This window comes from Phormidesmis priestleyi ULC007, assembly GCF_003003695.1.
GTDB lineage: Bacteria > Cyanobacteriota > Cyanobacteriia > Leptolyngbyales > Leptolyngbyaceae > Phormidesmis_A > Phormidesmis_A priestleyi_A.
The window spans coordinates 229,986-281,269 of sequence record NZ_PVWG01000003.1 but is presented as its reverse complement, the minus strand read 5'-3'; the positions used below and the strand labels follow the sequence as shown (position 1 = coordinate 281,269).

Sequence of the window (51,284 nt, the reverse complement as noted above, 5' to 3'; positions counted from 1 at the left end):
TGACGACGCAAGGACTCTAGGTTAAGTGGTTTCGTTGAGCCAAGAATCCCCGTCCCTTTAGGGCTGGGGAGTGTCAACCAACGTCACCTTACATCCTGCCAACTTTGCCCACTGCAAAATTGATCAATTTGCTTCTCCATATTCGGTGGTGTAGGCTTGGCTTAACTGAACGTGAATTCGATGAAGCTTTTCGGGCATTGCTGAATGGTGACATGAATTGCCCTCCTCAAGAAGTGGGGAGAAGGGAGCTAGAAATCTTGTCCCCTCTCCTTTTGGGAGAAGGGCTAGGGTGAGGGCAAATTCGGCGATTCATACTTCGCATTCAGCAACGTCGCTTTTCGCTACGGTTGCAAATCCGGGTTGCCCCCTAAATCCCCCAATTTGGGGGATTTAGGGGCAGAAGCCGCTGACAACGAAGCGAAAAAACTCGTAGAACTCCTAAGAAACATCTTCAATCGAAGCGATAGAAACTGGCTGCTGTGTGAGGTCAAATCCCAACGATGCAGCCTGTTTTCGCAACTGCTTGAGTTTGCCTTGTCGGAACTGCTGCTTGTAGTGCCCTGCTCCCGCATCTTGATAACTTCGGCGAGTTGTCCCCATCGGATGAAAGATGCGAGCGAGTTTATGAGCAGTTGCCGTAATCGCTTTGGGACTGCCAAGCCGTGCCTTTTAGCGACGAAAGAACGCCCCAATCGCAGAACTAGACTTGCCTGCTGCCATCGCAGCAATCCGAAATGCCTTTGCCACTCGACTTTTAGCACCAACTTTCTTGATGCGCCTGTTTTTTAGATTGAATATTGCCTAAGTGTTTTTTGACTGTATCGATCGTGATATATAACCGAGCCGCAATCTCTTTGCGAGGCAAATTGCAGCGCTTTAAAAACCAAACCTCTGCCTCACGGGGCGTTAGACCATATTTTTTGGCCTCCGTCACCGCCAAGCTTTGCAATCCCTGCTGCTGATCTTCAAGTCTAACCAGCAGAGAGGGCTGCTGCAAGTCATCGAGCTTGAGCCACTGCACCCGAATGCGAAACGTTTGCGATTGGTCATTGGTGACTTCTGACTCAATCACTAACGGGCGATCGCCATACAGTTCACGGCTCTCAATCAGCGCGTCACACGATCGCAACACTTCATCAGGCAAGGTGTTTTCAGAGTGGGTCAGATGCTGACAGATTCGCGTGCCAGGTGTGTTGGCATAAACTAAGTCGCTCTGCAAATTCAAAATCAAAATGCCATCAACGAACCCTTCGAGTATAGAAGTTAAGAAGTGATTGTTTTCTAAAGAATTCATGTTCATTTTCCGGGGGCTTGAATGAACGGTAACTATTGCTTCACTACGTCTGAGTTGGCGGTGTTATGCACTGCTGTCTCAATTAAGTTTTTAGTCGTTCAGGTCGAAGCACTGCCTGAAGCTCTACATAAAAGCTAAACGAGTTGTTCCCGCTTGCCCGTGAGAAAAAGTTAGGACTTCGATCGCCGCAACGTTATAAAACGTTAGTTCACAGCTCGAAACACTCATGAAACCAACCGCATAATCTCGCTACAGTATTCGTAAGTAGAAATTTAAGCGTTTTAGAAATAATCACCGGGAATTTACATAAACTCTGTTGAATCATTAAACAGACTGCAAGCCGATCGCTATTCTTTGGAGACTGTGTATACACAAATTGCTTTAAGTTCGGATGGCTGGGGGTTTGCTCCCTAAATCCCCCAAAATTGGGGGACTTTGAAACTGAAAGGCTTGGGTCAAAGTCCCCCAGAATGGGGGATTTAGGGGGCAGAAGCCGATCATAACGAAGCGAAAGGACTTATGTATATACGATCGCTATCCTTTAGAGACAGTCAGCCGAAGTCGGTGCAAATCAGGGAAGACGTTCAAAGGTGCATTGAGCCATGACCATTGAAGAAGCGCTGGTAGTGCTAGATAACCTGATGGGTCGAGAACAACTCACCCATCTCCAAGAAACCGTGTTTTGTCGAGCCTGGGACGGGCAAACCTATGAGCAAATTGCAGGCACGGTCGGCTATGACTCTGACTATGTAAAGCTAGTTGGCTCTCAGCTATGGCAAGCCCTTTCTGATCAAGTCGGTCAACGAGTCACCAAAAATAACTTTCGGGTGGTGCTCAGACAATGTGCACAAAAAGCTTGGGCACACGCAGAGGCGCTCTTAGACTTATCTGCGGGAGACTGTGCAGCCGAACCCGCGCCAGATTGGGGCGAATTAATTGACACCTCTGACTTTTGTGGGCGATCGCCAGAACTCACCGAGCTAGAGGGCTGGATTTCCGAAGACCGTTGCCGCTTAGTCACCATTCTTGGCATGGGCGGCATCGGCAAAACCGTACTCTCGATCAAACTGGCAGAACGCCTGCAAGGAACCTTTGAGTTTGTGATTTGGCGATCGCTGCGAGATGCGCCTCCGATCGACACCATTTTGTCTGATCTCATTCAATGTCTCTCTAATCAGCAAGAAACTGAGTTGCCCGAATCGGTAGACGGCAAGCTAGGGCGACTGCTGCACTATTTGCGCCAGCACCGTTGCTTATTAATTCTCGACAACGTTGAATCTATTTTAGGCAGTGGCGAACAAGCTGGATATTACCCGATCGGGTACGAAAGTTATGGTGACTTATTTCGGCGCGTGGGTGAGACGGTGCATCAAAGCTGTCTGGTGCTGACCAGCCGCGAAAAACCTAAAGAAGTGGCCGCGCTAGAAGGAACGGCGGTGCGATCGCTCAAATTGGCAGGGTTGGATGAATTAGAAGCCAGAGAACTGTTGAAACCCAAAGCGCTTGCGGCGACGACTCCGATCTTTGATCAATTGATCGAACTCTATGCCGGAAACCCACTGGCGTTGAAAATTGCGGCTGCCACGATTCAAGAATTGTTTGATCACGATGTGGCAGAATTTCTCAGCCAAGGCACCGCCGTATTTGGCGATATTTCTGACTTGCTAGATCAGCAGTTCGATCGCCTCTCTGATCTAGAAAAACAAATCATGTATTGGTTAGCAATTAACCGAGAAGGTGCCTCGCTAGCCGACTTTGCCGCAGATTTGGTGCCCACGGTGCAAAAGCGCCATCTCATGGAAGCGCTTGCATCTCTAGCCCGCAGACCTCTGATCGAAAAACACGGCGCAAGCTTCACCCTGCAACCTGTCGTCATGGAGTATGTCGCTGAAAAGTTGATTGACCAGGTGCATCAAGAAATCACCACGCAAGATTTGCATTTATTGACGAGTCATGCGCTGATGAAAGCCGATGTCGAAGATCAAGTGCGCGAGAGCCAGATTCGGATGATTGTGCAACCCTTGCTCGATCGCTTAATGGCACCGACGCATTGCAAATCGGAGATCGAAAAAAAGCTCAAGCAAGTGCTGTTCACCCTTCAAAAACAGGTTGATTGTGCAACCGGGTATGGTGCCGGAAATGTGATCAATTTGCTGCGGCAACTTAATGTAGATCTAACCGACTACGACTTTTCTAATCTGGCCGTGTGGCAAGCTCACCTGCAAGGGGCAACTTTGCATCAGGTCAACTTCAGTCATGCTGATCTAAGCAAATCGGTCTTTTCTGAGACGCTAGGAAATGTCTGGTCGGTGGCGTTTAGCCCTGATGGCAGTGTGCTGGCGGCAAGCGATACGGCAGGAGACATTCATCTGTGGCAACTGTGCGATCGTGACGGCACCTTGCTTCGCCATCGGTTAAAACTGCTCACTTGTCAGGGACATCAGCATTGGGTCTGCTCGATCGCATTCAGTCCCGATGGTCAAACCCTGGTGAGCAGCAGTACCGATAAAACCGTCAAACTGTGGGAAGTGAAAACGGGGGCATGTTTACAAACCTTTGAAGGGCACAGCGATTGGCTCGTCTCGGTGGCATTTAGTCCGATCGGTCAAATGGTAGCCAGTAGCAGCGTTGATCGCACCATCCGTTTATGGGATCTTCAGACTGGGAAATGTCTACGAATTTTAAATGGACATCAGCACTGGGTTTGCTCGATCGCGTTCAGCCCCGATGGTCAAACCTTGATTAGCGGCAGTGACGATCGCACCCTCAAACTGTGGAATATTCAAACCGGAGACTGTCTCAAAACATTAACCGGACACACGAGCGGAGTGCGCGGTGTGGACTTTAGCCCCGATGGTCAGACGGTGGTGAGTGGCAGTTATGACCACACTGTTAAGCTGTGGGATCTGGAGACAGAGCGCTGTTTGAACACCTTAACCGGACACACCAACGAGATTCGCTGCGTCAGTTTTAGCCCCGATGGTCAGAGGGTGGCCAGCAGCAGCTTCGATCGCACCCTCAAACTGTGGGATTGGCAAACCGGACAGTGCTTAAAAACCTTACAGGGACACACGGAACCCGTGCGCTCGGTAGCATTTAGCCCCAACGGTCAGATGTTAGCCAGCGGCAGCGCGGATCAATCGGTGCGGTTGTGGAACTGCCCCACGGGTGAATGCTTCAAAACCTTTCAGGGTTACACCAATTTTGTGTTATCGGTCGCCTTTAGCCCTGACAGCCAAACGATCGCCAGCACCAGCGCCGATCACACCCTCAAACTGTGGGATCGATCGGGGCAGTGTCTAAAAACCATGCACGGACATACTAACTGGGTGTGGTCAGTCGCATTTAGCCCCGATGGTCAAACCCTAGCGAGCGGCAGTTTTGACCAAACCATCCGCCTGTGGGATCGGCAAACGGGGCAGTGTCTAAAAACCATGCGCGGACATACTAACTGGGTGTGGTCAGTCGCATTTAGCCCTGACGGTCAACAGCTTGTGAGTTCTGGCTTTGATCAAACCATTCGGCTGTGGGACATCGCGACCGGGGACTGTCTGCGCGTCTTAAACACTCAAAGCCGCATCTGGTCAATTGCCTTCAGCCCTGATGGAGAATGGGTCGCGATCGGACTTGAAGATCACCACATTCAGCCTTGGAACCCTCTCACTGATCAACTGCTCACGCCCTTAAAAGGACACACGGGGCGCGTCTGCTCAGTCACCTTCAGCCGCGATCAGCAAACGCTACTCAGCAGCAGTGACGATCACACCGTTAAACGCTGGAGTTTACAGACTGGAGAATGTTTGCAAACGCTACACGATCGAGATTGCGTCAAGTCTGCCATCTTCAGCGCAGATGAAAACACGATCATCAGTGGTGGGTTAGATCACACGCTTAAATTCTGGAATACCAACACTGGAGCTTGTGAGCATGTCTTGCAAGGGCACCGCGATCGCATCTGGTCAGTGGCTTGCAGCAGCGATGGCACCACGATCGCCAGTGGCAGCGAAGACGAAACCATGCGCCTTTGGGATGCGAACACCGGGGTGTGTTTAAAAGTGGTGCGAAATCCGCGACCTTATGAGGGCATGAATATTACAGGCATGACTGGCTCAACCGACGCGCAAAAAGCCACCCTCAAAACATTGGGTGCAGTCGATTTGAGCGAACTATAGCAATCCTAAGTGAATGGTGGGATGGGCATCTTGCCCGTACAGGCTGGAAGCCTGTCCCACTCTCGCAACTGAAATAGGATTGCTATCTTAACCCCCGATTTGAGACATCGTGCGGCTATAGGTTCCGGCGGTGCCAGACTCGCGTTGTTTGTAGTTGATTTCTGGCTTCAAGCTTAAAAGATCGCTGACTTGTTCTCGTAGCTGTGAAGTCGGAACGCCCGATCGTAACCCTGTTTTCAAGTCAAGCTGCCCGTCTTCGTTGAGCAAACAAGGGCGCAGCCAACCATCGGCAGAAAGCCTCATGCGATTGCAGCGATCGCAAAAGCATTCTGACATTTGGCTAATAAATCCCAGCGTTCCTTTAGCGCCCGGAATTTGAAAGACATCGGCGGGACCGTTTCCCTGCACTTGTGAGGTTGTGAGTCCCCAACGATCGCGAATCTGTCGCCGCAAGTCTTCTGAACTCACCCAACCTTTGTGATTAAACAAATCATCGTTTCCGATCGGCATAAACTCGATAAAGCGGATATGCCATTCACGATCGAGACTCAACGCCGCCAGGTTTAACACTTCGTGATCGTTGACTCCAGGAATCACTACAACATTCAGCTTTAAAGGGTTAAAGCCCACCTGATAAGCTGTTTGAATGCCAGCCCAAACCTGTTGCCAGCGCGATCGCCCGCGATTGCCGACAATTTTGTCAAAGGTTTCTGGCTCTAAGGAATCTAAACTAATGTTGATGCGCCGCAGCCCCGCGCTATAGAGATCTTGCGCCAGCCCTTCTAGCAAAAAGGCATTGGTCGTCATAGACAGATCTTGTGTTTCGGGAAACTGAGCAATCTCTCGAACAATATCTACCACACCCGGACGAATCAAAGGTTCGCCCCCGGTTAAGCGAAATCGGGTAAACCCAACGGGAATGAAGACTTCGCGCAAAAGGGTTGAGAGTTCGGCTTGAGTCAGCAGATCTTGCTGCAACACATAGTCAATGTCTGCTCCTTCAGGCATGCAATATTGACATCGAAAGTTGCAGCGATCGATCAGACTAATTCGGAGATAATCAACTCGGTTCATGATCCTATTGTAGGGAACCCCAAGTATAAATGCTGGGGCTTTCAAGACCCGCCCGAAGAGTCGGGGAGCTTAGAAAGCCGGAACTTACCAGCTTAGGTATTAACCGACTTCGTTTTTTTAACGTCAGTTCGACGAGTTTTTTCGCTGCGTTGTCAACGGCTTCTGCCCCCTAAATCCCCCATTCTGGGGAACTTTGAACCGGAAATTTTGGCTTGAAATCCGCCAATTTTGGAGGATTTAGGTAGCTCTCCCGAATTCACAACCGGAGCGAACCGCTTCTGTTGAACTGAGGTTTTTTTTAGTCAAAGAGAACGGGAGATCGCTAAACAGAAAGCTCTTTGCAGTAGACGATGTTTGCGAACAACTGGCGGAACCCAACAGACTGATAGAGCCGTAGAGCGCCCGATGGGTTTTCAGAATCAACGCCTAGCAGAGCAGTGTCTACACCTTTCGCTTTGAGGCGATCGAGTCCTGTCAGCAACATTGCCCGACCCAAGCCAAGTTTACGAAATCCCCGACGAGTGCCTAAATCAGCAATCCAGCCTTCATTACGCCCCGTCCGAGCATTGTCTCGTGGGTAGATGAAGCTCAGGCAAAAAGCGGCGAACGTCCCGTCTGGCGCGATCGCTACCAGATCTATAGCAATCCTATTTCAGTTGTAAGAATGGGACAGGCCTCCAGCCTGTACGAGCGAGATGCCCATCCCCCAATTCATTTAGGATTGCTATAGATCAGCAGCATAGTCGGGATTTTTCATCCAGTACTGCCGCTGTTCGATCGTTAAAGGGTGAAAGTCCCAGTGATCGATAAAGGTCTGGTTAAACATCTCAACCCAGGCTTCTGTCTCGGTTTCGTGGAGTGATCGGACTGTATATCCATTTGGAAGTTGTGGTGTGATCAGTGGCTCGGTCATCGAACGAGCCATGCGGTAGAAGGAGCGGGTAATCGTGAAGCCAGACTTTTCCAGCAAGGCAATCCGACTTACCTGACTCTCTCGGACACCCGATCGCAACTTGACAGATCGGGGTGTGGTTAGTCCGATTTTCCGCGTCCATTCCTCCGCCCAGGCGAGAATTTGGTCTTCTATGCCCTGACCCCTGACATCGGGATGAACCTTAAATCCCAGGAAGCCGTCTTGCACGTCTGTTGCACTCGGCACCCACATCCAGCCATATCCGGTCAATCTGCCCTGCGCGTCTTCCCACAATCGGAGATCGCGCGCAGCTTCAAAGTCTGGATCTGCAAATTCGAGCCGTAGCTCTTCGACCGAGGTTTCTTGGTCTAAATGGTCTACGGCATCGCAAGCGTTTATCAGATCTACGATCGCTTGCAAATCTGCTTCACCTGCATACGATCGAGTTCTGAATGATTGTTTGATCAGGGCTGACATGATGCACCTCGGCAACAATTGAGAGGATGCAGAGAGCTACATCAGCCAAGCATTGAATTTCGTACAATTTGAAGTATGTTTGTAGTATTTCCTGTTAAACCTAAGAGCGGCTGAGATTCAGAGTATGAGTCGTGAGGTCTGACATTCTCTAAGCCTAAGCAGGGAGTTTGTTAAAAAAGTTGCTGCCTTGAGAGGACAATAGTCTTTTAAGAGAGAGCCTTTAACTTGAGTTTGCCTATTCTTAGAAGTTATGAGGTTATTGCAGCAAGTATCACATTTGCTGAAAAATTGCTCGGAAGAGAAAACGTTACGAGCAATACTTTGGACAATTGTTTGCAATGTCTTTGGAGAAGCGATCGCTCGTATAAGTTTTACCTGATGCCTTTGATTTTCCCAGCGAGTGGGACAAAAATCTAAAGCTGTTCCCGAATTTCTTCGTTCACTATTCCGTTTCCATTCAACTGATTTCCCCAGCGAGTGGGGACTACAAGAACGCGATCGTATCCAGGCAGATGCAGAGTTGTTTCCATTCAACTGATTTCCCCAGCGAGTGGGGACATCTATCCCGGCAAATGCCTGCGACTTCGCTATCTCTCGTTTCCATTCAACTGATTTCCCCAGCGAGTGGGGACGTTCCAAATAATTTTGGTTTCGTTGTTGTAAAGCCCCGGTTTCCATTCAACTGATTTCCCCAGCGAGTGGGGACATGAACGATCGCGTCTTAATCACAGACCATCCTCGCCAGGTTTCCATTCAACTGATTTCCCCAGCGAGTGGGGACTTAAAGCACAACGCTGGATTTGTCCAGCCCAGTTCGCGTGTTCCCTGGGTTTCCATTCAACTGATTTCCCCAGCGAGTGGGGACCGACACGATTAAAGTTGCCAAGGCAATGACCGACGGCATGCAAGCTGTTTCCATTCAACTGATTTCCCCAGCGAGTGGGGACTGCGAAGTCGAATGGGCTTACTGTTCAGTCGATTATCAAGTTTCCATTCAACTGATTTCCCCAGCGAGTGGGGACTCCAATCGCATCGACTTACGCCACATCGAAACCCATTCGTTTCCATTCAACTGATTTCCCCAGCGAGTGGGGACGTTTTAAGCTCAGTCGCCAGCCGTCGCGATAGCTTAGTCGTTTCCATTCAACTGATTTCCCCAGCGAGTGGGGACTTGAACTTGCCTGTCCGAGAGCAAGCTTTTTCGCCGGGTTTCCATTCAACTGATTTCCCCAGCGAGTGGGGACTTGCCGCTTTTGCGGGTTTTTCGCAATCACTTAGTCATTTAGTTTCCATTCAACTGATTTCCCCAGCGAGTGGGGACAAGAACTGCTTCAGGATAGTCGTCTGCAACTGAGACGAAAGTTTCCATTCAACTGATTTCCCCAGCGAGTGGGGACTTTTCATGGGATTAGACAAGGTTGCTGTGGTTTAAGAAGTTTCCATTCAACTGATTTCCCCAGCGAGTGGGGACTCAAGAATGTGACTGGGTTCAACTTCTGCAACTTATCGGTTTCCATTCAACTGATTTCCCCAGCGAGTGGGGACCTTACACCAACAACTTCGGGAAAGGTGGGTACGCAGGGATAGTTGCGTTCACGTTTCCATTCAACTGATTTCCCCAGCGAGTGGGGACTGAAGGGTTTGTTGAGTTTGTAAACGGGCTACTTGCCCTCACAAGTTTCCATTCAACTGATTTCCCCAGCGAGTGGGGACATGCAGTTCGACTATGCGACTAGGTATCGGTGGTACAAAGGTTTCCATTCAACTGATTTCCCCAGCGAGTGGGGACAAGTTTGAGCTAGTTCCGGCTGAAAAGACTCAAACTCGTTTCCATTCAACTGATTTCCCCAGCGAGTGGGGACTGACAAGGGTGACGCTGACACGGCTTACCTCATTGACGTTTCCATTCAACTGATTTCCCCAGCGAGTGGGGACTGTATAACGCTTTATCTGCTACAGAGTAGCTAGATAGGCTGACTTTGTTGTTTCCATTCAACTGATTTCCCCAGCGAGTGGGGACCCTCATTTCGGTGCCGCTATTGGTGGCATTGACGATCGCGGGTTTCCATTCAACTGATTTCCCCAGCGAGTGGGGACATGTCAAGCTCACTGCCAAGACAGAGGTTCTGAAGGCTGCTTAGTTTCCATTCAACTGATTTCCCCAGCGAGTGGGGACTTAGAAGCGCTTGCTTGCTGACCTGTATTGACTCGTAACTTATCGTTTCCATTCAACTGATTTCCCCAGCGAGTGGGGACTCGGATGATTTTCTTAATCAATTAATTGCATACAGCAAGTTTCCATTCAACTGATTTCCCCAGCGAGTGGGGACGCGTAAACCCGTCCCACGACCATTGTTCCGTCTCAAGTTTCCATTCAACTGATTTCCCCAGCGAGTGGGGACTATCAATCAGGGATACAACAAGCGCGTCGCATTTTTGTTTCCATTCAACTGATTTCCCCAGCGAGTGGGGACGATGGGCGATGTTGCGCCCGATGTATTCGATATTAAAAGGTTTCCATTCAACTGATTTCCCCAGCGAGTGGGGACAGGTCAATTTCAGAACGATATCATTGCCGTTCCTGTAACGAAGTTTCCATTCAACTGATTTCCCCAGCGAGTGGGGACAAACAATTTGATGTCGAGCCACAGCCCAGTATCAAGGTTTCCATTCAACTGATTTCCCCAGCGAGTGGGGACATTGTGTCCTGTGGAGGCGCACCACTCGAAATTGTGAAGTTTCCATTCAACTGATTTCCCCAGCGAGTGGGGACCTCACTACGCTCCGCTATGGATGACCTTCCTGTTATCTACGCTTGTTGTTAGGTTTCCATTCAACTGATTTCCCCAGCGAGTGGGGACTTGAGAAGGGGTTTTGTTCGCCTCAAAACGGTGTAATTGAGTTTCCATTCAACTGATTTCCCCAGCGAGTGGGGACTCCAGTTTTTTTGGCTCCGACCGTTCCCGATGTGACGGGTTTCCATTCAACTGATTTCCCCAGCGAGTGGGGACCTCTCAATGGATCTGATGACGCTAACTACCTACTGTTGGCGTTTCCATTCAACTGATTTCCCCAGCGAGTGGGGACTTGAGTATCCAAGCCTCTCCTCTGCCCGATTGAGTTGGCTCAATGTGGAGTTTCCATTCAACGGGTGCGACCTCCATCCGATACATTGGAAAAAACCGATTACCTTTTGCTCCATAAGGGTTTTGAGTGCCTGTAAAATTGATCAATGAATAATCAAAAGGACTACTGTGAAATCGTTCAAAAACCTTATCAGCAGGAGGCTTGAGTCACTTTAGTATCAGGTAGAGGTCGCACCCCCATTCAACTGATTTCCCCAGCGAGTGGGGACAAGAGTTGCCGCCTATCTTCCCAAGCACATTGACGATGTTTCCATTCAACTGATTTCCCCAGCGAGTGGGGACCCGATGACCAGTGCAGTGTACGACGGCATCCACAAACAGATGGTTTCCATTCAACTGATTTCCCCAGCGAGTGGGGACTGGAAGTTCATCGTGTAGCCGATTTGCGCTATCGTGTTTCCATTCAACTGATTTCCCCAGCGAGTGGGGACGCGGTTTATATGTCAGACGATCGTAGGCGATACCTCGATGGGTTTCCATTCAACTGATTTCCCCAGCGAGTGGGGACTTTTACCTCCGTCCGACCGGAACCAGCTACCGCCTCTATGCGTTTCCATTCAACTGATTTCCCCAGCGAGTGGGGACTTGTGGAGCTTAGGAAACGAGCAGGAGTTACTCAAAAGGCAGGTTTCCATTCAACTGATTTCCCCAGCGAGTGGGGACTTTCAACGAGCCAGTAGTTAGCGGGGGCAACGCTGCCAGAGTTTCCATTCAACTGATTTCCCCAGCGAGTGGGGACTTTGATGGCTTCAATGGCTAATCTTTGTGCTATCAATGTTTAGTTTCCATTCAACTGATTTCCCCAGCGAGTGGGGACTAATAATCGATTTGTTTTTAGGGATAAAATAAGGACAGAAAGTTTCCATTCAACTGATTTCCCCAGCGAGTGGGGACCAGTTCTCCCACGCAAGCTACTGAGAATATACTCACAAGTTTCCATTCAACTGATTTCCCCAGCGAGTGGGGACCAGATTACCGATTGGTACTCAATCGAGTTGTGGAGCAAAGCGTTTCCATTCAACTGATTTCCCCAGCGAGTGGGGACGAATATTACGAACTATGGTTTGGCGAGTATCCCTACGGTTTCCATTCAACTGATTTCCCCAGCGAGTGGGGACGGAATGATATCGTTCTCAAACTGTGACTTGCTGAAGTTTCCATTCAACTGATTTCCCCAGCGAGTGGGGACAATGAAGCGGCTATCGAAACAGATGACCCGTTCCTCTGGTTTCCATTCAACTGATTTCCCCAGCGAGTGGGGACTTCCGGCTGATGCCGTGACTGATGACGTGGTGGATACATGTTTCCATTCAACTGATTTCCCCAGCGAGTGGGGACCAGTCAAACAGGAAAGCGATCGAAGACGCTTTAAGTACCGTTTCCATTCAACTGATTTCCCCAGCGAGTGGGGACAAGTTTGGCATCAAATTACCTTGCCGGGTGGCGTTTCAAGTTTCCATTCAACTGATTTCCCCAGCGAGTGGGGACCTGAGATGACACATACTGGATAACAGCACCGTTAAGGTCGTTTCCATTCAACTGATTTCCCCAGCGAGTGGGGACATCGACAACCTGAAACGTGTAGCGAATATTAGGGCGGTTTCCATTCAACTGATTTCCCCAGCGAGTGGGGACCCGTTTCACTCAGCCCATCGCTGTTGGCATCGATCCCGGGTTTCCATTCAACTGATTTCCCCAGCGAGTGGGGACTGGTGATGCTTTTGCCTGTGAGCGTTCCCGCACTAGAAGTTTCCATTCAACTGATTTCCCCAGCGAGTGGGGACGAAGTGCGAAGATATCCTAACTGATATCCCTGTTGACCACTGTTTCCATTCAACTGATTTCCCCAGCGAGTGGGGACCCTCAGTCTGGGCCGTCTTTGCTGCAAGAAGCAGCAAGAATTGTTTCCATTCAACTGATTTCCCCAGCGAGTGGGGACATGCTGTTGGTGCGCCTCGTGGTTGTGCAACAACGGGCGGGTTTCCATTCAACTGATTTCCCCAGCGAGTGGGGACCTGAGCTGCGGTCGCTGCTCCAACATCACTCGCAACCGCACGTTTCCATTCAACTGATTTCCCCAGCGAGTGGGGACTTCCCACCCGGATCGCGATCGGCTTTTGGAGCCGCAAGTTTCCATTCAACTGATTTCCCCAGCGAGTGGGGACACGAGCGTGTTTGACGTTAGCCCGTCTAGCGATCGCCCTGAGTTTCCATTCAACTGATTTCCCCAGCGAGTGGGGACGTGAACCGTGCCCAGTTGCTTGAATCAGCAAAGGCTTAGTTTCCATTCAACTGATTTCCCCAGCGAGTGGGGACCTGGGTTGATCCTTCTGGATATTTGTGGGTAATTGCCAAGTTTCCATTCAACTGATTTCCCCAGCGAGTGGGGACTCAGTGAAGCGGCTGCGCTAAAAGCCAGATAAAGCCTTGAGGTGCTGGTTTCCATTCAACTGATTTCCCCAGCGAGTGGGGACAGGAATTGAGGGGCATCTACACCCATCACAAAACCGCGATCGAGGTTTCCATTCAACTGATTTCCCCAGCGAGTGGGGACAATAATCGATGGTCGAGAGGGCAGGAAATCACGCTGACGAGTTTCCATTCAACTGATTTCCCCAGCGAGTGGGGACCGAAGAGACAGAAATCCAACCAACTAGGCAATGACGGGGGTTTCCATTCAACTGATTTCCCCAGCGAGTGGGGACTAATAGATTCTTCAATAGCGTCTGCACCTAATGTTTGAGTTTCCATTCAACTGATTTCCCCAGCGAGTGGGGACTTATTGCTGGAATTGAAGACAAACTAGAAAAAGTATGTTTCCATTCAACTGATTTCCCCAGCGAGTGGGGACTTAATGGGATTAAGCTAGGACTGCTTCATCTACAGTGAAAGTAATAGTTTCCATTCAACTGATTTCCCCAGCGAGTGGGGACTTGTGGAATGTCCGTGCGAGCAATCTACCGGACAAGGGAGTTTCCATTCAACTGATTTCCCCAGCGAGTGGGGACAAGACTGACTTTTTAGTGTGGACTGACCCGCGATTCTAGTTTCCATTCAACTGATTTCCCCAGCGAGTGGGGACAAGCATGGACCAAAGCTTGCGAACAGGCACAGATTCACAGTTTCCATTCAACTGATTTCCCCAGCGAGTGGGGACACTCGATCGGGTGCCAGCATGAGCATCAATCTAAGCAGTTTCCATTCAACTGATTTCCCCAGCGAGTGGGAACCAACGCTTTCAGAAGCACCATAACCACGTCATCAGCTATCGCATCATTCAGGTTTCCATTCAACTGATTTCCCCAGCGAGTGGGGACCTCTGCATTCGACTCAAAGCTATCTCCTGATCAGTAAGTTTCCATTCAACTGATTTCCCCAGCGAGTGGGGACAACAGCGATGATGCACCCGCAGACGGCGTTGTAAGCGGTCAAGGTTTCCATTCAACTGATTTCCCCAGCGAGTGGGGACTGGAAATCTGCCCCGTGTGGATGTTGCAACCAAGTTTCCATTCAACTGATTTCCCCAGCGAGTGGGGACTGTTTGTCTCGGTAAGGCAGAGCGTCTAAGACTTGAAGGGTCTCATGTTTCCATTCAACTGATTTCCCCAGCGAGTGGGGACGGCAAAGTCGCCTCTTATAGAGGGATGCCGATCGTGGTTTCCATTCAACTGATTTCCCCAGCGAGTGGGGACTTGGTGAGATAACATTGAGTCAAGTTAATTATTTGGTTGCGTTTCCATTCAACTGATTTCCCCAGCGAGTGGGGACACACCTCCCACTCGACTAATTACGATCGCCACTGAGAAACGAGGTTTCCATTCAACTGATTTCCCCAGCGAGTGGGGACTTTCACTACAAGACCGCTCAAAAGCTTTTACAGCAAGGGTTTCCATTCAACTGATTTCCCCAGCGAGTGGGGACCATTGAAACCTCAATCCCTTACAACCAACTTAGTTCAGTGGCGAGTTTCCATTCAACTGATTTCCCCAGCGAGTGGGGACATGGCGATCGCCGCCTCGGATGGTGGAGAGGGCATTCAGGTTTCCATTCAACTGATTTCCCCAGCGAGTGGGGACTAACGTGAGCGCACAGCCCTGAAGGAGGGTTTCCCTCGTTTCCATTCAACTGATTTCCCCAGCGAGTGGGGACCTATGTTCAAATCGTAGGCAGAGTGAGCCGCCCTTCACCAGTTTCCATTCAACTGATTTCCCCAGCGAGTGGGGACACGATCGCAGTTCACGCTCAGTTGGTATCGCTGATTTAGGGGTTTCCATTCAACTGATTTCCCCAGCGAGTGGGGACTTGGAATTCTTAGAGATCAAGCTGGTCAAGATGAGTCAGGTTTCCATTCAACTGATTTCCCCAGCGAGTGGGGACTCTCTTACTTTAAAGCCAACTCCCGCAAAGAGTCCAGCTTTCAATTGCGAACCTCAGCCATAACTGGGACAAATCTAGCAAATCTTACCTCCTTAAAACCGCCAAAAGCCTTTCACTGTTTGAGATCGAAGCTCAAAACCAAAACATTAGACACTCACCCGATCGTCCTCAGCCTCGACCCCTAGACCACGATCGATCCCTGACGCTCCGTCAACGGCAACCCACCCCAAACCTCAACCTGCCTCACCGTATGCCCCGACATCGGATACATCCGCAAACTGTCTTCAGGCAACTTCACCACCTTCCCCAACCGCACCTTTAACTCCCGAAACTCAAGCGGAGACAGCACACACTCAAACACACTATATTGCACCCTCTGTCCATAAGCACACAACACATTTGCCACTTTAGTTCGGCGCTTTTGGCAAGAAATATCATACGCCACAAGATACAGCAACCTCTTACCCCCTACCGAATCTGATAAGACTCATACTCCGACGACACGCGAAATAATCCCGAAAGGGCTGTGCCAGAATGCCGACCCTACCGAATCTGATAAGACTCATACTCCGACGACACCTGAATCACAGCCTGCCGAAAGCGCTTCACCTGCCGATTCAAAAGCTCCCACCGAGGAGCCATCACTCCTGGCGCGACCTGCACCTGTTCCTCCATCCGCATAATCAATGCCGTCAACAGCTTTTTGCGCCCCGACTCATTCAAATAGCACCCGCCCGTAGCCGGAAACTCAAAATCGTCCACCGCATTCACCATCCGCCGATTCACCAGATACAACACCAGCGAGTCTACGATTGGCGCTCGAAACACCTCAATGAGATCCGATGCCAACGCTGGGTGTCGCTCACTGCCCTGATGCAAACACGCCTCATAGGGATCTAACCCCTGCAACTCAATCAAACTCAGTAAATGATTCCACAACACCTGATAGCCAAAACTCAGCATCGCATTCATTGGGTCGCCCGGTGGACGCTTCGATCGCCCGGCCCACTTAAAATCCGACTGCTCAACACATGCTCCAAACACCCCAAAATAGCTGGCTGCCCCTGCCCCTTCATAACCCATCAACTGCTCGATCGACGTGGCTTGAGTCACCTGCTGTGCTAATTGCGCTAGCTGTGTGATCGCGCCTAACAATTCTGCACTTGCTTGCCGCCTGTGCTGTCGTTGCAAAATCACGCGACTATTCTTTAACTTTGCACCCACAATCAGTCGTGCGATCGCGAGTCTCGTCGTTGCCGATAGCGCATATTGCTGTCGTGCCAGCGATCGATAGCCGCTGGTCACAGGCAACACTCGCCCATAGCAGCGACCCATCCGAGACAGATAAGCGATCGGAATGTTGCGAAATAGGCACGATCGAATTAACTGCGTGGTCAACTGCGACTGACCAAAGACCAGAATTTGTTCGAGCATGGGCAACTGTGCCTCTTGCAAAAGAGTCTTGCCCTGCTTCACCAATATGCAATCTTGCCGCAGCGATACGTGACAACCCTGTTGAGAGATGTAGAGCGATTCCATAAATTCCTCCTGTGTTATTCCGATCCACAAGAGAGAGGCGGCAGTTTCAGGAGCGGTTTTTGCGGAACTTTTAGCGTTTAGTACAAAATTCTTCTGTAAATTCTCTGTCCTACTAGTTTTTGTTGATTGTGCGATTAATTTTGTAATTCATGGGTTGCGATCGTAATTGCGGTTAGAGTTGGGCAATTCTTCCAATTGGGTTATAGGGTGCGATCGAGTAAGCCGCAAATCTGTTGGTTCAGGCGATCGAAAGGATTTTGGGCAGGTAAGGTGATGATTGCTTGCAGAATCGTTTTCAAAAGCTTCTGCAACTTGTCCAGATCTTGAATCTCAGAAACGCCCTCTAGACGGTGTACCAAGTCATTGCGATCGTCTACGTATTTTTTGAGTTCCCGTAACACAGGTAGCAATGTCGCTAGCTCAGGGTAATGTTCCAGAATCGCCATCATAATGGGAACATTCACAAAACCAGATAATTTTAACAATTCTCCGTTCGGCATCCGACAGTACCGCAAATGCTGCATTAGAGAACCATTCTCCACGGTTTGAAGATCATTCCATACTGCTTCTAGTTTGCGCTCCTTACCCGTTCTTAAATCCACTGAAGTTTTGGTTGCAATCAGTGCCCTCAGAGAAGTTTCCTGGAACGAGGACAGTAATACCAAAAATTCTGCATACTCCCGATTTTTTAGCTTTGTTTGAGCATTCAAATAACATTCTCTAGCCAGGGCAGCATAACTCCGTTGCCGCAAGGCATCAATTTCTTTAGACCACTGCTCATCAATTGCTAAATTAATTGACTGAATGGATTGAGAAGCACGATTAAAATCAAAAACCGATCGGCAATGCCCGTACTTCAATAATGATTCCGCAATAGGTCTAGTGAGATTACTCGTCTGAAGTGTAACCAATGCCCCGCTATAGTTGTAATCCTGGATTTGCTGTTTGACAACTTTGAGATCCAGTTCATCCTTGAGACTATTCACATCCGAGTAAAAGACATGGGTTTGTCCAGAGCGCATTTCTTTGGGATTACGAACCTGCCACACATGGCTGCGAGACGCATAGCCCAATGCCTGTAAAACGCTCCAGGCTGTTTTCATCGCTGGTGTACCGGAAGAGGCATTAAATTCCAGAAGATCTTCTGGGGTTTGATACGCCCTCGCTTGCTGCACAGCCTTGCGTGCCTCCTGGGTTGCTAGGAATGGATTAACCGGGTCGTCAGAGAAGGCTTCGGAGACAGGCAGCACCGCAATGGTGTCTTGAGTCAAGGTCGGGACTTCAGACACGAGCCATTGGCAGGTATCGATCGCATTTTGCTGGGTGCTGTCTGTGTGCAACAGAAATACCCTTTTAAGGGTATGCTGCGTAGCAACCAGATGGCGAACTAACGTGACGATCGACCCTTCGGTTTCTGTTTTAGCGAAGGGGTCTTGTTGCCCGACGAAGGAAAGGATGATACTTGCCATTGCAATGTTGGGGTCAGGGTTAAAGGTGGGCGATCGCGCTTTTCAATTTCTGATGCACCTGCGCCATTAAGCTGGCATCTTCTAAAGATTTAAATTCTTTAGACAAATCTGTTTTTGCGATGAAGTTCAAAAACTTTAAAAGTCTACCTTGCCACTCTTCTGAAGTCGAAACTCCCCAGAATTCCCATAACTTCTCTTTAGAGATTCCTTGAATCTGATGCATAATAAAATTTCTTTTTTCACAAACATTATTTTCTTTATCTGAGTCCCAAAATATTTTCAATTCTCCACACTCTTGTTTATACTCGCTCCTACATGATCGAAATAGTTTGCAAATAGTAGCTAGATCTAGCTCGACCCCATTATCTTTCTCAATTTTGCATTTCAATTTTGCTAAATCGTCATTTGGATCACCATTTTGCTTAAACTTAGCTTTAGAAAAATAACCTTTAGGATCTGACAATACTGAACACTTCAGGTAAGACATTCCTTTTTTAATCTCAATGTGGTTATTGCCACCAAACTCATAGTTAACCCAAGCTGAAAAAATTCCTTCAAAGGCACGAAAACTATGGAAAAAAGCCTCAACGATATTGTCCTGATTTTGACGTGTTAAAGCCAGATATGCTTCCTCATAAGCAATCCACCACCAGTTTTCTTCTTTTGTACGTTCTTGAATATCTTTAACTAATTCAGGATACTTTTCGAGCAGATTGTCATTTCTAAATTGATCGCTAAATTTCTCAAACTCGGCAGAATTCCATTGGATAGCGGAACTCAATAAAACTCGCGTGTCATCATCTTTTAAGTAGGACTTAAGCAATATTTGTATACCTGGGTAATCAGGGCGATCGAGCAACGCCTTTGCTTCCTGCAAGCGAATTGCGCTGAGGTATTTAGAACTCGCGATCATGCGGGTTATCTTAGGGACATACTCACTGCTGACCAGAAACTGAACGCGATCGCCAAACTTTGCCAAACTCGCAAATTGCACCGCCGAAGAAATCGCAGGAGTCCCCGCCTGATGGCTCACATAAACCGTTTCCGGCTCAATGTCTAAACTGCCAATTTTTCGCCGCACTAAACCCAAAACTGCATCCCAATCGTCTAAACCCGGCTCTAAAGAATCTGGCTCCAGCATCAGCGGTGTCAGCTTTGCCTCTGGAAAATGCTTCTGAAAATAGCCTTCCAAAATGGGACAAAGCTGACAAGTATCCTGCCAATAAGGACAGCGATTTGTCTCGCGTTCTGCTTCAGGAAAGATATTTTCCTGATTGCTCATCAAGATAATGATGAGGTCGATCGCAGTTCCCTGATCTTTCAGCTTCTGTGTAAAGCCTTTCAATAGCGGAAAGTCCAGATAAGGACGAACTTCATCAGGTAATCTGTCATAGGCAATGCCAAGCACCCTGGCAGGTAATCGATAGGGTTCACCCTCATCATCGATCGATCTAGCTGGCTCAAAAGGCAATCTGTGAAGCGACTTTTTAATATCCTGCCACCAATCATTCCAGTGTTCATTCGTAGTAAGCTGCACATCACTACTGCCCGTTGTTACTAGCCAAATATTCATGTTTGATTTCTCTACCAAAGCTGTTTGAAGTCAGTCTCTTGAGCCAAGAATTTTAGAAAATCTTGTGCCTTTTGTTTCTCTTGCTCATTCCTTGTGACGTTTGGAAAAATCGTCAGCAGTTCAGCATACTGATCAGTCGGTTTCCAGACATCTTTGCCTTCACTAGTCGTAACTCTGCGAAACCGGGGATACATTCGATGCCACATTCGACCCACCTGGCTCATTTGTCCAGTTAACTCAGATTGCTTGATCGAGAATCCTTTCTTATAGTCCTGGTGCAGCCAATCGATCGCAAGATGGTCTTCTTCATCTTCAGCCAATCGTCCCCAGACTTGCACATTATCTTTGCGCCAAGCTTCCCGAATTCCAGAAGTTGGATTGCTTCGATTAGCAATGTTCTGTAACTCAAAAAACTCTTTCCCCTTTACGTGAAAGGTGTCTAGAAATTTGGCGATCGGTGCAAGGTTATCACCAAATGGAATGTATAAGGGATAGGAACGCTTCGTAAACTGCCAGTGGCAACCAATCATCTGCCGCTGGTAGTCTGGAAAGAATTTGCGATGATCTGCGCGTCGCCAAGATTTCCCAAATCCTCCTAGCAGCATGGCAAACTTCATCAACCGGATCGTGAATAGTCTTAACTCGTCTCGCTGTTCTGGCGTGAGGTCAGACTTCATCAACAAAACATCTAGCACTGCATCCCCCGTCTCATACACAGGAGCCACGTTATTTCGATTCACAGGCGATCGCCATTCATCTAGCTCCAGATCCGGCGCACTAAAAGCAATGCCTAGTAAGCCGACCGTCGCCTCTTCTCCTTTGCCAATTCCACCCCACAACCGCTTCGTAATTGTGTCAACCGTCTTCTCGTCGGTGATGCCATTAAACAAGCGTCGCGTGTGCCCCCGCAGTGCTGCCTTGAAAATGTTCGATCGAAACTCGCCCTGCCCATTGATCAGTTTAGAAGCTTGCCCTTCACCCGATAGCGCAAAGCCTATCAGCTTGTTGCCACTGTGGGTTGAAATTTGCCCATAGCCCGCACTTACCCGCGAACCGAGTCCTCGTTCTAGTGCTGCCTGCCAGACTTTCCAGACCGTTTCCCATTGATCATTAATCAACGGTTCTGTGCTAGAAATCCCAAATACAAAGGTTGGTTGATGCAGTGAAATCAAAATATTAGGGCTGTGGCTACTTTGATCTTTGGTCTGAAAATCTTCTTGAGGATGCACTATATCAACTAGCGAATCATTCAGCCACTCAGCATTCTTAGGATAGCCGCCATGAAAGCGCAACACTCCCGGATGAAGTTCTCCATCTTTGCCTTTGCCACCGCAAAATTGCAACACCTCATCAGCAGGACAAAGCTGCTTGCAAGCTCTCAAAAATGCGCCCTTCATGCTAGAGCCAGGAAAGTAAGCCCAGCCTCGATCGCCAATCACCGGACGAATCACTCCGGCATCTTGACCGCTATTTGTCACCATCCGCCAAGTGAATCGACACTCGCGAGTTTTGACATGCGCCTCAAACTGCGGAACCGTTTTATGGTCACAGGCTTCTTGCCATTGCTTCGCCCAGTCGTAGGCTTGTTGATCCTCTTTCTGGTGCGGAATCAACCGCTGAATCTGCGATCGTCCCCCCACCTGCGCCTGAAACATCAATGGAACATAATCATGATCTGGCATGTTGCATTACCTTCCATTGCTTGGCTTTTTGTATCGCTGTGTCCACCAAACTAAGCTATTGCAAAGCTCGATTAAAATTGCCAAAGCAATCTTGCGCTGCTCAATATCAAAAGCCCACAGCTTTGCTGACATGGCTTTGATCGAGTTAGTGTCTTTAGTGTTAACTTTGTCATTCGGAATGGTGATTCCTGCTTGCTTCATGATCTGGCAAAGTTCATCCCACGTTGCCTTCCAGAACGCTGCCTTGTGTTGATCTTGCTCCTTCTGGTCGAGTCGCAAATGTTCTCCCCAAAACCGTTCTAGTCCATAAACAGTAGTAGCGCGCATCTTGTGGCTTTCACCCAAAACATCTTGATCGCGGAACTTCAGCACCAAATCGTGGGCAGTGCGATCGATTTCGTATAGCTTCCAAGTCATGCGGCTACTCCTTCGCCCTTGAGCGTAATCTGACAATTACCAAACCCGATCGACTCTAGCCCACCCAAGTAAATTTCACCGCTTTGATTTCCTTCACCAAAGGGCATCCAAGATTGCTGCGGTTCAGTGGCTCGAATAGCGATCGGGAAAACCATCACCGTTCCTTCGGGCAGTGCTTCGGTGTTGAAAAATCCACCCCCATCTACCCGTTTCTCGTTATCCTTCAGACGCACTCGACTTTGACGATAAAGCGCCATATCGTGGATCATCCCAATCTCATTGTCAGCCACGATCACCGCAGGCAGTTCCTCACCATCGGGAAACCAAATTTTCAGACTCTCTGTTTGCTTAAGTTCCAAAAATCCAAAGTTGAAGAAGAGCTTCTTTTTGCGCTCTACATCAAGTGTTTTTAGCGTTGATGAACCTGTGTATTCTTTAGGTATCTTAGCGTTCTTAAGTTCGTCACCCACGATGCGCTGATAGCGCTTCAGTAGCTTTGGACAACTGACCCATACGACAGGCTGACCCGGACAAAAGACGGGCAACCACAGCAATGACGCATACTCAAACTTAATCACTGATTCTGTTGTTGAATCTGACTCAACTGTGTCTGCGGATGCACCGTACCAGTGGTTCTCACTGCCTGCCTGATCGCGTCGCATCTCCGATCGAAACCGTCCTCGAATCGAGCTACCAGGAACAATCCCGGTTTGAGTAAACTGATCTCGAAAGACCAGATTGAGGTTGCCATTTTCTTCTCCTGCCGTTGCTCCAACATGAAGCGGTGCCAGGGTTTCGATAATACCGTAAGCTCGTTGATACATGACCATTTTCCCTATATAACACCATCAATTTCAACTGGGAGACATAGCCCACAGCCTAAATGCTTGAGTGGAAAACCTTCCTTCGGAAACCACGCTTCTGGAAAGTCCCACCAGGTTTTTTCTAAAGCCTGTTTGAAGACGTAGACTGTCCCCGCTGGCACTGCATAGCGACCACGCCCTAACCTGCCCCGTTCCGTCGATCGATGACCAGTGCGGTAACGATAAGGAATCGGCTTATCTGTTAACATCTTCATTCCTGTTTTGGGAAATTCAGAATGTTTTGGATAGCGGTAAGAAAGATGATTAGACCCCCAAGCTCCAGGTGTGATCAGGGCACAAGCTTTCTGAATTTTGGTGCTGAGTAGTTGGTGAATTGTGCTGTCTGGGGTAATCTCCTTAGAACAAATTTCAACCATGTGTCCTTCCCCGCCAAAGCGATACCAGCCATCTGGCAAGGGGTAAGTAGACAGATAGACTAAGCAACAATCCTCATCCATTTGCACAGCGTTTTCTAGAAATAGTCCATCCTTCTCCAAAACGTGCCGTTCATTTTGTTTCATGTGTGGATGTAAGAATGAAACAGGCTCCCAAGGCACATTGCTCATTTCCTTGTTCTTACGAATCTTTGAAGCGTTTCGTTGCCACGCATCAATGCGTTGCCATCGGTATTCCACTTCTAGATCCAATTTTTCTGAATCACGCTCCCATTTGCGTTGGGGATTGAGCTTCCATTCGTCGTCTTTGTCTTCTCCAATAATTCGATGGCGGGGTATCGGAACGTAGAAAGCTTCTGGATCATTTTGCTTTGCCCAAAAAGCGCCAGAAACAAATAGTTCATGCTTAAGCGTGTCGTGGGGAGCAATTTCATGGTGCTTGTTGGCACTAAAGGAAAAGTCCTGCCAGCGTTGAGGCATCGGGTGGAAATTTTGAGCCAGAGCGACCGACTAAATTCTCAGGTGACAAAAAAGCGCCTGCACTGCCATAGAGAAAGCCCAAGGGCGAAACAATGATTAGGTATTTGAACATAACTGCCATCCCACCTGTACTAAATCCTCGACCCACTGCACGATCGCACTAGCGCTGTTGCCTCCTGCGATCGCCGTCCATTGTCGATTTTTTTGAATTTCTTGCCCCAGCCCATCGAAGTAGAGGTCGAGCATTGCTAATGCCAAATCTGGCTCAATTTTGTTTTTATTCACCTCACGAGATCGAATCGCATGACGCGATTTTAGGTGTGCCCAGTCGTTGTAAAGATGGGCCCAGTTTTTGCCACCGTCGCGATCTCGATACTTCATCAAAATGTTCAGGTAATCCCAGGGACACGTCCATTGCACAAATTGCCCACTGTTGAACACGACTCGTATTGTGACGCGATCGCGCCCTTTGGTTTTTGCTAGTTTCTCCGCCTCACGACAGTGCTGAAGAATATCTCGCTGCGGAACTCGGTTTGCAGCCCAAACTAATCCAACGCTGACGGTAATATCTTGGCGATGAGTTTGCCATTGTTGCTTAAACTGATTCAGCCATTTTAGAGCTTCGCTGAACAGTTCTTTTGCACCGAGTTCAGAACTGTAGAGGATACCCAGAAAGTCATCTCCTCCAGCGTAGATTACTCGTCCAAGTTCTTTAGAAAATGTGTGTTTGAAGGTTCTCCCCCAATCCCGCATGGCTCCGCTAAATGCTTTTTGTCCTTCATCGTCAGGAATGCTTTTGAGCTTATCGCCAACTTTGTCACCATCTCCCATAAACCAGCCCGTCCATTGCTCTCGTTTTTGGCTGATTTCGGTGAAGCTTTCTCCTAGGGGAGTCATGCCAATTTGTTTAGCTATTACATGATAGGTAACAAGCCGCTTCACAAGTTCTGGAATGCTAAGACGCTCATTTACGGCAATGTATCGACCTTCAATTTCATCCTTTGAAGGAGTATCTTCTGCACGATTGCGATCGGGATTGTCTAACACCCAAGCTAACTGCCGATAGAAAGTGTCTAGTTGCTGTTTCTCGGTATGAGTGAGGCTGCGTCCTGGTTCAGAATTCTGCTGTCCGAGACGATGCCATGCGATCGCATCTGTTCCAGTTAAGCTAGAACTATCGCCCGTCCAGTTAATGCCTACCCAGTCACGTTTGAGTTTACGGCGCTCTAAATCGAGCATGGCGGCATCAGAGGTTTCACCTTGCCCCCAAAAAACCTCCCAGGTATAGCGATGCCATTTTTCCCACTCCTGCGCCCAGTGAAACTCTTCTGGTGCAAAGTCGAGATTTTCTTCTAACCAAATTTGACAAACTCTCAGAACCTCTTTCCAAGATTGTGATATTGCATTACTGACCTGGTTGCGATCGATCGTGCCTCGTACCAAAATGCGGTTTGGCATTCCTTCCTGCACGTTAATCGATGCAGGTGAAATCACCTCGCAATCCGGTGAATTTTTCGCAGCTTCAGCGATCTGCTGACTCAAGTAGGAAAGAATTAGCGATGCGCCAAACAAGTCTCGCAGTTTACGAGACTTCTCAATAAAACCTTGAACTGGGGCAAAACTGATGGCGGTGTAGATCGTCATGCAGGTCAATCTCGTTAGGTAAGGCGGCAGATTTCTTCTCACTGTAGCCAAGCTTGCCCATTTGCTCCTAGCAACTAACAATAATTCATCTGTTTTTATATAAAGCTGAAATATCTACCATGTAAGCTTTTTGAAGAGATCGGGTATTTCTAATGAATATTGCTAATTGCTTGACAAATCATGCCTGAATCAATTGATCTGCATCCTTATCGCGATCGTGCCGCCCTCGATCGGCTCCTATTGCTGATCGCCACCTTCGTCCAGCATCCGGGTATCGGCGATCGCGATCCGCTAGAAACTGACACTACAGTTGAAGCGGCTTTAGAGTTGGTGCAAGCTGCAATGCAAATGATCGCCCAGACCCAGGGCATCCAACTACCTCATTACTCGATTCCAACCCTTCGCAAAGATTTAGTGACCTTACGACGGTATGGCATTCTGAGCCAGAGACGTTATCGATCGGGCTACTACTTGGGAACAGGTGGCTTAACCCAAAGTGAACTGCGTCTTGCCCTCAATGCTTTAGCTTCACTGGCAAAATACCAAGGCGATCCACAAGCTCGTCAGGCGCAAGTGCAGTTAAAGCGTCGTTTGCGAGGATTAGATCTGGAACTCGATGGCAATTTGTTTTACCCAGTGCGAGAGCATCTCAATCGCGCGATCGTGGCAACAGATCCCGATGAAATGATCCGACGAGGCGCAAACCAAGATACCTTATTTCACCAACTGGAGGTTCTAGAACCTGCAATTTGTCAGGGGCAAGCGATCGAACTGGTGCAGTATCTCAATCCCTATGGTCGTCAGGACTACGCTACCCTTCAGATCTACCCCCTCCAACTGATTTATCATGATGTTGCTTGGTATTTGTTGGGCGAGAGATTGGAGGACGGACATCTTGTCATCTATCGCATGAATCGCCTCAAGAATTACTGCAAAATCTTGAGAAGTGAAGGGAGAGGAAGTGATCTCCAACGACAAAGTTTGACCCTCGCCCATCGCCTGCTTAAAAATGGGTGGGGATTATTTTTAGGAAACCCAACAGAGCAGAAAGCTGAGTTAACAGAGCAATTGACATTTGATCTGGTCAAAGTGAGATTTTATCCCCCTGTGAGTCGCTTTATTGTCGAAGGCAACTACCGTCATCCCCATCAAAAGATATTATTGGGTGCGATTAACCCTGAAACGGACGAACCTGAATATGTAGACTACCAGATTAAGCTGCCTAGCCGTTCTCTCCAAGAGTTTGGTTTCTGGCTTTGTCGCTATATGGAACATGTTCAGATTTTGGCACCTGCGAGTTTAGCGCAACAACACTATGCGGCTGCACAAACCCTAGTAAAACGCTACTCTGAGAGAAATAATTGACTAGAGGAGTATTACTATGTTGTACGACAAACGGACGTAGGGGCATCATTAAACTTGCAACTCAAGCGATCGAGATGTAGGACAACTTAGATCTTGCACCTCTCGCAACAACCGCCCAGAACTCAAGTTCCTGGCTCATCGCTCAAACCCATTGAAATGGGTTGAAATTTTGGCTCGGTTCTCTTCAGAGAACTTTGGCGATTAGCCCGAATTTTAACTCAGGGCGGGCGAGCGGGAAGTAGTTGAGACGGGTGCAAGATCCGAGTTAACGATCGAGATGCTAAATTGACGTGAGTTCGACAAACGTGGTTCGCTGCAATTATGAATTCGGGAAACCCCTTAAATCCCCAAAATTTTCGGTTCAAAGTCCCCCAATTTTGGGGGATTTAGGGGGCAGAAGCCATTGAGAACGAAGCGAAAAAACTCGTCGAACTCACGCTAAATTGAAACTAGTCTGCTTTCAACAACCACTTCACCAGCAGGTAAAACGATGGATGCCTACACGCCCGTTAGCTGTGACTTTCACGATGAGCTAGAAGCGATTGCTACGCTACGCCAGACTTGTCGGATAACCTACCGTACTGAGGCAAATGTCACTGATGAGATTGAAGGACGAATTGCCGACGTGTATGCCGCCAATTACGCCGACTACGTGAAACTGGAAGACGGCACCGTGATTCGACTAGATCACATCATTTTGATGAACGACCAACAGGTTTCCTTCTGCACAGATTAGTTGAGTGCCTGTCTGACTCAACTCAAACTGAAGGTCGCGATCGCCACCCTGACAAAGACAGTCTGAGAACAAAAGTCTGGTCAAGACTCAAACAAGCACAGGCAGCGATTCAACTTGCTGCTTTATCCGTCTAGCAGTATGGGTAAGGGTGCGCCTACTTATTTAATTGCCTCTAAACAGTTTTTTGCTTGTTGGGCAACTTGTTCTGTGTCATCGGTTGCTAGAGTTTCTAGCATCGATCGGGCTTCTGGAGTGTTTAATGCGCCCAATGCTTGCACCACTCGATATCGAATCTGCCAATCTGGGTTAGTGGCATAAGGAATGATCAGATCGACTGCGCGAACGTCTCCTAGTTCTCCGAGAGACCCAATTGCTGCCGTTTTCAGTAAGTCGTTATCTGATGCTAAGGCTTCTTCTAATAACTCAAACGCCCGCAGATTGCCCAACTCACCCAGTGTGGCAACAATGCTAAAGCTGACCAACCACTCAGGAGTGCGCCGATAGAGCGCTTCTAGATCGTCAAACGCTTCGGTGAGTTTTAAAGCGCCGATCGAGTCTGCTGCGGCTGCCTGCACGTCGGGTTCGGGGTCAAGCAACCCGGCTCTCAATATCTTTAGTGACGCTTCTAGGTCTTGCCGCCCTAGGGATGAGAGTTGACTCACCGCCGCATAGCGCACCCGCACATTGCTGTCTACCACGGGCGCTTTAATTAACTCAAACGCGATCGCCGGATCAAGTTGACGCAAGTGATTAATTGCCCGCAGTCGCTCACCAAAATCTGCGGATTCAAGAGCAGCTTTAACCGAATCAGGAGTAGTAGTCATCGTTAAATCAAAAATAAGAGTCTTAAGTGCTGGATCTATTGCCCTGCCGCCATCGCCCGCACGATATCGCCACGGGTGAGAATGCCTACCACCTGCCCCGCGCTGTCTAAGACGGGTAAGCGGCGAATGTTGCGATCGTGCATCACTCTAGCGGCATCCGGTAAGGACTTGTCGGCAGTGGTGGAGATCGGATCGCGAGACATGACTTCACCCACGGTTTGCCCCAAGGCTTTGTGCAGATCTTTCTGATAGCGAGTCGGATTTTCGAGATAAATCACACTGTCGAGAATCATGATATAAGCGGGAGGCGTGACTCCGGTTTCTTGCCACATCAGATCGGTTTCAGAAATTACGCCAATTAGTTTACCCGTCTCATCGACTACGGGCAACCCACTGATCTTACGCTCTGCGAGGGCTTGAATTACTTCTGTGATGGAGGTTTCGGGACGCACCGTGATGGGGTCACGTGTCATCACATCCGCAACGGTTTTGAGCATGGGTCACGATCGTTCTAAAGGTCTAAGACCATTATTTAGGAATTCGGGGATCAACTTCGATCGGGTTCATAGGTTGTAATAAAGTGACGGTCAATCCATAACGCCGTAGCCCTCAGCGTCAAGGAATTTCAACCCTAATCAGCCACCTGAAGCGTCAGGGTAAAGCGCTCAATGACTGACCGATCGCCTTCCCAGTCACGCCAATGTTTGAGGCTGAGGGTGGTTTTTCCTAGTTTCTCTGCTTTCAAGGTTAGAAGGCGCTGTCCGCCTGCCCCAGGTGCGTTGCTCTGCGGGCCGACAAACTGCGATCGTTGCAGGCTCACGCTATCGTTCTCTAAGCTCGGCTCAGACCAGCGATAGCCCGTCGTCGGATTTTCGGCTAGTTGGATCGTGATCGTATCGCCTCGCTTCAGGGCGATCGTTTTACCAGAATCGGCAAGGGAGAGTGTATGCTGCGACATGTTACTAAGATGATTGAAAGGACGGGAAAATGACCAAACTGGACGGGACGATCGAGGCAGAAGATATGTCTGTGGTGTCGCTAAATTGAATGCTGAAATCAATAGAACTGGAAACATAAAAAAGCCCTTTATAAATGCTTAAGGTCTAGATAAGCTTAAAGACTAAAATACTGTAGAGATGTTCCAGTCAACATTTCTACAGTATAGGTTTAGTCAAAATCGAAAACGCTACCAGACATAAAGCGTAGAAACCTTGTTGTCTGCTTCTTCATAATATTGAACTGGCTTACCTAACGCTTTTGCATGGGCTGCGATCACGTTGAAGGCTACGATCGCCGAATCAGAATTGTCAGCAAATTTACGCCAGCCAACCTGATCAACATACATATAAGCGTTGCGAGTAGCGCTATTCATCCACAGTCCAACGACTTTCTTATCAGATTGCCAAGCCGTGTTGCCTTGCGCGATCGCCCCTGCAACAGGTGGCTCAAACGTCGGTCGTTCTTCGCGCACTCCAGCTTGTTTCTTAGCTTGAGTAGGCGGTTCTTGAGTCGGGTAGTCTTCCATTTTTGTGACCTCAGCAGTAGGGGGAAAGGGTTGTGCGATCGTTTGGCAAGGCAGGCACACTTGATTGGGCGCACCCAATTGATCAGCAGAATCAGTCATGATCTAATCGTTCCTTAACGTCTAAAAAAAGCGTTGTACGAATTGCGAGTGCAGATGAGACCAATCTCATCCTTCATCTCTTCTCTACCAGGCATAAACTTCTTTAATCACGCCATTCTCTTGGTAGAGACTGACGGCATGATCTGCTGCCTTGGACGCTCCAAGCTGAATCAGCATGTCGAGGTTTGCTTGATCGCTGGCATCGGAGAGTCTTCTCCAGCCGATGCCTTCGCTGACATAGACGTAGGCATTGCGATCGGCGTTGTTCGTCCACAGTCCGAGAATCTTCACGTTTGACAGCCAGCCTGTTTCGACGATGCCATCCACAGCAAACATACTAGAGTCGATGCCACACTGACCGTAAGCGATGCGGAAAAAGCCGCTTTCGCCCCAGTTGGCACTCCAGCTATTTTTGGCGATCCAATAGCCTTCGGTGTCGTTGTAGCCGACGATCGACACACAATGCCCACCGACAACATCACCCGCAACATGCCGATAGATGCCGTTTGCATAGGAATAGAAATCGTTGTAGACCGTGAAGCAAGCTGCCAACGCGCCTCGGTTTGCCAGCCAATCTTTCATGTCGGCGGTCGATTTAATTTCGTGCCAACCGCTGATCTTGACAGCGCTGCTTTGCCAATTGGTAGCAAGATTACTGCAATTTTGATCGCCTGCGGTGTAAGGATAAGACGCTTCGAGTGCTAACCCAGTTTTGGCAGAATCCATCGCTGGGGCAACCCACCAACCGTTGCCACAGTTGCGACTTTGACTGCGAGCATAGCAGTAGAATAGCTGGGCTTCCGACAGGTCGATCGCGAGTGCAGGATTGTTGCGAATGCGGCGCATCGTTGCTTCGATCGTGGCCACCGTCCCAAACGATACACAGGAACCACAGCCCCCTTGATCTTTAACTGGCGTGACAAAGCCGCCTGTCCGCAGATCGAAGCTGGCGGGATAGGCAGTAATTTCGCCTTTGAACCGTGCCGATTTGAAGACTTCTTGATTAATTTTGGCAATCTGTTCTTGTTCTTCAAAGGTCGGTTCATTGGGTCCAGAAACGTAACCGAGGCGCAGTCTTTTTTGGTCATCAGACAACCGCGTCATGCTGGTTTCGCCTGCTTGCCACGAGGCACCAGATAATTCGATCGCAGCTTGTAATTTGATAGAGTCCATTTTAGTTTCCTAAGAGGTAAGCAGTGAACGGGAAAGGAATCCCCCATCAAAGACGGAACATTAGGCTTTTCTCGTCTTGATGCTGCTATCTTAAAAAGCTGACACTCAGGTAGGCAGTACCCAGACGGGTAACTTTTCTGTAAAAAATAATGGAATTAAAAAAGCGATCGCTGCTTCAGGAACGATCGCTTTTTTAATGTGAACCTTGAAGAAACTACAGTTCTTTGTCGGTGACTGCCCCAAAACTACTAGAGGACACTAGCTTGGCATATTTGGCAAGAACGCCTCTCGTGTATCGAGGTGCGGGAGGTTTCCAAGCGGCGCGACGACGGTCTAATTCGTCATCAGAGACATTGAGTTGCAAAAGACGGGCTGGAGCATCGATCGTGATCGAGTCGCCTTCTTGCACTAGCGCGATCGTGCCGCCGACATATGCCTCTGGCGCAACATGACCGACGACCATGCCATAAGTGCCGCCCGAAAAGCGCCCATCGGTGATTAACCCGACTGAATCGCCCAACCCTGCGCCAATGATTGCCGAAGTCGGAGCCAACATTTCTCTCATTCCGGGTCCGCCTTTGGGGCCTTCATAGCGGATCACTAGCACATCGCCAGCGCTAACTTTCTTCGCCAAAATTGCATCTAGACAGGCTTCTTCAGATTCAAAGACTCGTGCAGATCCGGTAATTTGCGCTTTTTTGATGCCCGTAATTTTGGCGACGGCTCCTTCAGTTGCCAGATTGCCCTTAAGAATCGCTAAGTGTCCTTGAGCATACATCGGGTTGTCCCACGGGCGAATCACATCCTGGTCGAGGCGTGGCTGATCGGGAATGTCTTTCAGCAATTCTGCAATGGTCTGTCCGGTGATGGTGAGCGCGTCTTCATGGATCAAACCATGCACTAACAGCATTTTCATCACTTGAGGAATGCCGCCTGCTTTGTGCAAATCGGTTGCCACATAGCGACCAGAAGGTTTGAGATCGCACAGAACCGGGACGCGGGCACGAATCGTTTCAAAGTCATCGATCGTCAACTCAACCCCCGCCGTGTGCGCGATCGCCAAAAAGTGCAGCACCGCGTTAGTCGAACCGCCCACCGCCATGATTACGGCGATCGCGTTCTCGATCGACTTGCGCGTGATGATATGACGCGGCAAAATCTGGTTGCGAATCGCCTCGACCAAGACTGCCGCCGATTTTTCAGCGCTGTCTGCTTTTTCAGCATCTTCAGCCGCCATCGTCGAGGAATACATCAAGCTCATGCCCATCGCCTCGATCGCGGAAGACATCGTATTCGCTGTGTACATCCCCCCACAAGAACCCGCACCCGGACAGGCTTTGCGCTCGACCGCTAATAATTGATCTTCGCTAATTTTTCCGGCGCTATATTCGCCCACCGCCTCAAATGAGCTAATCACGGTGAGATCTTTGCCGTCCAAATGTCCGGGCTTGATCGTGCCACCATAGACAAAAATCGCCGGAATATTGATCCGAGCCATTGCAATCAAGGCTCCGGGCAGATTTTTATCGCAGCCGCCGATCGCGATCACGCCATCCATGCTTTGACCCATGCAAGCAGTCTCGATCGAGTCAGCAATCACCTCGCGCGACACCAGGGAATATTTCATGCCCTCGGTGCCCATCGAAATGCCGTCACTGATCGTAATCGTGCCAAACATTTGCGGCATTGCGCCTGCTGCCCGAATCCCTGCTTCGGCGCGTTTTGCCAGTAGGTCGATGCCCATGTTGCAGGGCGTAATCGTGCTGTATCCGTTAGCGACTCCGACGATCGGTTTGGTGAAGTCACTGTCTCCAAACCCAACGGCGCGAAGCATGGCACGGTTGGGCGATCGCTGCACTCCCTGCGTTACAACTTGGCTTTTAAGATTGTCCGGCATTCTCTGTTCTCACTGACGAATCGGCTAGTTTATTGTTAATCCAGAGTGCTATTTTAGAACGTCACAGAAGGCAACGGAGAAAGTATTTCAGGAATGTCATTCATTGTGGACGATCGCGTTAACCAATTCACAAAATCCCTCTCCTTCTGATGCCGTCGTGACATAAGTGGGTTTGTGTAAAAGCCGATCGGCATAATTCAAGCTATTTGCAACCCCGATCGAGTTTGGAAATAAACGAGCATCAAACAAACTCTCATCATTTGGACTGTCGCCTACCGTGAGAATTTGTTCAGACGAGTAGTGGGGAAAATAATCGGTTAGAACTTTCAACAACCCGGCTGCTTTATTCTGCTGAAGGGGCTTAATGTGACACTGCACCGTGCTGTAGGTGAAACTCCAGCCCCAAGATTGGCAGAGTTGCGCGATCGTGTCTAACGCTTCTAAGCTCAATCCCTCAACATCAAACGTCCAATCGGTCAACCGAAAACGATTATCGCTCGATTCTCGAATTTGAGGAAACTCAGTCTTTAAACGCTCAAACGAGTCGGCTAACTTGTGCCGATGTTGGTTGAGATCAGCGATCGGAGTCAGCAAAATTTCTGATTCACCCAGGTAAAACAAACCGCCATTTTCTGCGATCGCGCCCACCACAGGCAAGTAATGCGCCAAACCATTCACCCAACCTGCTGATCGTCCCGTTATGATCACAATTTGAATGCCGCTTGTGGTCAGAGTTTCAAAGGCTTTTAGGAGATTAGGTGTAAATTTTTCAGCGATCGTCAGCGTCCCGTCCATGTCGGTTGCCACTAATCGGATATCGTGCAAAGTGTCGGCTTGAGCGATCGGTATAAAAGACATGAGTTGGGGTAAAAATGAAAGGATCAACTATCAAAAAGTATGTATGAATAATGCGATATGCAACTTCTCTCAAATGTTTGGGAATGCAACCCTCACCCTAGCCCTCTCCCCAAGGAGAGGGAACCGGAGATCGATTGAGAGGACCTCTCCTGCGGGCTACCGTGTATTCACAAATTGCTTTAAGTTCGGATTGCTGGGGGTTTGCCCCCTAAATCCCCCATTCTGGGGGACTTTGACCCCAGACTTTCAGTTTCAAAGGCCCCCAATTTTGGGAGATTTAGGGGCTGAAGCCGCTCACAACGAAGCGAAATGACTGATGTATACACGGTAGCTCCTGCGGGAGAGGGGTTTGGGGTGAGGGTTCTTAGTTGCACATCGGTATGAATATGAAAATTCGTTCTGCAAATCAATCTGATATTCCTGGCATTCTACGGCGATCGATTCAATTTTGGCGGAACGTGAACGAGTTGAGCCAGAAGCAGAACTGAGTTCAGAAATGGTAGCTCGTCTTCAGGAACAAATTCGTAATCAAGCATGAGTCACAGTTCGGACAACAAAAGCTACCTACTAAGATTTTAGATATTTGATAGGTAGCTTCAGTCGGTTTTTGATTTGAACTTAAACCGTTTCTGCTAGTTGTTTGTTCAGAGTTTCGAGATCAATTTCGTATTGTTGAAATAGTTCGCTCAGAATAGTCTTGTCTATCTCAGCCAGACGAACTAAACCCCACAAAAGATGCTCAGTTCCAATGGACTTCTTACCCTGAAGCCGAACAACTTGCAAGGCAAGCTCGATAACAAACTTACTCTGTGGGCTAAACCTTGAATTCCCACGAGATTCAAAAGAATGTTCATTAGTTTCAATATTCAGTGTCACACCATTGGCTCGAAGTAACCGCGTAGAGGTTGTGGTTGGATCAGCCAACAAGCCAGCAAGTAGATGTTCTGGCTCAACTTGCGATCGGGCTGCCTCATTGTCTGCAAACTTGATCGCATTGATCGCCTTCTCAGTAAACCGCTCAAAACCAAACTCGAAACCAAGGAAGTTTGTGAATCGTTCAACAAGTGTTTGCATAGAATTCTTTGCCTCGTGGGTGAAAACGTCTTCAAGTGCGACATTGAACAGACTGGCAATTTTGAAAGCCATATCCAGGCTGGGATCAAACTTGCCAGATTCAAAGCCATTGACCGCCTGACGGCTGACTCCTAATTCCCTAGCAAGGTCAGATTGTGACCACTGGTGCAATTGTCGAAGTTCTTTCAGTCGGTTTTTCACGGCTTTGTCTGTTCGTCGTCAAGTATTACTTTACATCTTCGCGAAACGAGGTGTCAAGTGATGCTTGACAAAGACTGTTTATGGTAACGTTTGGAGTAGTTGGAAATCCTGCCCCAAATGCGGTATGACTCCTTGCATCGGAAGATTTGTGTATATATGGGTGGTTCGCTGTTGATCGCGAATCAGGTAAAGTTCAAATCATGGATGAAATTTTTGCAATACTCCCAGCCGATTGGTTAGAGTGGGTGATTGTATTTAGCTATTTGTCGTTTATGCTTTTTATCGTATGGCGCGTGTTAAGCAGCAAATGAAACCATTTGTGGCATTAGATTTTGAGACGGCTGATCACGGGCGAGATAGTGCTTGCTCGATCGGGCTAATTCGCGTAGAAAATAATCAAATTGTCAAACGGGTTCATGCGCTGATTCGTCCGCCTCGCCAGGCTTTCAGGTTTACTCACATTCACGGCATTCACTGGCGCGATGTTGCCGAGCAGCCAAACTTTGGCGAGTTGTGGGAGACGCTGAGTGCCTTAATTCAAGGGGTTGACTTTATTGCGGCTCATAATGCTAGCTTCGATCGCGGGGTGCTTTACGCCTGCTGTGATGCCTATGGCATTTCTCACCCGGCTCAACCCTTTGTCTGCACAGTGCAGCTTGCTCGTAAAACCTGGCAGATTTACCCCACTAAACTGCCTGATGTTTGTGATCGGCTGGAGATTGATCTGTTGCACCATCATGCGCTCTCAGATGCAGAAGCTTGTGCGCGAATTGTGATCGCAGCGAATTCAGAATTTAGACTTGCGCCTGCTGATCTTAACGGCGCTAAACACAAACGCAATTCTTGAATCGCCTGTCTGATCTCGATCGAGTCCCAGCATTTTGACCAAACGCCTTCTGCTTGCTGACGTTGCTCCACTCGTTCAAACAGCAATCCAAAAGTTTGTGGCTGAGATAGTTCTTGCATTAACCACTGCGTTGAGACTTTCAAGGCGCCAGCGATTAACTCAACCGACTTCAACGCGGGCTGATAGCCGTTGAGAATCTGTAACCAAAGATTTCGCAACTGTTGACGAGCGCGGAGCCGAGTTACGATCGCCCCTACTGATTCGACCAAAAACGGCTGTTGCCCCATCGTAGTCCATTCACTCAGTTGATTAGCGAGTCCCATTTGAGTACGCCCGGTCTGTCTTGCCGATGTCACCACCCGGACGATCGGGCTATGACGGAACCGAGCATTCACCCGCAGCAGAGCTTGGTAGAGTGCCACATCTTCGGGCGATCGCACGAGTGGCAGCCCTCCCGCTTGAGCATAGATCTCGGCGGTGACTGCTAGACTTGCTCCATAATTTTGATAGTGACGCGGAGACGGATTATGCGGGTCAGGGTCGAGATAGCTTTCTAATTCTGCAATTAGCGATCGGTAGCCCACTTCACGCAGGTGACAGGCTCTCGCATGGGCACTCAGACGGGCAAGACCTGAAGGATCAAGCACAATTCTTCCGCCGACGGCATCGGCACCCTGAGCGATCTCGTGCAAGGTTGCGGCGATCCAAGTGGGGCTAACCTGAGAGTCGCCATCGGTGGAGGCAATCACGCCGCGTTTGTGCCCTAACTCGCTGAGACGGCGATAGGCTTCATTCATCAACATTTGTCGCACTCGACCGATATGCGCCTCGGCGATCGGCAGTGTCTTTTCGACAATGTGCAGATTTAAGTCGGGATGCGCGGCGGCAAACTGATGGGCGATCGTCACAGAACGATCGCTACAGTTATTCGCCAACAGAATGATCTCGTAGCGATCTAGATCTAGACGTTTAGCGTTTAAGTCGATTTGATTCGCTAATGCCGCTAGCGTTGTTTCTAGCGTTGCCGCTTCGTTGCGAACTGGGACAATCACACAAACCTCGCAATCAGCAGCGATCGCAGTCTGAACCAGGGGCTGAGAGAAATCGTCAGATGCCGAAACCGATGGACTAGTGATGTGCAAACGGTTACTTTGCATCACGATCTGTGCTCCATCTCCTAAAAAATGAGTGAGCTATGTTCATTAAAACTTGAGACATTCAAAACTCTTGTTAACAGGACTTACGCATTTGACCAAAACCTCGGAGGTTTAAGCCACTCTGTCGGTCACGATGCTTGATTCTTAGTTAAAACCTCCGAGGTTTGCGTAAGCCTTGTTAAGATAATTGTGCAGAGTTTGCGTTTGATTTAAATCTGTCTTGTGAAAGATAATCAGATTGACGAAGGACTGTTTAGCGATCGAACTCGCTCAAACAAATCAAGCCGATATTGTTCTTCGCGCCGCGCTGCTAAATGTCGAAGATGCGTGGGTGACAATTCAAGAAACGCATCATGCACTTCATCGCCGCTTAACGGATAGTCTTTTGCGTAGAGCGTCCAATGCACCAAAAGCAGATGTCCTCCTGGCTGCAAGCGATCGAGAAGACCCTGCTGCGCCGATCGCAAATCATCCCAACTCCAGTAATAACCGACTTCTGAAACGAGAATTAGGTCAAACGTTCGATCGGGAAACTGCTCAGGTACTCGCATAATTTGAAAGTCAACGTGAGGCAACTGCTGACAGCGCTGAATTGCCTGATTTTGTGCAAGTTGGGATACGTCGATCGACAACAAAGCATCACAGTGAGCGGCTAACAATTGGGTTAAGACTCCGATCGAGCCGCCAATTTCTAAAGCTGACTGATATCGTGGTTGGGGAAGTGCCGCGATCGTAGCCGCATATTTAGCTGCCTCATAGTCGCTGGTTTCAAACTTCCACGGGTCGGGATCAGCCCGATAAAGATCATCAAAATAGCTGGGCGGCAGCGAATTTGGCTGAAGTGGATTCATTTTATCTCCTCAAAATAGACTTCCCAGGGGCGCGTAAAGTTTGCCAACATTTCAGGGGTCAACCGAAAGCCTTCGGGGTCGTCATCAATCAAATCAGTGATCTGCGATCGATAAGCGGCGATCGCGCGTTGCTTGAGCGACACGACTGCTTTGATATCCAGTCGCCAACCTGTGATCTGAGCAGAATTGGGCAAACTGACGCTCTGCTCTGAGTCCCAATCCCAAATTGGATATTCAATTAGGCGAGGGGTAAATCGCAGATAAGTAATTGCGCTGTGAACGAGTTGCCAAGTCGCACGATGGTCTGGGTGCGGATCATGCCGCCAAGGCAGAAAGATCGTTTTGGGCGCGATCGCTTTTAGATAAGCCCCACATTCTGCCTGATGTTGCGCTAGGGTCGCCAAAGTCGAAACTGCACCATCTGGCAACCGCAAAAAAGTGACAGCGGACTGATCGACTCCCAGCGTGGTCAGAGCATCCAGCGTTTCTTGCTGACGCAACTGCTGCAAAACGGGAGCTGGATATTTGCGCGATCGTGGATGAGACTGAGTGCCATCACTGATCACCAGCACCGACACCGGGCAATTGTGTAAACGCAGCAACGCGATCGCGCCGCCACAGCCCAGCGTTTCATCATCGGGGTGAGGCGCGACTACCAAGACTGGCTCTTGCGAAGTCAACGATCGAAACGGCAGTCTCATTGAATTGTTAACCAGGGATGCACCAACCGCTTGTTTAAGCATAAGACCACAAACGTTCAGCAGCAGTCTGTTGAGTCAACACGTAGTGTCCGACGTTTGCAAAAGCGGCATCAAAGGCAGGTTGGCGCAAATATAGCGTTAAATCTCGAATGATCCGCTCGATCGGAGTGGGTGGCAGTAAGCCGCGCGTTCCTACCGATCGCTCACAGGCTTGAATCACCTCCATGCAAATTTGCTCGATCGCTGATCGCACCATATTGGCGTAAGCTACCAGTTGCTCGGCTTGCGGGTGGGGCACGATCGGAGAACCCGCAAAAATAGGCGCGTAGGCAGCGACAAACTCTGCGGCACCCTTGAGCCAGAGATTGCCACTTTCTAGGGCGATCGCGATTTTCCCCAGCCGTTCTGCTTGATACGGGTCTTGAGTGCGCCCCAAACCCTGTAAAAATTTGCGGGTTTCATCAAACAGCGCTTCGGCTCCTCCTAGCTGCACCGCCGCAAAGCGAATTACACCTACTGATAACCAGGGCTGTCGATAATAATCATCGGGCTGACCAATCAAAGCACTCGCCTCTAACTCAACACCGCTAAAATCGACTTTATAACTGGCGGTTGCGCGCATTCCTGACGGTTGCCACCAAGACGGATCGCTGACTGTCACCACTTGATCCATGGGCACGATGCACATTTGCCAGCGACCATCGGGCAACGTGCCGTTGACAAAAGGACGATCGACATAACCCGATCCAGAGGCAAAGGTTTTACAGCCTTCTAGCCGATAGTGCCCAGTTTCAAGCGGAATTATTTTTACGCCATCGTTGGCTTCAGCGTTCCAAACTCCAAAGATTTTGTGACGATCGCGGGCATCGCTGGCATAGGCTTCAACCTGAGCCTGAGTCCCAAAGGTTTGAATCAGTTGTAGGGCGTTGACGTGTCCTTCAAAAATTCGCCCGATGGCTAGATTTCCGTGCCCAAACTGCTTGAGAATTTGCAGTAGTTTGCGGGTCGCACTGGCCTCAATGCCTAAACCGTGTCCACCTAATCGCCGATCGAGCGGTGCTGATAACAAACCTGCTGCGGCAATTTGCTCAAACTCTCGACCCGGAAACGCACCTACTTGATCAATTTTGGCAGCATTTTCGGTTGCATAATCGGCAATTTCAGTCGATCGTATCAAGAGTTCAGAAATGGACAAAGGGTGAGGCTGAGTCTCTAATAAAAGTTGAGCGCTATTAACTACTTTCACTGCCAGTTTGTTTATTTAATTATTATGACGATATTGAAACGAAGTGACAATAAACACCTCTATCTAGAGGTTGAGCATTCTCAACAAGATTGAACACTCCTGATGATGGATGCAACAAACCTGCCGAAAGCTAGAGGATTTTTTTTGTGTCGATCATTAGAGTTATCCCGATTGAGCAAGTCCGACTTGCCTTTCAGGAACGTATTTTTGATAATTTATGACTTTAAGCGCTGCTTCTAATCGACGCAAAGAAATTCTACGAGTGGTTCTCTCAGTTTCAATCATCTTTGTGGGAATCACTCATTTTGTAGTGCCGATTCCGTTTGTTCGCATTGTGCCGCCACAGCTTCCTAATCCACTCGCGCTAGTGTATATTAGCGGCTTCTTTGAGATTCTTGGCGGTATTGGTTTACTCATTCCAGCAGTGAGTGTGGCAGCGGCTTGGGGATTGATCACGCTATTCGTGGCGGTGTTTCCTGCCAACATTAATATGGCGGTTAACCAGATCGCGATCGAGGGCGTTCCTGATCAGCCAATTTTATATTGGGTTAGACTTCCGTTTCAAGCTGTATTGATTGCTTGGGCATGGTGGTATACCAAACATCCAGAGCAACAACCTGGGTTTGAGCGCGTGATGATGTTGACGAAATCGTGGGCAAGTCGCTAATTCTTTTTAGCCTTGGGTTATGAGAGAAAGCAACGAACAAGAAGCCGAAGTTTTACGGAAATTAGCGGTTTGGGCTATAAAAACTTACGAACTTCCGCTTCCTAGAATAAAGAGACTCAGCAACGTGCCGCTATTCCACAGGCTATGCAGCAGCATCGAGGCGAGAAGATTTTGAGTGCGGGTGTAAACAAATCCCAAAACGATGCCCAACGTCATCAGCGGGATGACTTCTGAGAGACTCAGGTGAACTACTGCAAACAGAAAGCTACTCAGTAGAATGGCTTGCCAAGTCGAGCAATAGCGAGTCAGCGAGGGCAGCAAAAATCCTCTAAAAAAGATTTCTTCAAAGAACGGAGCCGCGATCGCCGCCGTGACAAAAAAGATCAAGATCGCGAGGCTGTCTTTGCCTTCAAGAGCGATCGGTAAAATTGGATTGCTGCCCCCACCGCCCTGCCAGATTTGCTGATTGACCAGCGACACCACAATCACGAGCGGAAAGGCCGCTAGATATCCGCCTAAGCCCCACCAAAACCATTTGCCTTTGAGCGTGATGTGAAACCATTTATCAGGCAATGGCAAGAATGATTTGATCGACAGATATAAAACACTCAATCCCCCGGCTGCCAACAATGCATAAGTGACCAGATAGTAAGTGGCTTTTGCCCGTTCGCCCAGGGTCGCGGGATTAACTTTGAGCGTTGCCAACGTCGATTGACTGACGATCGGTAACAAAATCTGTCCCACAAAGAAGAAGCCAACCACTAACACTTGCCAAATGATTTCACCATTCCAGGGCACCGACCACTTAACGCCATTGGTGCCTGATAAGAGAGCGTGTTCACCCTTCACCGCCCATTGCCCCAATAGGAAAATTAGGAGGACTACTCCAGAGAAAACTGCGATCGCTGGAATCGCGTTCGCAGTTGCCCAGCGAATAAATGCCTGCTTTGAGGTTTGCTGTTCTGTAGTTTGAAGCTGATCGAGTGCATCCGATCGCTGCTGCAACTGATAAAGCTGAGTCAACGCCCGATAGCGAAACCACCCGTCTAGATTTTTATTAATCTGCGGCTCTGCATTGGGTAACAGCAGCGGCGGCTGGCTCCACAAACCCGACAAAACCTGTGCAGTGATTGCTGTAGGATTAGAGCGCGCTTTGATCGCAGCCCAGGTTTTGAGCGCTTCAGGCACCTGTCCTTGCTGAGTTTGTAAAAGTCCAACTCGCAGTTCTAATTCTTTTAGCAGCGACTTCTGCTTGAGCAGTTGATTGGTAGCCATGACAGAATCGCCCACGACAGGCGTTTTCAACTGAAATTTCTCTAACTTCCCTTCGGCACTAGCAATATCTTTTTGCGCCGTTTTTTGCGCCTTTTGATAGCTTTCTAGCGCTGACTTGACCGGGTTATCAACCGGGAGAGGCTTACGGGCATCGGGCGAATCGCCCTTCCACTCAGAGGCTTGCAGCAGCAAATCGGTCTCATAGAGTTCTAAGCGGCTACTAAACTGGGGCTGACTCCAGCTATTGACCAAATCTCCGATCACGAAGACGATCGCCAAAATCGTCAGTGCGCCCAAAACCAACCGCTTCAACGTCATCATTTCCCCCAGTCTATTTGCATCGGTGCTTTCATGGTCAAACTTAGCAGAATTGGTGATGAGAACGCTGGACAGGGTAAAATCTTCCTGACTCAATTTACTGGATGGAGGATTCCCTTTGACTACTCGCGTTATCATCGTGCGTCACGGCGAGAGCAGCTACAACGTTGAGCAGAAAGTGCAAGGACACTGTGATCTGTCGCGGCTAACTGCCAAAGGAGAATCGATGGCGGTGCAGGTCGCCACTGCTCTAAAAGGAATTTCTCTTGATGCGGTTTATAGCAGTCCGTTAAGTCGGGCAAAGCGCACCGCAGATCTAATTCTGGCTAATTCTGATCACGCTCCTCAACTGCAAACCAGCGAAGACTTGAGAGAAATTAATCTGCCGCTCTGGGAAGGGTTGCTGTTTAACGAAGTCGAGGAGAAGTATCCCGATGAGTATCGCGATTGGAGAACGCAGCCTCATTTGCTGACGATGAGCCTCTCAGATGAAAACGGCGCTGTGGATTTTCTGCCCGTTCCGGCGATCTATGAGCAAGCTCGTCAATTTTGGCAAACCACGCTGCCCAACCATGCAGGACAGACGATTTTAATCGTGGCTCACAGTGGCATTAATCGGGCGTTGATTAACACTGCGATCGGACTTCAGCCCGAAGATTATCAGCGCTTTCACATCTCAAACTGCGGCATCAGCATTCTCAATTTCTCCGGTGAGTTTGGGCAACCCGTGCAGATCGAGTCGTTGAATATCACGTCTCATTTGGGCGAAACGTTGCCCCGCCGCAAGTCAAAAAGTCAGGGACTCCGGCTATTGTTGGTGCGGCATGGTGAAACCGAGTGGAATCGGCAAGGACGCTTTCAGGGACAGATTGACGTGCCTTTAAATGAGAATGGACGATCGCAAGCTGCTCAAGCGGGTGAATTCCTCAAATCGGTGCAGATTGATCAGGCAATCAGTAGCTCAATGCTGCGTCCCAAAGAAACCGCAGAAGTTATTCTTCAGCATCATCCTGACCTTGAGCTAAACCTGCGAGACGACCTGAGAGAAATTAGTCACGGCTTATGGGAAGGCAAGTTTGAAGCCGAAATCGAGCAATCGTATCCAGGATTATTGCACCAGTGGCAGCAGCACCCCGAAACCGTGCAGATGCCCGAAGGCGAAAATTTGCAAGACGTGTGGAATCGGGCGATCGCAGGTTGGCAAGCCATCATCAACGCGGCGGCAACTCGCCCAGCTAACGAACCCTACACGATTTTGGTCGTTGCCCACGATGCCGTTAACAAAGCGATTCTCTGTCACGTCGCTGGCTTGGGTGCCGAGTCTTTCTGGAACTTTAAGCAAGGCAACGGAGCCGTCAGCGTGATTGATTACCCGCAAGGAGTCGAGGCGGCTCCTTTAATGCAAGCGATGAACATCACGACGCACTTGGGAGGCGTTTTAGACAAAACCGCAGCCGGGGCACTTTAACGGATGCTGTTATGACGATCGAACTGCTCCAACAAGTCCGTCTCCTAGATGCTGTCGAAACCGTCGATCGGGTCGTTGATGTCCTAATCGAAGATGGCTTGATTCAGGCGATCGAGCCTCAAATCGATGAGGTTCCACCCGATGCCCAGATTTACACGTCTCAAGGCTTAGTCTTGGGATCAGGACTGGTTGACCTCTACAGCCATTCTGGAGAACCTGGATTTGAAGAACGGGAAACTTTAGAATCGCTTGGTCAAGCGGCGATCGCGGGTGGTTTCACACGGTTGAATATTCTCCCCGATACGGAGCCTACGATCGACAATCCTGCCACCGTCAACTGGTTTAAAACTCAAAACTCAAAACTCTCGTGTTGGGGTGCTTTAACGCTCGGTGTGAAAGGTCAACAAATGACCGAATTGTCAGAATTGGCAGAGTCAGGAGTCGTAGGCTTTGCCGATGGACAGCCGATCGCCAATCTCGCTCTAATGAGGCGATTATTAGAATATCTTCAGCCATTGCAAAAACCTGTAGCGCTGTGGGCATGTGACCGATCGCTCGTCGGCAATGGTGTGGTCAGAGAGGGCGTTGAGTCTATCCGGTTTGGCTTACCTGGCAATCCGGCAATGTCAGAAACGACTGCACTATCGGCTCTCTTGGAATGTGTGGAAGAAATCGGGACACCCGTTCACCTGATGCGAATCTCGACAGCGCGGAGTGTGGAATTGGTTCGAGCCGCGAAAGCACGAGGTTTACCGATTACTGCCAGCGTGACGTGGATGCACCTTTTATTAAGCACAAAATCGATCGAGCATTATGATCCCAATCTGCGACTAGAACCCCCTTTAGGCAATCAAGTCGATCAAGTAGCGCTGAGAAAAGCCGTTAAGGAAGGGGTAATTGACGCGATCGCCATCGATCACACGCCCTACACCTACGAAGAAAAAACTCTTGCCTTCTCAGAAGCCCCACCCGGCGCGATCGGGCTAGAACTCGCACTACCCTTGCTGTGGCAAACTCTGGTAGACACGCAACAGTGGTCAGCGTTGGAGCTATGGCGCAGTCTTAGCACCCGTCCTGCTGCGTGTTTGGGGCAAAAGATGGAGGCGATCGTCCCCGGTCAACCTGCCGAACTGACGTTATTCGATCCGCAGTTGTCGTGGAGTGTAAACGGTCAGAGTTTAAAGTCTCGATCGCGCAACACCCCTTGGCTGGGCAAGCCATTAGTCGGGCGAGTCATTCGCACTTGGTGCCCTTAGAAAAAGGTCAGACAATAAGCTGAAGCCTACTTTTTGTCGTAACTCGGTTCTGGGGTAATTTCTCCAACCCGATTGGGAGGCCAAAACCGCACAATGGCACGGCCAATAATCTTCTCGCGAGGCACAAAGCCCCAATAGTGGCTGTCATAGCTGTTGTTGCGGTTGTCACCCAAGACCAGATAAGAGCCAGGGGGAACGGTCTGCGGGCCCCATTGATATTGAGGATCTTCTTCGATGTAATTTTCTCTCAACGCCTGATCGTTGACATAAACGCGCCCACCTTTGACCTCTACTTTATCGCCCGGTAGCCCAATCACTCGCTTGATAAACGCATCGTGAAAGTTTTGCTTCTCTAAAGTGCTGGTCGGCGAAAAGACGACAATATCGCCCCGTTGAGGCGTATTAAACCGATAGCTCAGTTTGTCTACGATTAAGCGATCGTTGATTTGCAGCGTCGGCAGCATTGAGCCAGACGGGATGTAGCGGGCTTCTGCCACAAATTGACGAATGCCGATGGCTAAAATTGCACTGAGTCCAATAGTTTTGAGTCCCTCAAACCAGGGGTTCTCATCCTTTTGCTGGGGTTTGTTATTGGGTGCCGGGTTCTCTGCGCGATTCATAAGGGTTTTAAGTGCAAAGTCAAAACAGGGGCTAGATAAGGCAACAGGTGCCCATCTAGTCTATTCATTGACATTCCCACCTTTCAAGAGAGTGGGATTCTTGGATCTGCGAAAGACTGTAAAATTCACTATCCTTGCGGCAATCCTTAAACCTTTCGACCGTGCGATAGCACCAATTGACGGGTCTAACTTAGTGAATCCCAGAGAGTCTATCTCCCCAAGCGTAGTTTGATGTTTGGGCGTGCCCCGCCCTACATTTTCGGTCTAAATTTATCGGTTCTCTGGTGCTGGGATGTTATTTTTTAATCCCTGGCTGTTTTAAGAGGTTTCGCCGCTCTTTGCCCAATTCTTTACGCCTGAAAGTGTGTCTTAACCGTTTCACGATGGCGAGGGAGTTTAACCTTGGCGACTACATACTAGCATTCACTTTAAGACTCTGTGACTTGACCCAGCTAGAAAGCTCTGACTGATGACAGACTTCTAATTGTGACCTATGCGTTACATTACGTTATATAAGTTCACAGTAGAAAGACGTTTAGCTATGATTCCTGACTTAATGGAGGAAACCCGCAACTATTGGCATCAGTTAGATGAGCTAGAAGCGGCTTATCAACGAGGTGAGGTCTCGATCGCTGAGGTCAACGCCAGAGTTAAAGAATTGATGACGGATCTGGGTCGATCGCGGCGTGAGTCTCTGACCTATTTCTGGAGCGGAATTTGTCGCCTGTGGAATGATCAGCGAGACGCGATCGTCGGCGTTGCTGGGTTGGGCGTTTTAACTTATGGTTGGCTCCTTGTTCGCTGATCGTTTTTTGATGGGTAGGTGGTTGTTGGGCACGATCGGGCGGTGGTGAGAGGGCACGGCAATGCCATGCCCCTACGGGATTTTGTGGATCTGCTGCGTCAATTAAATTGGTATTATCGCACCGCCGCAGGCATTCCTAAAATGTCTTCAATGCGAGGCATTTCTTCAAGTGGAATCACCCGACCCTCATCTCCAAATCCCGCAATCTGGTCAAAGTTGAGATAGCGGTACAGATTGTCTGCAAATGGGTTGATCTTGTTCGCCATCATCTCCAGATATTCTGGCACCGTGGGAATGCGACCCAACAACGCACACGCTGCCGCCAATTCTGCCGAGCCTAGATAGACTTGAGCGCCTTTGCCCATGCGGTTGTTGAAGTTGCGAGTCGAGGTCGAAAACACGGTGGTGTTATCCCCGACTCGCGCTTGATTGCCCATGCAGAGCGAACATCCTGGCATTTCGGTGCGGGCACCTGATGCGCCAAAGATGCCGTAAATGCCTTCTTCTTTGAGTTGATGCTCGTCCATGCGAGTCGGCGGACAAATCCACAATCGACTGGTCACGGGAGGAACGCCTTCTAGAACTTTAGCGGCGGCGCGATAATGACCGATGTTAGTCATGCACGAGCCGATGAAGATTTCGTCGATGCGATCGCCCGCTACTTCTGACAGCAATTTGATGTTGTCGGGGTCGTTGGGAGCCGCTACGATCGGTTCTTTAATCTGATTCAGATCAATCTCGATAATCTCAGTATATTCAGCATCGACATCGGCTTCGAGCAGAATCGGATTTGCCAGCCATTGCTCCATTTTGGCGACACGACGCATGATCGTTCGGGCATCTTCATAGCCGCGTGCCACCATGTTGGTGAGCAGCGCAATGTTTGATCTCAAATACTCAGAAACCGTTTCAGGGCTGAGTTTGATCGTGCATCCCGCGCAAGACCGTTCGGCAGACGCATCGGTTAGCTCAAAAGCTTGCTCAACTTTGAGATCAGGCAGCCCTTCGATCTCTAAAATACGTCCCGCAAAGATATTTTGTTTGTTTTCTTTGCTGACGGTCAACAGCCCTTTTTGAATCGCCACATAAGGGATGGCATTCACCAAATCTCGCAGCGTGATTCCGGGCTGCATTTCGCCTTTAAAGCGGACGAGAACGGATTCTGGCATATCGAGCGGCATGACTCCGATCGCGGCCGCAAATGCCACCAATCCCGATCCCGCCGGAAAGGAAATCCCCAAAGGAAAGCGAGTATGAGAATCGCCCCCTGTGCCAACAGTGTCAGGCATCAACATCCGGTTCAGCCAAGAGTGAATGATGCCATCACCCGGACGCAAGGCAACGCCACCCCGCGACGAGATAAAGTCGGGCAAGTCATGGTGGGTTTTGATGTCAACAGGTTTGGGATAGGCGGCAGTGTGGCAAAAACTCTGCATCACTAAATCAGCACTGAAGCCCAGACAGGCAAGCTCTTTGAGTTCGTCGCGGGTCATCGGCCCGGTCGTGTCTTGTGATCCCACCGTGGTCATCGCAGGCTCGCACGACATTCCAGGACGCACACCCGGTAGACCGCAGGCTTTGCCGACCATCTTTTGCGCCAGCGTAAACCCTTTGCCAGTATCGACGGGCAGAGTAGAACGAATAAACAGATCACTGGGTTCAAGCCCCATTGCCGCGCGGGTTTTGTCGGTTAGACTCCGCCCAATGATTAGAGGAATGCGTCCTCCAGCCCGAACTTCGTCAGTGATCACTTCTGGCTGTAAGCTAAACGTCGCGATAACTTCTCCTGATTCATTCGTCACTTCACCTTTAAAGGGGTGAATCGTGATCACCATGCCCGTCTCCATTTGGGACACGTCGCACTGAATCGGGAGCGCACCAGAATCTTCGGCGGTGTTGAAAAAGATTGGCGCGATCGAACTTCCTAAAACATAGCCGCCCGTTCGTTTATTAGGCACAAAAGGAATGTCTTGCCCAATGTGCCAAAGCACCGAGTTAATCGCAGATTTGCGAGACGATCCTGTGCCGACCACATCGCCTACATAAGCGACGGGATAGCCTTTTTGCTTAATCTCCGCCAGGGTTTGCAAGCTACCCGGCATCCGCGATTCCAACATTGCCAGGGCGTGGAGTGGAATATCAGGGCGAGTCGTGGCGTGAGTTGCGGGAGACAGATCATCGGTGTTGGTTTCTCCGGGCACTTTGAAGACCACGACTGTGATCTGATCTGCCAACGGAGGACGATCGGTAAACCATTTCGCCTCAGCCCAAGCATTTATCACTTGTTTGGCGTTGTCATTCGTGTCTGCCAAGACTTGTACATCGTGAAAGGCATCAAAAATCAGCAGCGTTTTACTGAGGGCGGCGATCGCTTCGACGGCTAATTCTGCATCATCGGATTGCAGCAACTCGATCAGCGAGTGGACGTTATAGCCGCCCATCATCGTGCCGAGCAGCGTCACTGCATACTTTGGCGATATTAAGGGACTCGTGATCTCTTTTTTAGCGATCGCGGTCAAAAAACCCGCTTTGACATAAGCCGCTTGATCAACGCCGGGGGGAACGCGATCGCGCAGCAGTTCCAGTAAGGTGTCTTCTTCACCTGCGGGGGGAGTTTTGAGCAACTCACACAGTTCAGAGGTTTGTTGAGCACTGAGCGGCAGTGGAGGAATGCCCAAAGAGGCACGTTCGGCAGCGTGTTGGCGGTAGGATTCAAGCATGGTTTGATTATCTCTTACGATCGGCATTCAACGATTTTGCGGGGTTAGTAGCCCAGTTTCAACCTTTAGAGAAATTCTGTCAGGTTTGCGCTCTTATTTCAGTATGGAAAATTTCTTTACGGGTTGGGGTTGAGGCGCGATCGGACAAGTCGTCATTGCAATTTCAGGTGCCTGCTCATTGCACCGCACCCTCAAAATCAGCTCACCTCAGCGCGATCGCCTGCTCTAATACTCTGCGATCGACTGAACAAATTTCTATTAGCGTTAACAAACGGGTCAGGGCTGGTAGGGCATCTAGCAGCACGTTAGTATCAAATAAAACTCGCATTACAGATATTTTTGCGTCAACCGATCGTCTAGCATGACTTTCACTTCCTCATCTGTGGGTGTTGGCGCATCCGTTTTTGCAATGCCGATTAAACTTGCGGCTAAACCCTTGGGCTTAACTGTTAACTCGATCACCACCTCAAAACACTCATCAACTTCGTCAATTTGGGGCATGGAATTCGCAAGGTTCAACCTAATCGTGCTATTGACCATCGGCTAAATCAGCCACAAAAGTTTGGACTGTTTCGATCGCCCCACTCAACACAGGTAACATCGGAATCTCTTCCACCTCTGGCAACTCTTCTAAGGTCAGCCGCAGTTGACTCGAACCAGACAGCAGCTTCAAAAGTTTGGGTTTGGGGTCGTGGAGCAAGTAGATTAAGCGATCGCCGACCTGCCATTCGCCTTCAACTGGAGCGATCTGCAAAGAACCATTGCGTTCTATCAACAACGGGATCAAACTTTCGGCTTCGACAAGTGCCCGTAGATGGGCTTGCTGCAAATCGAGTCCTGCTTCTTTTAAGGTCGTTTCACCCAGTTTTACGGCTCCCTCGTTCAGATATTGGTTCCAAACTTTGAGCAAAATTTGTGAACTAAACGCTTGTTGAACTCGACTATTTAAGCCGCTGACTTGCGAATCGCGAGGAAAGATCGCTAAAACTCTGGGGGGGCTAAATTCTTCGATCGCGCGTTGCGCCACCACCAAATTTACCTCCCCATTGTTAGTCATTGCCAAAAATGTGCCCACTTTAGAAAGTCCCGCTTCTTCTAAGACATCGGTGTCGAGCGCGCTGCTAATAAACACTTTGAGATCAGGCTGAAGTGACGGATGAGAATCCGGATCAGTGTCAATCAGGGCAACGAGTTCGTCACGCTCTAAAAACAGTCGAGCGATCAACAAACTTAATGGGCTACATCCAACAATTATTACACCTGTGGTATCTTTAGACGTAATCTGTAGTAAATTTGCAGTCCATTGAGCTGTTAATGCTTGAATAACAACTGTGAGAATGATTGTGAGAAAGACAAGCGCTTTAATTGAGTCACCGCCGTTAATGCCTCGCTGAGTTAAGAGAATTGCAAATAGAGATGCAACAGAAGCGGCAATGATGCCTCTGGGTGCAATCCAACTTAGAAATAGCTTTTGTCGCCACGTTAAATCACTATTCCAAGTGCAAAGCCAAACGCTGAGAGGACGAACGACGATCATCAGCGCTAACACGGTAGATAATCCACCCCAGCCTAGAGCGAGAACGCCTGCGATCGACAAATCTGCCGACAATAAAATAAACAACACTGATGTCGCCAAGATAGTGAGTTGCCCTTTAAAGCGCTTGAGCAGCCGTTCTTCGGGCAGCGCAGAGGCTCTGAGAACAATTCCAGCAATCACGGTTGCCATCAGCCCCGCTTCACTACGAATCATCTGTGCCAACCCAAATAAGCCCCACAAGCCAGCCAACACCACCAAATTCTTTAAGTCTTCTGATAAGAACGTGGCGCGTTTGAGAATGACACCGAGTAACCAGCCGCCGCCTGCCCCGATCGTGGTGCCAACTCCCAATCGGATTCCTAAATCACTCGCCACCGTTAACGGATCGGGGTTGCCATTTAGCAGCACATTCAGAACCACCACTGCCAAAATTGCGCCTACCGGATCGATCAAGACCCCTTCGCCTTCGAGAATGGTGGCAACTTGACGATCGACATCAACCTGTCGCAGCAGAGAATTGATTACAACTGGCCCCGTAACCACAACGAG

At 49.2% G+C, this 51,284-nt stretch carries 40 protein-coding genes and 2 CRISPR repeat arrays (1 of these 42 only partly in view); of the genes, 8 read left to right on the top strand and 32 right to left on the bottom strand.

Going from position 1 to position 51,284, the window contains the following annotated elements; all coding sequences use genetic code 11:
* Positions 1-754 precede the first annotated feature (754 nt).
* Complete coding sequence (locus tag C7B65_RS05205; RefSeq protein WP_219898359.1) at positions 755-1,294, bottom strand: helix-turn-helix transcriptional regulator; 540 nt, start codon at positions 1,292-1,294, stop codon at positions 755-757.
* A 602-nt stretch (positions 1,295-1,896) separates the two neighbouring features.
* Between C7B65_RS05205 and C7B65_RS05200 the strand changes: the two genes are divergently transcribed.
* Positions 1,897-5,466: a helix-turn-helix domain-containing protein gene (locus C7B65_RS05200; protein ID WP_106253938.1), complete on the top strand. Its 3,570-nt coding sequence runs from the start codon at positions 1,897-1,899 to the stop codon at positions 5,464-5,466.
* A gap of 87 nt (positions 5,467-5,553) precedes the next feature.
* Here the strand turns inward: C7B65_RS05200 and moaA are convergent, their stop codons facing one another.
* From moaA to C7B65_RS05145, 13 genes are all read right to left on the bottom strand, one after another.
* Entirely contained in the window at positions 5,554-6,540 is a 987-nt protein-coding gene (gene moaA, locus C7B65_RS05195; RefSeq protein WP_073069972.1) for a GTP 3',8-cyclase MoaA, read from the bottom strand.
* Between the two features lie 322 nt (positions 6,541-6,862).
* Positions 6,863-7,165: a GNAT family N-acetyltransferase gene (locus C7B65_RS28315; protein WP_223257303.1), complete on the bottom strand. Its 303-nt coding sequence runs from the start codon at positions 7,163-7,165 to the stop codon at positions 6,863-6,865.
* A 99-nt stretch (positions 7,166-7,264) separates the two neighbouring features.
* Positions 7,265-7,930 carry a GNAT family N-acetyltransferase gene (locus tag C7B65_RS28310; RefSeq protein WP_219898357.1) on the bottom strand — a complete coding sequence of 222 codons (666 nt, stop codon included), beginning with the start codon at positions 7,928-7,930 and terminating at the stop codon, positions 7,265-7,267.
* 449 nt (positions 7,931-8,379) lie between these two features.
* Positions 8,380-11,017: direct repeats of the CRISPR family, unit length 36 nt; unit sequence GTTTCCATTCAACTGATTTCCCCAGCGAGTGGGGAC.
* A 231-nt stretch (positions 11,018-11,248) separates the two neighbouring features.
* A CRISPR array of direct repeats spans positions 11,249-15,453; the repeat unit is 36 nt; unit sequence GTTTCCATTCAACTGATTTCCCCAGCGAGTGGGGAC.
* Between the two features lie 181 nt (positions 15,454-15,634).
* The gene (gene cas2 / locus C7B65_RS05185; RefSeq protein WP_244913167.1) at positions 15,635-15,898 is read right to left on the bottom strand and encodes a CRISPR-associated endonuclease Cas2; all 264 of its coding nucleotides are present in this window, start codon (positions 15,896-15,898) and stop codon (positions 15,635-15,637) included.
* Between the two features lie 98 nt (positions 15,899-15,996).
* Complete coding sequence (cas1, locus tag C7B65_RS05180; RefSeq protein WP_073069970.1) at positions 15,997-16,992, bottom strand: CRISPR-associated endonuclease Cas1; 996 nt, start codon at positions 16,990-16,992, stop codon at positions 15,997-15,999.
* A 200-nt stretch (positions 16,993-17,192) separates the two neighbouring features.
* Positions 17,193-18,461: a hypothetical protein gene (locus tag C7B65_RS05175; protein WP_073069969.1), complete on the bottom strand. Its 1,269-nt coding sequence runs from the start codon at positions 18,459-18,461 to the stop codon at positions 17,193-17,195.
* A gap of 19 nt (positions 18,462-18,480) precedes the next feature.
* On the bottom strand, positions 18,481-20,034 hold the full coding sequence (locus C7B65_RS05170; RefSeq protein ID WP_073069968.1) for a hypothetical protein: 1,554 nt from the start codon (positions 20,032-20,034) through the stop codon (positions 18,481-18,483).
* Positions 20,035-20,045: 11 nt separating this feature from the next.
* Entirely contained in the window at positions 20,046-21,716 is a 1,671-nt protein-coding gene (locus C7B65_RS05165) for a hypothetical protein (protein WP_073069967.1), read from the bottom strand.
* A 6-nt stretch (positions 21,717-21,722) separates the two neighbouring features.
* Complete coding sequence (locus tag C7B65_RS05160; RefSeq protein ID WP_073069966.1) at positions 21,723-22,133, bottom strand: hypothetical protein; 411 nt, start codon at positions 22,131-22,133, stop codon at positions 21,723-21,725.
* The gene (gene cmr4 / locus C7B65_RS05155) at positions 22,130-22,957 is read right to left on the bottom strand and encodes a type III-B CRISPR module RAMP protein Cmr4 (protein ID WP_073069965.1); all 828 of its coding nucleotides are present in this window, start codon (positions 22,955-22,957) and stop codon (positions 22,130-22,132) included. Before cmr4 ends, C7B65_RS05160 begins: the two co-directional genes overlap by 4 nt.
* Before the next feature lie 11 nt (positions 22,958-22,968).
* A complete protein-coding gene (locus C7B65_RS05150; RefSeq protein WP_223257300.1) occupies positions 22,969-23,871 on the bottom strand; it encodes a type III-B CRISPR module-associated protein Cmr3 in 903 nt (300 codons plus the stop codon).
* A complete protein-coding gene (locus C7B65_RS28670) occupies positions 23,840-23,983 on the bottom strand; it encodes a hypothetical protein (RefSeq protein ID WP_223257299.1) in 144 nt (47 codons plus the stop codon). Before C7B65_RS28670 ends, C7B65_RS05150 begins: the two co-directional genes overlap by 32 nt.
* Positions 23,968-25,515, bottom strand: a complete 1,548-nt coding sequence (locus C7B65_RS05145; protein WP_073069964.1) for a Cas10/Cmr2 second palm domain-containing protein — start codon at positions 25,513-25,515, stop codon at positions 23,968-23,970. Before C7B65_RS05145 ends, C7B65_RS28670 begins: the two co-directional genes overlap by 16 nt.
* A gap of 180 nt (positions 25,516-25,695) precedes the next feature.
* Here C7B65_RS05145 and C7B65_RS05140 point away from each other — a divergent pair, with 180 nt between their 5' ends.
* Both C7B65_RS05140 and C7B65_RS05135 read left to right on the top strand, forming a co-directional pair.
* Positions 25,696-26,880, top strand: coding sequence for a helix-turn-helix transcriptional regulator (locus C7B65_RS05140; protein ID WP_073069963.1), 1,185 nt, complete (start codon positions 25,696-25,698; stop codon positions 26,878-26,880).
* 490 nt (positions 26,881-27,370) lie between these two features.
* Positions 27,371-27,616 carry a hypothetical protein gene (locus C7B65_RS05135; RefSeq protein ID WP_073069962.1) on the top strand — a complete coding sequence of 82 codons (246 nt, stop codon included), beginning with the start codon at positions 27,371-27,373 and terminating at the stop codon, positions 27,614-27,616.
* 158 nt (positions 27,617-27,774) lie between these two features.
* Here the strand turns inward: C7B65_RS05135 and nblB are convergent, their stop codons facing one another.
* The 8 genes from nblB to C7B65_RS05090 form a co-directional block, all read right to left on the bottom strand.
* On the bottom strand, positions 27,775-28,440 hold the full coding sequence (nblB, locus tag C7B65_RS05130; protein WP_073069961.1) for a phycobilisome degradation protein NblB: 666 nt from the start codon (positions 28,438-28,440) through the stop codon (positions 27,775-27,777).
* A 35-nt stretch (positions 28,441-28,475) separates the two neighbouring features.
* Positions 28,476-28,937, bottom strand: a complete 462-nt coding sequence (locus C7B65_RS05125; RefSeq protein WP_073069960.1) for a CBS domain-containing protein — start codon at positions 28,935-28,937, stop codon at positions 28,476-28,478.
* 134 nt (positions 28,938-29,071) lie between these two features.
* Entirely contained in the window at positions 29,072-29,398 is a 327-nt protein-coding gene (locus C7B65_RS05120; protein WP_073069959.1) for a protease inhibitor I42 family protein, read from the bottom strand.
* A gap of 228 nt (positions 29,399-29,626) precedes the next feature.
* Positions 29,627-30,064 carry a hypothetical protein gene (locus C7B65_RS05115; RefSeq protein ID WP_073069958.1) on the bottom strand — a complete coding sequence of 146 codons (438 nt, stop codon included), beginning with the start codon at positions 30,062-30,064 and terminating at the stop codon, positions 29,627-29,629.
* A gap of 84 nt (positions 30,065-30,148) precedes the next feature.
* A complete protein-coding gene (locus C7B65_RS05110) occupies positions 30,149-31,237 on the bottom strand; it encodes a C1 family peptidase (RefSeq protein ID WP_073069957.1) in 1,089 nt (362 codons plus the stop codon).
* Positions 31,238-31,451: 214 nt separating this feature from the next.
* Positions 31,452-33,134 carry a dihydroxy-acid dehydratase gene (gene ilvD, locus C7B65_RS05105; protein WP_073069956.1) on the bottom strand — a complete coding sequence of 561 codons (1,683 nt, stop codon included), beginning with the start codon at positions 33,132-33,134 and terminating at the stop codon, positions 31,452-31,454.
* A 96-nt stretch (positions 33,135-33,230) separates the two neighbouring features.
* Positions 33,231-33,992 carry an HAD-IIB family hydrolase gene (locus tag C7B65_RS05100; protein ID WP_073069955.1) on the bottom strand — a complete coding sequence of 254 codons (762 nt, stop codon included), beginning with the start codon at positions 33,990-33,992 and terminating at the stop codon, positions 33,231-33,233.
* Positions 33,993-34,610: 618 nt separating this feature from the next.
* Positions 34,611-35,267, bottom strand: coding sequence for a helix-turn-helix transcriptional regulator (locus tag C7B65_RS05090; protein WP_073069953.1), 657 nt, complete (start codon positions 35,265-35,267; stop codon positions 34,611-34,613).
* A gap of 286 nt (positions 35,268-35,553) precedes the next feature.
* Here C7B65_RS05090 and C7B65_RS05085 point away from each other — a divergent pair, with 286 nt between their 5' ends.
* Complete coding sequence (locus C7B65_RS05085) at positions 35,554-36,114, top strand: 3'-5' exonuclease (protein WP_223257298.1); 561 nt, start codon at positions 35,554-35,556, stop codon at positions 36,112-36,114.
* Here the strand turns inward: C7B65_RS05085 and C7B65_RS05080 are convergent.
* From C7B65_RS05080 to C7B65_RS05065, 4 genes are all read right to left on the bottom strand, one after another.
* On the bottom strand, positions 36,003-37,271 hold the full coding sequence (locus tag C7B65_RS05080; RefSeq protein WP_073069951.1) for a glycosyltransferase family 2 protein: 1,269 nt from the start codon (positions 37,269-37,271) through the stop codon (positions 36,003-36,005). The two genes, C7B65_RS05085 and C7B65_RS05080, sit on opposite strands and share 112 nt — an antisense overlap.
* Positions 37,272-37,504: 233 nt before the next feature.
* On the bottom strand, positions 37,505-38,122 hold the full coding sequence (locus C7B65_RS05075; RefSeq protein WP_073069950.1) for a class I SAM-dependent DNA methyltransferase: 618 nt from the start codon (positions 38,120-38,122) through the stop codon (positions 37,505-37,507).
* Positions 38,119-38,823, bottom strand: coding sequence for a PIG-L deacetylase family protein (locus C7B65_RS05070; RefSeq protein WP_223257297.1), 705 nt, complete (start codon positions 38,821-38,823; stop codon positions 38,119-38,121). Before C7B65_RS05070 ends, C7B65_RS05075 begins: the two co-directional genes overlap by 4 nt.
* 34 nt (positions 38,824-38,857) lie before the next feature.
* On the bottom strand, positions 38,858-40,069 hold the full coding sequence (locus C7B65_RS05065; RefSeq protein WP_073069948.1) for an acyl-CoA dehydrogenase family protein: 1,212 nt from the start codon (positions 40,067-40,069) through the stop codon (positions 38,858-38,860).
* A 217-nt stretch (positions 40,070-40,286) separates the two neighbouring features.
* Between C7B65_RS05065 and C7B65_RS05060 the strand changes: the two genes are divergently transcribed.
* Positions 40,287-40,736: a DoxX family protein gene (locus C7B65_RS05060; protein WP_073069947.1), complete on the top strand. Its 450-nt coding sequence runs from the start codon at positions 40,287-40,289 to the stop codon at positions 40,734-40,736.
* An 84-nt stretch (positions 40,737-40,820) separates the two neighbouring features.
* Here the strand turns inward: C7B65_RS05060 and C7B65_RS05055 are convergent, their stop codons facing one another.
* Positions 40,821-42,467, bottom strand: coding sequence for a CPBP family intramembrane glutamic endopeptidase (locus C7B65_RS05055; RefSeq protein ID WP_244913166.1), 1,647 nt, complete (start codon positions 42,465-42,467; stop codon positions 40,821-40,823).
* Here C7B65_RS05055 and C7B65_RS05050 point away from each other — a divergent pair.
* Both C7B65_RS05050 and C7B65_RS05045 read left to right on the top strand, forming a co-directional pair.
* On the top strand, positions 42,448-43,797 hold the full coding sequence (locus C7B65_RS05050; protein WP_073069946.1) for a histidine phosphatase family protein: 1,350 nt from the start codon (positions 42,448-42,450) through the stop codon (positions 43,795-43,797). The two genes, C7B65_RS05055 and C7B65_RS05050, sit on opposite strands and share 20 nt — an antisense overlap.
* Before the next feature lie 11 nt (positions 43,798-43,808).
* On the top strand, positions 43,809-45,053 hold the full coding sequence (locus tag C7B65_RS05045) for a dihydroorotase (RefSeq protein WP_073069945.1): 1,245 nt from the start codon (positions 43,809-43,811) through the stop codon (positions 45,051-45,053).
* A 26-nt stretch (positions 45,054-45,079) separates the two neighbouring features.
* On the opposite strand, the gene lepB is transcribed toward C7B65_RS05045, so the two are convergent.
* Entirely contained in the window at positions 45,080-45,673 is a 594-nt protein-coding gene (lepB, locus tag C7B65_RS05040) for a signal peptidase I (RefSeq protein ID WP_073069944.1), read from the bottom strand.
* 493 nt (positions 45,674-46,166) lie between these two features.
* Here lepB and C7B65_RS05035 point away from each other — a divergent pair, with 493 nt between their 5' ends.
* Positions 46,167-46,478, top strand: coding sequence for a hypothetical protein (locus tag C7B65_RS05035; RefSeq protein ID WP_244913165.1), 312 nt, complete (start codon positions 46,167-46,169; stop codon positions 46,476-46,478).
* 113 nt (positions 46,479-46,591) lie between these two features.
* On the opposite strand, the gene acnB is transcribed toward C7B65_RS05035, so the two are convergent.
* The 4 genes from acnB to C7B65_RS05025 all read right to left on the bottom strand — a co-directional run.
* Positions 46,592-49,198, bottom strand: a complete 2,607-nt coding sequence (gene acnB, locus C7B65_RS05030; protein WP_073069988.1) for a bifunctional aconitate hydratase 2/2-methylisocitrate dehydratase — start codon at positions 49,196-49,198, stop codon at positions 46,592-46,594.
* Between the two features lie 202 nt (positions 49,199-49,400).
* Entirely contained in the window at positions 49,401-49,526 is a 126-nt protein-coding gene (locus C7B65_RS29185) for a hypothetical protein (protein WP_262983522.1), read from the bottom strand.
* Positions 49,526-49,699 carry a hypothetical protein gene (locus C7B65_RS27650; RefSeq protein ID WP_181314336.1) on the bottom strand — a complete coding sequence of 58 codons (174 nt, stop codon included), beginning with the start codon at positions 49,697-49,699 and terminating at the stop codon, positions 49,526-49,528. The genes C7B65_RS29185 and C7B65_RS27650 overlap by 1 nt, the downstream gene beginning before the upstream one ends.
* A 28-nt stretch (positions 49,700-49,727) precedes the next feature.
* Positions 49,728-51,284, bottom strand: the 3' portion of a protein-coding gene (locus C7B65_RS05025) for a cation:proton antiporter (RefSeq protein ID WP_073069942.1). 378 nt of this gene lie beyond the right edge of the window; only the last 1,557 of its 1,935 coding nucleotides appear in the window; its start codon lies off the right edge, out of view; it ends in the stop codon at positions 49,728-49,730.

Excerpts from the sequence above, each read along its gene's own strand:
- C7B65_RS29185 (WP_262983522.1), bottom strand. The coding sequence starts at position 49,526 with ATGCGAGTTTTATTTGATACTAACGTGCTGCTAGATGCCCTACCAGCC.
- C7B65_RS05170 (WP_073069968.1), bottom strand. The coding sequence starts at position 20,034 with ATGAATATTTGGCTAGTAACAACGGGCAGTAGTGATGTGCAGCTTACT.
- C7B65_RS05035 (WP_244913165.1), top strand. The coding sequence starts at position 46,167 with ATGCGTTACATTACGTTATATAAGTTCACAGTAGAAAGACGTTTAGCT.
- acnB (WP_073069988.1), bottom strand. The coding sequence starts at position 49,198 with ATGCTTGAATCCTACCGCCAACACGCTGCCGAACGTGCCTCTTTGGGC.
- C7B65_RS05135 (WP_073069962.1), top strand. The coding sequence starts at position 27,371 with ATGGATGCCTACACGCCCGTTAGCTGTGACTTTCACGATGAGCTAGAA.
- C7B65_RS27650 (WP_181314336.1), bottom strand. The coding sequence starts at position 49,699 with ATGCCCCAAATTGACGAAGTTGATGAGTGTTTTGAGGTGGTGATCGAG.
- C7B65_RS05150 (WP_223257300.1), bottom strand. The coding sequence starts at position 23,871 with ATGCCTCAACGCTGGCAGGACTTTTCCTTTAGTGCCAACAAGCACCAT.
- C7B65_RS05175 (WP_073069969.1), bottom strand. The coding sequence starts at position 18,461 with ATGGCAAGTATCATCCTTTCCTTCGTCGGGCAACAAGACCCCTTCGCT.
- C7B65_RS05120 (WP_073069959.1), bottom strand. The coding sequence starts at position 29,398 with ATGTCGCAGCATACACTCTCCCTTGCCGATTCTGGTAAAACGATCGCC.
- moaA (WP_073069972.1), bottom strand. The coding sequence starts at position 6,540 with ATGAACCGAGTTGATTATCTCCGAATTAGTCTGATCGATCGCTGCAAC.
- ilvD (WP_073069956.1), bottom strand. The coding sequence starts at position 33,134 with ATGCCGGACAATCTTAAAAGCCAAGTTGTAACGCAGGGAGTGCAGCGA.
- C7B65_RS05205 (WP_219898359.1), bottom strand. The coding sequence starts at position 1,294 with ATGAATTCTTTAGAAAACAATCACTTCTTAACTTCTATACTCGAAGGG.
- C7B65_RS05075 (WP_073069950.1), bottom strand. The coding sequence starts at position 38,122 with ATGAATCCACTTCAGCCAAATTCGCTGCCGCCCAGCTATTTTGATGAT.
- C7B65_RS05165 (WP_073069967.1), bottom strand. The coding sequence starts at position 21,716 with ATGCCAGATCATGATTATGTTCCATTGATGTTTCAGGCGCAGGTGGGG.
- C7B65_RS05055 (WP_244913166.1), bottom strand. The coding sequence starts at position 42,467 with ATGATAACGCGAGTAGTCAAAGGGAATCCTCCATCCAGTAAATTGAGT.
- C7B65_RS05100 (WP_073069955.1), bottom strand. The coding sequence starts at position 33,992 with ATGTCTTTTATACCGATCGCTCAAGCCGACACTTTGCACGATATCCGA.
- cas1 (WP_073069970.1), bottom strand. The coding sequence starts at position 16,992 with ATGGAATCGCTCTACATCTCTCAACAGGGTTGTCACGTATCGCTGCGG.
- C7B65_RS28670 (WP_223257299.1), bottom strand. The coding sequence starts at position 23,983 with ATGTTCAAATACCTAATCATTGTTTCGCCCTTGGGCTTTCTCTATGGC.
- lepB (WP_073069944.1), bottom strand. The coding sequence starts at position 45,673 with ATGAATCGCGCAGAGAACCCGGCACCCAATAACAAACCCCAGCAAAAG.
- C7B65_RS05125 (WP_073069960.1), bottom strand. The coding sequence starts at position 28,937 with ATGCTCAAAACCGTTGCGGATGTGATGACACGTGACCCCATCACGGTG.
- C7B65_RS05200 (WP_106253938.1), top strand. The coding sequence starts at position 1,897 with ATGACCATTGAAGAAGCGCTGGTAGTGCTAGATAACCTGATGGGTCGA.
- C7B65_RS05045 (WP_073069945.1), top strand. The coding sequence starts at position 43,809 with ATGACGATCGAACTGCTCCAACAAGTCCGTCTCCTAGATGCTGTCGAA.
- C7B65_RS05060 (WP_073069947.1), top strand. The coding sequence starts at position 40,287 with ATGACTTTAAGCGCTGCTTCTAATCGACGCAAAGAAATTCTACGAGTG.
- C7B65_RS05160 (WP_073069966.1), bottom strand. The coding sequence starts at position 22,133 with ATGACTTGGAAGCTATACGAAATCGATCGCACTGCCCACGATTTGGTG.
- C7B65_RS05085 (WP_223257298.1), top strand. The coding sequence starts at position 35,554 with ATGGCGCGTGTTAAGCAGCAAATGAAACCATTTGTGGCATTAGATTTT.
- C7B65_RS05145 (WP_073069964.1), bottom strand. The coding sequence starts at position 25,515 with ATGACGATCTACACCGCCATCAGTTTTGCCCCAGTTCAAGGTTTTATT.
- C7B65_RS28310 (WP_219898357.1), bottom strand. The coding sequence starts at position 7,930 with ATGTCAGCCCTGATCAAACAATCATTCAGAACTCGATCGTATGCAGGT.
- C7B65_RS05110 (WP_073069957.1), bottom strand. The coding sequence starts at position 31,237 with ATGGACTCTATCAAATTACAAGCTGCGATCGAATTATCTGGTGCCTCG.
- nblB (WP_073069961.1), bottom strand. The coding sequence starts at position 28,440 with ATGACTACTACTCCTGATTCGGTTAAAGCTGCTCTTGAATCCGCAGAT.
- C7B65_RS05140 (WP_073069963.1), top strand. The coding sequence starts at position 25,696 with ATGCCTGAATCAATTGATCTGCATCCTTATCGCGATCGTGCCGCCCTC.
- C7B65_RS05070 (WP_223257297.1), bottom strand. The coding sequence starts at position 38,823 with ATGAGACTGCCGTTTCGATCGTTGACTTCGCAAGAGCCAGTCTTGGTA.
- C7B65_RS05080 (WP_073069951.1), bottom strand. The coding sequence starts at position 37,271 with ATGCAAAGTAACCGTTTGCACATCACTAGTCCATCGGTTTCGGCATCT.
- C7B65_RS05115 (WP_073069958.1), bottom strand. The coding sequence starts at position 30,064 with ATGACTGATTCTGCTGATCAATTGGGTGCGCCCAATCAAGTGTGCCTG.
- cmr4 (WP_073069965.1), bottom strand. The coding sequence starts at position 22,957 with ATGTATCAACGAGCTTACGGTATTATCGAAACCCTGGCACCGCTTCAT.